Annotated in this window: 50 protein-coding genes and 1 pseudogene (1 of these 51 running past the window's edge); 7 read left to right on the top strand and 44 right to left on the bottom strand. The window is 68.3% G+C overall.

Annotation, left to right across the window (positions count from 1 at the left end):
• Window positions 1–408: the 3' end of an esterase/lipase family protein gene (locus ACWDTS_RS24220; protein WP_450109625.1), read on the top strand. Its footprint begins 612 nt before the window's first position; the window shows 408 of its 1020 coding nt (coding positions 613–1020); its start codon lies beyond the left edge, outside the window; the stop codon is at window positions 406–408.
• Between the two features lie 25 nt (window positions 409–433).
• Here the strand turns inward: ACWDTS_RS24220 and ACWDTS_RS24215 are convergent, their stop codons facing one another.
• The 9 genes from ACWDTS_RS24215 to ACWDTS_RS24175 all read right to left on the bottom strand — a co-directional run bounded on the left by ACWDTS_RS24215 (window position 434) and on the right by ACWDTS_RS24175 (window position 8402).
• The gene (locus ACWDTS_RS24215; RefSeq protein ID WP_231610255.1) at window positions 434–1198 is read right to left on the bottom strand and encodes a maleylpyruvate isomerase family mycothiol-dependent enzyme; all 765 of its coding nucleotides are present in this window, start codon (window positions 1196–1198) and stop codon (window positions 434–436) included.
• Window positions 1199–1208: 10 nt separating this feature from the next.
• Window positions 1209–1799, bottom strand: a complete 591-nt coding sequence (locus ACWDTS_RS24210; RefSeq protein ID WP_197251461.1) for a TetR/AcrR family transcriptional regulator — start codon at window positions 1797–1799, stop codon at window positions 1209–1211.
• Between the two features lie 156 nt (window positions 1800–1955).
• Window positions 1956–3146, bottom strand: a complete 1191-nt coding sequence (gene tuf, locus ACWDTS_RS24205; protein WP_197251460.1) for an elongation factor Tu — start codon at window positions 3144–3146, stop codon at window positions 1956–1958.
• 93 nt (window positions 3147–3239) lie between these two features.
• Window positions 3240–5342 (bottom strand): elongation factor G, encoded by a 2103-nt coding sequence (gene fusA, locus ACWDTS_RS24200; protein WP_450119164.1) that lies wholly within the window; start codon window positions 5340–5342, stop codon window positions 3240–3242.
• Between the two features lie 146 nt (window positions 5343–5488).
• Window positions 5489–5959 carry a 30S ribosomal protein S7 gene (gene rpsG / locus ACWDTS_RS24195; protein ID WP_068159523.1) on the bottom strand — a complete coding sequence of 157 codons (471 nt, stop codon included), beginning with the start codon at window positions 5957–5959 and terminating at the stop codon, window positions 5489–5491.
• Window positions 5959–6333: a 30S ribosomal protein S12 gene (gene rpsL / locus ACWDTS_RS24190; protein ID WP_197251459.1), complete on the bottom strand. Its 375-nt coding sequence runs from the start codon at window positions 6331–6333 to the stop codon at window positions 5959–5961. The genes rpsG and rpsL overlap by 1 nt, the downstream gene beginning before the upstream one ends.
• Window positions 6334–6655: 322 nt before the next feature.
• The gene (locus tag ACWDTS_RS24185; protein WP_450119163.1) at window positions 6656–7222 is read right to left on the bottom strand and encodes a DUF3558 domain-containing protein; all 567 of its coding nucleotides are present in this window, start codon (window positions 7220–7222) and stop codon (window positions 6656–6658) included.
• A complete protein-coding gene (locus ACWDTS_RS24180) occupies window positions 7219–7761 on the bottom strand; it encodes a DUF3558 domain-containing protein (protein WP_450109622.1) in 543 nt (180 codons plus the stop codon). The genes ACWDTS_RS24185 and ACWDTS_RS24180 overlap by 4 nt, the downstream gene beginning before the upstream one ends.
• An 11-nt stretch (window positions 7762–7772) precedes the next feature.
• Window positions 7773–8402 carry a TetR/AcrR family transcriptional regulator gene (locus tag ACWDTS_RS24175; protein ID WP_197251456.1) on the bottom strand — a complete coding sequence of 210 codons (630 nt, stop codon included), beginning with the start codon at window positions 8400–8402 and terminating at the stop codon, window positions 7773–7775.
• A 158-nt stretch (window positions 8403–8560) separates the two neighbouring features.
• Between ACWDTS_RS24175 and ACWDTS_RS24170 the strand changes: the two genes are divergently transcribed.
• A complete protein-coding gene (locus ACWDTS_RS24170; protein ID WP_450109621.1) occupies window positions 8561–9112 on the top strand; it encodes a TetR/AcrR family transcriptional regulator in 552 nt (183 codons plus the stop codon).
• A 34-nt stretch (window positions 9113–9146) separates the two neighbouring features.
• On the opposite strand, the gene ACWDTS_RS24165 is transcribed toward ACWDTS_RS24170, so the two are convergent.
• The 8 genes from ACWDTS_RS24165 to ACWDTS_RS24130 all read right to left on the bottom strand — a co-directional run bounded on the left by ACWDTS_RS24165 (window position 9147) and on the right by ACWDTS_RS24130 (window position 19164).
• Window positions 9147–9827: a TetR/AcrR family transcriptional regulator gene (locus ACWDTS_RS24165; protein ID WP_450119162.1), complete on the bottom strand. Its 681-nt coding sequence runs from the start codon at window positions 9825–9827 to the stop codon at window positions 9147–9149.
• A gap of 55 nt (window positions 9828–9882) precedes the next feature.
• On the bottom strand, window positions 9883–10668 hold the full coding sequence (locus ACWDTS_RS24160) for an enoyl-CoA hydratase family protein (protein WP_450119161.1): 786 nt from the start codon (window positions 10666–10668) through the stop codon (window positions 9883–9885).
• Between the two features lie 63 nt (window positions 10669–10731).
• Complete coding sequence (locus ACWDTS_RS24155) at window positions 10732–11892, bottom strand: acyl-CoA dehydrogenase family protein (RefSeq protein WP_450119160.1); 1161 nt, start codon at window positions 11890–11892, stop codon at window positions 10732–10734.
• On the bottom strand, window positions 11889–13913 hold the full coding sequence (locus ACWDTS_RS24150; protein WP_450109617.1) for an ATP-binding protein: 2025 nt from the start codon (window positions 13911–13913) through the stop codon (window positions 11889–11891). Before ACWDTS_RS24150 ends, ACWDTS_RS24155 begins: the two co-directional genes overlap by 4 nt.
• Window positions 13914–13920: 7 nt before the next feature.
• Window positions 13921–15519 carry an acyl-CoA carboxylase subunit beta gene (locus ACWDTS_RS24145; protein ID WP_197251451.1) on the bottom strand — a complete coding sequence of 533 codons (1599 nt, stop codon included), beginning with the start codon at window positions 15517–15519 and terminating at the stop codon, window positions 13921–13923.
• On the bottom strand, window positions 15516–16664 hold the full coding sequence (locus ACWDTS_RS24140) for an acyl-CoA dehydrogenase family protein (protein WP_450119159.1): 1149 nt from the start codon (window positions 16662–16664) through the stop codon (window positions 15516–15518). Before ACWDTS_RS24140 ends, ACWDTS_RS24145 begins: the two co-directional genes overlap by 4 nt.
• Window positions 16661–18376, bottom strand: coding sequence for an acyclic terpene utilization AtuA family protein (locus ACWDTS_RS24135; protein ID WP_248676206.1), 1716 nt, complete (start codon window positions 18374–18376; stop codon window positions 16661–16663). The genes ACWDTS_RS24140 and ACWDTS_RS24135 overlap by 4 nt, the downstream gene beginning before the upstream one ends.
• Window positions 18373–19164 (bottom strand): TIGR03084 family metal-binding protein, encoded by a 792-nt coding sequence (locus ACWDTS_RS24130; protein ID WP_248676205.1) that lies wholly within the window; start codon window positions 19162–19164, stop codon window positions 18373–18375. The genes ACWDTS_RS24135 and ACWDTS_RS24130 overlap by 4 nt, the downstream gene beginning before the upstream one ends.
• A 116-nt stretch (window positions 19165–19280) precedes the next feature.
• On the opposite strand from ACWDTS_RS24130, the gene ACWDTS_RS24125 reads away from it, so the two are divergent.
• Complete coding sequence (locus ACWDTS_RS24125) at window positions 19281–20174, top strand: EamA family transporter (protein WP_197251447.1); 894 nt, start codon at window positions 19281–19283, stop codon at window positions 20172–20174.
• A 70-nt stretch (window positions 20175–20244) separates the two neighbouring features.
• Here ACWDTS_RS24125 and ACWDTS_RS24120 read toward each other — a convergent pair whose 3' ends face one another.
• Window positions 20245–21144: a LysR family transcriptional regulator gene (locus ACWDTS_RS24120; protein ID WP_450109616.1), complete on the bottom strand. Its 900-nt coding sequence runs from the start codon at window positions 21142–21144 to the stop codon at window positions 20245–20247.
• 102 nt (window positions 21145–21246) lie between these two features.
• Between ACWDTS_RS24120 and ACWDTS_RS24115 the strand changes: the two genes are divergently transcribed.
• Together ACWDTS_RS24115 and ACWDTS_RS24110 are read left to right on the top strand one after the other, a co-directional pair.
• Window positions 21247–22293: a YeiH family protein gene (locus ACWDTS_RS24115; protein WP_450109615.1), complete on the top strand. Its 1047-nt coding sequence runs from the start codon at window positions 21247–21249 to the stop codon at window positions 22291–22293.
• A gap of 24 nt (window positions 22294–22317) precedes the next feature.
• Window positions 22318–22770: a PaaI family thioesterase gene (locus ACWDTS_RS24110; protein ID WP_248676202.1), complete on the top strand. Its 453-nt coding sequence runs from the start codon at window positions 22318–22320 to the stop codon at window positions 22768–22770.
• Between the two features lie 8 nt (window positions 22771–22778).
• On the opposite strand, the gene ACWDTS_RS24105 is transcribed toward ACWDTS_RS24110, so the two are convergent.
• The 6 genes from ACWDTS_RS24105 to ACWDTS_RS24080 all read right to left on the bottom strand — a co-directional run bounded on the left by ACWDTS_RS24105 (window position 22779) and on the right by ACWDTS_RS24080 (window position 28070).
• On the bottom strand, window positions 22779–23108 hold the full coding sequence (locus tag ACWDTS_RS24105; protein ID WP_197251444.1) for a DUF202 domain-containing protein: 330 nt from the start codon (window positions 23106–23108) through the stop codon (window positions 22779–22781).
• A complete protein-coding gene (locus tag ACWDTS_RS24100; RefSeq protein ID WP_197251443.1) occupies window positions 23105–23473 on the bottom strand; it encodes a YidH family protein in 369 nt (122 codons plus the stop codon). The genes ACWDTS_RS24105 and ACWDTS_RS24100 overlap by 4 nt, the downstream gene beginning before the upstream one ends.
• Before the next feature lie 46 nt (window positions 23474–23519).
• Complete coding sequence (locus ACWDTS_RS24095; RefSeq protein ID WP_248676199.1) at window positions 23520–23972, bottom strand: QcrA and Rieske domain-containing protein; 453 nt, start codon at window positions 23970–23972, stop codon at window positions 23520–23522.
• Window positions 23973–24030: 58 nt separating this feature from the next.
• Window positions 24031–24537 (bottom strand): QcrA and Rieske domain-containing protein, encoded by a 507-nt coding sequence (locus tag ACWDTS_RS24090; RefSeq protein ID WP_450109614.1) that lies wholly within the window; start codon window positions 24535–24537, stop codon window positions 24031–24033.
• Between the two features lie 113 nt (window positions 24538–24650).
• Entirely contained in the window at window positions 24651–26174 is a 1524-nt protein-coding gene (locus ACWDTS_RS24085) for a DHA2 family efflux MFS transporter permease subunit (RefSeq protein ID WP_248676096.1), read from the bottom strand.
• Window positions 26175–26387: 213 nt separating this feature from the next.
• Entirely contained in the window at window positions 26388–28070 is a 1683-nt protein-coding gene (locus ACWDTS_RS24080; RefSeq protein ID WP_248676095.1) for an FAD-dependent oxidoreductase, read from the bottom strand.
• A gap of 167 nt (window positions 28071–28237) precedes the next feature.
• Between ACWDTS_RS24080 and ACWDTS_RS24075 the strand changes: the two genes are divergently transcribed.
• Both ACWDTS_RS24075 and ACWDTS_RS24070 read left to right on the top strand, forming a co-directional pair.
• Window positions 28238–29104, top strand: a complete 867-nt coding sequence (locus ACWDTS_RS24075) for an acyl-[acyl-carrier-protein] thioesterase (protein WP_450109613.1) — start codon at window positions 28238–28240, stop codon at window positions 29102–29104.
• A complete protein-coding gene (locus ACWDTS_RS24070; RefSeq protein WP_248676093.1) occupies window positions 29101–29592 on the top strand; it encodes a SixA phosphatase family protein in 492 nt (163 codons plus the stop codon). The genes ACWDTS_RS24075 and ACWDTS_RS24070 overlap by 4 nt, the downstream gene beginning before the upstream one ends.
• 22 nt (window positions 29593–29614) lie before the next feature.
• Here ACWDTS_RS24070 and ACWDTS_RS24065 read toward each other — a convergent pair whose 3' ends face one another.
• The 20 genes and pseudogenes from ACWDTS_RS24065 to ACWDTS_RS23970 all read right to left on the bottom strand — a co-directional run.
• Window positions 29615–31864 (bottom strand): MMPL family transporter, encoded by a 2250-nt coding sequence (locus tag ACWDTS_RS24065; protein WP_248676092.1) that lies wholly within the window; start codon window positions 31862–31864, stop codon window positions 29615–29617.
• Between the two features lie 66 nt (window positions 31865–31930).
• Window positions 31931–32428, bottom strand: coding sequence for a hypothetical protein (locus tag ACWDTS_RS24060; RefSeq protein WP_248676091.1), 498 nt, complete (start codon window positions 32426–32428; stop codon window positions 31931–31933).
• A gap of 2 nt (window positions 32429–32430) precedes the next feature.
• The gene (locus tag ACWDTS_RS24055) at window positions 32431–33351 is read right to left on the bottom strand and encodes a hypothetical protein (RefSeq protein WP_248676090.1); all 921 of its coding nucleotides are present in this window, start codon (window positions 33349–33351) and stop codon (window positions 32431–32433) included.
• On the bottom strand, window positions 33342–34946 hold the full coding sequence (locus ACWDTS_RS24050; protein WP_248676089.1) for an AMP-binding protein: 1605 nt from the start codon (window positions 34944–34946) through the stop codon (window positions 33342–33344). Before ACWDTS_RS24050 ends, ACWDTS_RS24055 begins: the two co-directional genes overlap by 10 nt.
• 80 nt (window positions 34947–35026) lie before the next feature.
• Window positions 35027–36715 carry an AMP-binding protein gene (locus ACWDTS_RS24045; protein WP_450109612.1) on the bottom strand — a complete coding sequence of 563 codons (1689 nt, stop codon included), beginning with the start codon at window positions 36713–36715 and terminating at the stop codon, window positions 35027–35029.
• Window positions 36716–37003: an acyl carrier protein gene (locus ACWDTS_RS24040; RefSeq protein ID WP_248676087.1), complete on the bottom strand. Its 288-nt coding sequence runs from the start codon at window positions 37001–37003 to the stop codon at window positions 36716–36718.
• A complete protein-coding gene (locus ACWDTS_RS24035; RefSeq protein ID WP_450119158.1) occupies window positions 37000–38088 on the bottom strand; it encodes an NAD(P)/FAD-dependent oxidoreductase in 1089 nt (362 codons plus the stop codon). Before ACWDTS_RS24035 ends, ACWDTS_RS24040 begins: the two co-directional genes overlap by 4 nt.
• Before the next feature lie 756 nt (window positions 38089–38844).
• Window positions 38845–42816 carry a DNA-directed RNA polymerase subunit beta' gene (locus ACWDTS_RS24030; RefSeq protein WP_197250530.1) on the bottom strand — a complete coding sequence of 1324 codons (3972 nt, stop codon included), beginning with the start codon at window positions 42814–42816 and terminating at the stop codon, window positions 38845–38847.
• A gap of 129 nt (window positions 42817–42945) precedes the next feature.
• On the bottom strand, window positions 42946–46452 hold the full coding sequence (gene rpoB / locus ACWDTS_RS24025; RefSeq protein WP_197250531.1) for a DNA-directed RNA polymerase subunit beta: 3507 nt from the start codon (window positions 46450–46452) through the stop codon (window positions 42946–42948).
• Window positions 46453–46815: 363 nt separating this feature from the next.
• The gene (locus tag ACWDTS_RS24020; protein WP_450119157.1) at window positions 46816–47373 is read right to left on the bottom strand and encodes a hypothetical protein; all 558 of its coding nucleotides are present in this window, start codon (window positions 47371–47373) and stop codon (window positions 46816–46818) included.
• A 414-nt stretch (window positions 47374–47787) separates the two neighbouring features.
• Window positions 47788–48411 carry a hypothetical protein gene (locus tag ACWDTS_RS24015; protein WP_248676097.1) on the bottom strand — a complete coding sequence of 208 codons (624 nt, stop codon included), beginning with the start codon at window positions 48409–48411 and terminating at the stop codon, window positions 47788–47790.
• A 66-nt stretch (window positions 48412–48477) separates the two neighbouring features.
• The gene (locus ACWDTS_RS24010) at window positions 48478–49725 is read right to left on the bottom strand and encodes an MCE family protein (RefSeq protein ID WP_450109610.1); all 1248 of its coding nucleotides are present in this window, start codon (window positions 49723–49725) and stop codon (window positions 48478–48480) included.
• Window positions 49722–50987 carry an MCE family protein gene (locus tag ACWDTS_RS24005; RefSeq protein WP_450109609.1) on the bottom strand — a complete coding sequence of 422 codons (1266 nt, stop codon included), beginning with the start codon at window positions 50985–50987 and terminating at the stop codon, window positions 49722–49724. The genes ACWDTS_RS24010 and ACWDTS_RS24005 overlap by 4 nt, the downstream gene beginning before the upstream one ends.
• Window positions 50988–51013: 26 nt before the next feature.
• Window positions 51014–52276: an MCE family protein gene (locus tag ACWDTS_RS24000; protein WP_197250535.1), complete on the bottom strand. Its 1263-nt coding sequence runs from the start codon at window positions 52274–52276 to the stop codon at window positions 51014–51016.
• The gene (locus ACWDTS_RS23995; protein ID WP_450109608.1) at window positions 52276–53274 is read right to left on the bottom strand and encodes an MCE family protein; all 999 of its coding nucleotides are present in this window, start codon (window positions 53272–53274) and stop codon (window positions 52276–52278) included. The genes ACWDTS_RS24000 and ACWDTS_RS23995 overlap by 1 nt, the downstream gene beginning before the upstream one ends.
• The gene (locus ACWDTS_RS23990; protein WP_197250537.1) at window positions 53271–54350 is read right to left on the bottom strand and encodes an MCE family protein; all 1080 of its coding nucleotides are present in this window, start codon (window positions 54348–54350) and stop codon (window positions 53271–53273) included. Before ACWDTS_RS23990 ends, ACWDTS_RS23995 begins: the two co-directional genes overlap by 4 nt.
• Window positions 54347–55702, bottom strand: a complete 1356-nt coding sequence (locus ACWDTS_RS23985) for an MCE family protein (protein WP_450119156.1) — start codon at window positions 55700–55702, stop codon at window positions 54347–54349. The genes ACWDTS_RS23990 and ACWDTS_RS23985 overlap by 4 nt, the downstream gene beginning before the upstream one ends.
• The gene (locus ACWDTS_RS23980; RefSeq protein ID WP_450109605.1) at window positions 55699–56559 is read right to left on the bottom strand and encodes an MlaE family ABC transporter permease; all 861 of its coding nucleotides are present in this window, start codon (window positions 56557–56559) and stop codon (window positions 55699–55701) included. The genes ACWDTS_RS23985 and ACWDTS_RS23980 overlap by 4 nt, the downstream gene beginning before the upstream one ends.
• A gap of 4 nt (window positions 56560–56563) precedes the next feature.
• Complete coding sequence (locus tag ACWDTS_RS23975) at window positions 56564–57358, bottom strand: MlaE family ABC transporter permease (protein WP_197250540.1); 795 nt, start codon at window positions 57356–57358, stop codon at window positions 56564–56566.
• A gap of 8 nt (window positions 57359–57366) precedes the next feature.
• A pseudogene (locus tag ACWDTS_RS23970) lies at window positions 57367–57671 on the bottom strand (ABC transporter ATP-binding protein); the annotation flags it as partial.

The raw sequence follows: 57671 nt of genomic DNA, 5'->3' as shown, positions 1-57671 counted from the left end.
ATGGAGAACCTGGTGCACGCGCTCGGGTGTGGCGCCTGCCCGCAGGTGCTGGCCGGCTCCGACTGGATCCACACCATCCAGGAGGCCGGCGTGTACGCCGACGAGGTCACCTACACGAACATCATGAGCCGCTACGAAGAGATCGTCCTGCCCTACACCAGCGGTTATCGCGAAGCCCCCAACGCAACGAACATCGTGCTCCAGGATCACTGCGGCAACGACTTCGTCGAGCACGCCGGCATCGTCAACGACCCGAACGCCGCGTGGTTCGTGCTGAAGGCACTCGATCCGGAGGATCCGCGACCGCTGAACTGCGTGTTCGTGCCGCCGATCCTCGGCTGGAGCCCGGACCCGACGCTCGGGCCGGCACCGGAGACCGAGGCGGTCGCCGCGCGGGCCGGCTACTGACGGCCGACGGCCGGGCGCGCAGCGATCAGAACGGAACCTGCACTGCGAGAAGGCCCGTTCCCGGCGCGCGACCGGACAGGACGCGACAGAACTCGACCGCGTCCATCTCGACTGGTTGTGCACCGGACCCGGTGCGCCAGCGACCTCCGGCCGGACCGGTCAGGGTGAGATCGATCGGCCGGCCGTGCCGTCCTGCCCATTCGGCGACGACGTCGGCGACGAGCGCCCCGTCGTGTTCGGGGGTCAGGACCATCGTCTCGCCGGTCGCGCGGCAGATGTCCACGCGGTGCATCCAGGGGTCACGTGTGACGATGACGTCGACCAGATATCCGACGGTCCACCATTCCTCGACGCCACCGACCGTCTGCGCCGGTTTCAGGGTCAGCTTCCGCACGAGGGACGGCGTGCGGGCGCGTGCCCGGGCCGCCTTGGCCCCCGTCGCCCGGTAGGCCGACGCCAATGTCGCGGTGTCGAGACTCGCGTATTTCTCGACCTGATGCGCGGTCAGCGCGTCGATGAAGACGCCGGGCGACCGTTTCGCGACGGCGAGCTGGCGACGCATCTCCAGGAGGGACGCGGACATCCGCGTCATCCCGTAGGCGTGACCGGCCATCGCGCGCACGTCCCAGCCGGGGCATTCGGTCGGTTGTCTCCACTCGTCGGGCGTCAGCCGGTCCAGCAGATCGGCGAACCGCTCGTACTCGGTGGCGGCCAGGCGCATCGCGAGGTCGCGTTGCATCTCCGGTCGTCGTGGCCGCGTGGTGGACTCGGTTGCAGTCGTTGCAGCCATCGGACGCTCCTTACAGTCCTACATTCTCGGCGAACATGTTCACGGCCCGATCGAGGAGCCGACGCCACCGGTCGCCACCGGGATCGTTGGCGAGCTGGGCGTCGATGAGACCACCCGTGAGCGCGACGCACAGATCCACATCCTGCTGGTCACGAATCCCCAACTCTGCCAACGTGTTACGGAACAGATCGAGGGTCTGCACGGCCGGCGCATACGCTTCGTCGCTCGGCTCGAAGTCGATGACGATCCGCTGGTTCATCAGCTGGAATCGGGCGAGATCTTCGACGCAGAAATCGAAGAAGGTGGCCGCGAGGGATCGCAGCACACCGCGCGGTGTGTCGGGCAGGTTCCGGACGCATTCCGTCATGACCGCCAGGCACTCGCTCCACGCCTGTCCGAACATCGCGTCGTAGAGCGCGTTCTTCGAATCGAAGTGGCTGTAGAGCGAGGGGGGCCGCATTCCCACGCGGTCGGCGACCTCGCGGAGGGTCAGGTTCGCGAGCCCGCGCTCGCGGGCGGTATCCCAGGCCGCGGTGAGAATCTCGGACCGAGTTGCCGAACGGCGTTCGGCAACCCTATCGCGATTCGGTTTGCCTAACACACTTAGGACGATCCTCGCGTCGGCCGCGGATGTCAAGGATCGTGCTCGTGTCTCCTTGTGGCGGTCCCAACCGCCACAAGGAGACACGGGCGCTGAAAGCGCAAATGGCGCCCACTCCCGAAGGAGTGAGCGCCATCGGCGTCAGCGAGAACTAGCTCACTTGATGATCTTCGTGACGCGACCGGCGCCGACGGTGCGGCCACCCTCGCGGATCGCGAAGCGCAGGCCCTCGTCCATAGCGACCGGCTGGATCAGGACGACCGACATCTCGGTGTTGTCGCCCGGCATGACCATCTCGGTGCCCTCGGGAAGGGTCACAACGCCCGTCACGTCCGTGGTACGGAAGTAGAACTGCGGACGGTAGTTGTTGAAGAACGGCGTGTGGCGGCCGCCCTCTTCCTTGTTGAGGATGTAGGCCTGGCCCTCGAACTCCGTGTGCGGAGTCGTGGTGCCCGGCTTGACGACGACCTGGCCGCGCTCGACGTCCTCGCGCTTGATGCCGCGGACCAGCAGACCGACGTTGTCGCCGGCCTGGCCCTGGTCGAGCAGCTTGCGGAACATCTCGATGCCGGTGACCGTGGTCTTGGTCGAGGTCGGGCGGATACCGACGATCTCGACTTCCTCGTTCACGTTGATGACACCGCGCTCGATGCGGCCGGTGACGACGGTGCCACGACCGGTGATCGTGAAGACGTCCTCGACGGGCATCAGGAACGGCTTGTCGGTCTCACGGACCGGGTCCGGGATCGACTCGTCGACAGCGTCCATCAGGTCCTCGATGGACTTGACCCACTTCGGGTCACCCTCGAGCGCCTTGAGAGCCGAGATCGGGACGACCGGAGCTTCCTCGTCGAACTCCTGGGCGGCCAGCAGCTCGCGGACCTCCATCTCGACGAGCTCGAGGATTTCCTCGTCGTCGACCATGTCGGCCTTGTTCAGGGCGACGAGGATGTAGGGCACGCCGACCTGGCGGGCGAGCAGCACGTGCTCACGCGTCTGCGGCATCGGGCCGTCGGTGGCGGCCACGACCAGGATCGCGCCGTCCATCTGGGCAGCACCGGTGATCATGTTCTTGATGTAGTCGGCGTGACCCGGAGCGTCGACGTGCGCGTAGTGGCGCTTCTCCGTCTGGTACTCGACGTGGGAGATGTTGATCGTGATACCACGAGCCTTCTCCTCGGGAGCCTTGTCGATCTGGTCGAACGCGAAGCTCTCGTTGAGATCCGGGTACTTGTCGGCCAGCACCTTGGTGATCGCAGCCGTGGTGGTGGTCTTGCCATGGTCGACGTGACCGATGGTGCCGATGTTCACGTGCGGCTTGGTCCGCTCGAACTTCGCCTTCGCCACTGGAATGTCCTCCTGGACTGTTGTTGCTTGCAGTATGCAGCAGTGCGGTTTTATTACTTGGTCGTGCAGGTGACCGAGGGGATAACCCGAAGGTTACTCGCCGGTCGCCTTGGCGATGATTTCCTTCGAGACGTTCGACGGAACCTCTGCGTAGGAATCGAACACCATGGAGAAGTTCGCCCGGCCCTGGGTCTTCGACCGCAGGTCACCGATGTAACCGAACATCTCCGAGAGCGGAACCAGCGCCTTCACGACACGGGCACCACTGCGTTCCTCCATGGCCTGGATCTGGCCACGGCGGGAGTTGAGGTCGCCGATCACTTCACCCATGTAGTCCTCGGGGGTGGTGACCTCGACAGCCATGAGCGGCTCGAGGATGACCGGAGCAGCCTTGCGGGCAGCTTCCTTCAGGGCCTGCGAACCGGCGATCTTGAACGCCATTTCCGACGAGTCGACGTCGTGGTACGCACCGTCGAGGAGCGTGACCTTGACGTTCACCAGCGGGTAGCCGGCGAGCACGCCGTACTGCATCGCGTCCTGCGCACCGGCGTCGACGGACGGGATGTACTCGCGCGGCACGCGGCCACCGGTGACCTTGTTCTCGAACTCGTAGGTCGCGCCGTCCTCGCCCTTGAAGGGCTCCAGGGCGATGATGACCTTCGCGAACTGGCCGGAACCACCGGTCTGCTTCTTGTGCGTGAACTCGAGCTTCTCGACCGGCTTGGTGATGGTCTCGCGGTACGCGACCTGCGGCTTGCCGACGTTGGCCTCGACCTTGAACTCGCGACGCATGCGGTCGACGAGGATGTCGAGGTGGAGCTCGCCCATGCCGCCGATGACGGTCTGGCCGGTCTCCTCGTCGAGCTCGACGGAGAACGTCGGGTCCTCTTCGGCGAGCTTCTGGATCGCGGTGCCCAGCTTCTCCTGGTCGGACTTGGTCTTGGGCTCGATGGAGACCTGGATGACCGGGTCCGGGAAGGTCATCGACTCGAGGACGATCGGGGCGTCCTGCGCGCACAGGGTGTCACCGGTCGTGGTGTCCTTCAGGCCGATCATCGCGTAGATGTGGCCCGCGACGGCCTCGTCGACCGGGTTCTCCTTGTTGGCGTGCATCTGGAACAGCTTGCCGATGCGCTCCTTCTTGCCCTTGGTGGCGTTGAGCACCTGGGCACCGGGCTCGACCCGGCCGGAGTACACGCGGACGAAGGTCAGCTTGCCGAAGAACGGGTGCGCAGCGATCTTGAAGGCCAGAGCGGAGAACGGCTCGTCCTTGCTCGGCTTGCGGGTGAGGGTCTCCTCCTCGTCACCGAGCTTGGTGCCCTGAACCTCGCCGATGTCCAGCGGGTTCGGCAGGTAGTCGATGACCGCGTCGAGCATGGGCTGAACACCCTTGTTCTTGAACGCGGAGCCGCACAGCACCGGGTAGAGCTCGGAGGCGACGGTCATCTTGCGGATGGCAGCCTTGATCTCCGCGACGGTGAGTTCCTCGCCGCCGAAGTACTTCTCCATGAGCTCTTCGTCGGACTCGGCGACGGTCTCGAGCAGCTTCTCGCGGTACTCGGCGGCCTTGTCGGCGAGGTCGGCGGGGATCTCCTCGATGGTCGGCTCGGCGCCGATCTCGACGGTGCCGCGCCAGGTGATGGCCTTCATCTCGACGAGGTCGACGACGCCGTCGAAGGCATCCTCGGCACCGATCGGAAGCTGGAGGACCAGCGGCTTCGCACCGAGACGATCGATGATCGTCTGCACGGTGAAGTAGAAGTCCGCGCCCATCTTGTCCATCTTGTTGACGAAGCAGATGCGCGGAACGTCGTACTTGGCAGCCTGGCGCCAGACCTGCTCGGACTGGGGCTCGACGCCCTCCTTGCCGTCGAACACGGCGACCGCGCCGTCGAGGACGCGCAGGGACCGCTCGACCTCGACCGTGAAGTCGACGTGGCCGGGGGTGTCGATGATGTTGATCTGGTTCTTGTTCCAGAAGCAGGTCACGGCGGCGGAGGTGATGGTGATACCACGCTCCTTCTCCTGCTCCATCCAGTCGGTGGTCGAGGCACCGTCGTGGGTCTCACCGATCTTGTAGTTCACACCGGTGTAGAAGAGGATGCGCTCGGTCGTGGTGGTCTTGCCGGCATCGATGTGCGCCATGATGCCGATGTTGCGGACCTTGTTCAGGTCGGTCAGCACTTCCTGTGCCACAGGTAAACCCCGCTCGTAGCTCGTGTCGGTCCTTGGGTGCGGACCACGTGTTCTTGTGTTGTCAGCCGGCCGTCACAGGACCGACACAGATGTGCGAGCAGCCGACCGGGAGGTGGTGGTAACCGATCCTCCCGGCCGGCAACGACTCACCAGCGGTAGTGCGCGAACGCCTTGTTGGCTTCAGCCATCTTGTGGGTGTCCTCGCGGCGCTTCACGGACGCGCCGAGACCGTTGCTCGCGTCGAGGAGCTCGTTGGCCAGACGCTCCACCATGGTCTTCTCACGGCGCTGACGCGCGAAGGTGACCAGCCAGCGCAGGGCCAGCGTGGTGGAACGGCCCGGGCGAACCTCGACCGGAACCTGGTAGGTGGCGCCACCGACGCGGCGGCTGCGGACCTCGAGGGCGGGCTTGACGTTGTCGAGCGCGCGCTTGAGGGTGACGACCGGATCGGTGCCGGTCTTCTCGCGAGCCTGCTCGAGTGCCTCGTAGACGATGCGCTCGGCGGTGGACTTCTTGCCGTCCAGGAGGATCTTGTTGACCAGCTGGGTGACCAGCGGCGAACCGTAGACCGGATCGGCGATCAGCGGGCGCTTGGGAGCGGGACCCTTACGTGGCATCAGCCCTTCTCCTTCTTCGCTCCGTAGCGGCTGCGAGCCTGCTTGCGGTTCTTGACACCCTGGGTGTCGAGCGAGCCGCGGATGATCTTGTAGCGGACACCCGGGAGGTCCTTCACACGACCGCCGCGAACGAGCACCATCGAGTGCTCCTGGAGGTTGTGACCCTCACCGGGGATGTACGCGGTGACCTCGACAGCGCTGGTCAGGCGGACACGCGCGACCTTACGGAGAGCCGAGTTCGGCTTCTTCGGGGTGGTGGTGTACACGCGGGTGCACACGCCACGGCGCTGCGGGCTGCCCTTGAGGGCCGCGGTCTTGACCTTGGCGGTCTTGTCGCGGCGGCCCTTGCGGACCAGCTGATTGATGGTTGGCATCTACAGGCTTTCTCGTTGTCTGGAGCTGCTCACACGAGCAGCCTCGGCTGTTCTGAAATTAGGGATCCATCGGTTGGGACAAGGAAGCTGCTGCCCCGCACCCGCCCCCCGTGTGCACACGAGGTCGGGCGTGTCGCGTACCCCCACACAGGCAGCCGGGGGCTCGCAAACTGCAGTTGTCTACAGACCGCGCGCACGGCACTACCTCGCATAGGCACACAGATCGGCCCGGGCATGCCGGACACGACCCACAACGATACCCGGCGGCGAGCCACGAGGTCAAAGTGAGCTACCGCTCCCCCACCGACCTCGCACCGCGGCCTCAACTGCTCAGGTTGAGAGTGAGCCGGGCCAGTGTTGCGGCCGCTTCGCACGGGTCCGGATGCGCCGATCCGGGCACGTACTGCACCCACCAGCCGAAGATCCCCACGGTCGACGCGTTCGCGGAGACACCGCACGAATGCGGATCGGCGGGCCGTCGCATCAGAAGCGCCCGCCGGCCCTCGACGGTGGTGTTCTCCACCGCGTAGCCGAGCCGTTCGCCGGCCTCGCGTTCGGTGTCGAGGGCACCCGTCTCGAACCAGTTGAAGGTGACCTTGACCGGCCCGCTCGGCCCGTCGCCGTCCCAGCGGCAGATCGCGCCGAAGAACCCGCGCAGCACGTAGTCGGATCCGACGCTCTCCGCGATCTGCTCGTCGGTGACGGCGTCGCACTCGGTGAGCAGCTTGGTGAATTCGGCCGAGGCTCCACCCCCGCCGGCACCTTCCTGTACGGCGCGTCCCTCGATCGTGCGGCTGCACCCGGCGAGCGCTCCCCCGGCGACCACGGTGGCCAGCACCGCCGCGGCGGTCCGTCGCAGCCGGTTCGCGGTGATTCGGCGCGCGCTCATTCCACCGCCCTCTCCGCGGACAGTTCCGCGAGCCGGCGCGCGACCACACACGCGTCAGCGGCGGGCGTGAAGTCCGCGTACGTGACGGACCAGTGGACGAAGTCGCCACCGTATTGAAGGCCGATCTCGCACAACACGGTCTGCCCCAGCTCGTTCTGCGCCGAGCCCATGAATCCCTCGTGACCGCCGATCTCGACGTCCTCGGCCGGGCGTCCTATCAGATCGGAGCCGGCGCGCTCGCGCCCGATGGGACTGCCCCGGTACCAGGAGAACGTGACGCTCGGCCCGCCGACCACCGTCTCCCATTCGCACCCGACCGAATTGCGGGTGACCGTCGCGAACGCGCCCAGACCGAACGCGGCGGCCACCTCGTCGTCGGTGACCGAGCTGCACTCCCCGAAGAACGGACCCGGCTCGGTGACCTGCTGGGCAGGAGACACGTCGGCGGCCGGAGGCGCGTCGTCGCCGGAACCGCACCCGGTGGCGGCGAACCCGAGGGCCGCGACCGCGGCCAGCATCGTGGCCGGCTTGGCAAGCATGGACACTGACCTTACCCAGCCGAGTGCTCGGTCGCCCGGCGGCGCCGCGCCGCGTCGATGACGGTGTCGAGCTGGGCGGCCCAGTTCCGCACGATCTCGGCACGTCGCCGCGAATCGTCGGTGAGCACGTCCGCGAGACCGAGACCGCGGGCGAGGTCGAGCGTGGCCTGCACCATGCGGTGCACGACCGGATCGGAGCCGTCCGCGTCGAGTTCCTCGAGAGCCACGCGGTGCGCGACGCGCCCGAAGTGTTCCTCCAGCGGCACGATGCGCGCCCGCAGTTCCGGATCGGCGGCCGCGGCGGTCCACACCTGCAGCGCGGCCCGGAACAGGCTGCCGGTGTACTGCTCGACGAGCCGCGCCACCACCGCCTCGGTGCGGGCCGGACCGTACGGCAGATCGATGCTCTCGCGGCGCACCAGATCCATGCGGCTGTCGAACATGAACTCGAGCGCCGCGGTGATCAGGTCCTCGCGGGTCGGGAAATGATGCTGGGTCGCGCCCCGCGACACACCGGCACGTTCGGCGACGACACCGACCGTGGTGGCACCCCAGCCGAGTTCGGCGAGGCAGTCGATCGTCGCTTCGAGCAACCGCCGGCGTGTGGCGCGGCTGCGGTCCTGCTTGGGCTCCCGCTTCACTGCTGCCCTCCGGTGTGTGTCGTGCTGTGCGGTTCCTCGGCACTCTTCCCCAGAGCCGGCAGCAGACCCATGATGGCACCGCGCGGCAGGTCGCCGGGGATACGGCACGCCCTTTCGTACACTCGGGAACGACACGGCCAGAGAGGGGAGGTCACGTCGTGGCGACACTCGTCAGGCGGGAAGACTATTTCGACGCCGCCATCGAGATTCTGTCTACGGACGATCACGGTGGCCTCAAGCAGGCACCTCTCTGCCGGCGCCTGTCCGTCACGACGGGTTCGTTCTACAACTATTTCCAGAGCTGGGGTCAGTTCAAGACCGAGTTCCTGCAGCACTGGCTCGACAAGCAGACCCTGCGACTCGTGGACGCGGCCCGGCTCGTCGCCGAGTCCGATCAGCGCCTCGAACTGCTCATCGAGTTCGCATGCGGGCTGCCGCACCGTGCCGAATCCGCGATCCGGGCGTGGGCACACAGCGACGCCGAGGTCCGGGCCGTGCAGAACACGGTCGACCGGCAACGATTCGACGTCGTACTGGAAGCGACGACCGGTCTCCTCGGATCCGGCGCCGACGCCGAGAACTTCGCCCGGATGGGACTGTTCATCCTGTACGGATACCAGCAGTCGACGCCGCAGCCGGACCTCGAGCACCTGCGGTGGTCGCTGAAGAAGACGTTCGCGGACGCGCTGGCCGTGCGCGCATCGGCGTAGCGGTACTCGGCGCCCGCCGCGGAAGCACCGGTCGTCAGGCACGATCGAGCAACACCTGTTCGAACTGCCGGCGCCATTCCCGCAGGTACGGATCGCTCTCGGCGTCCCGCGGATCGATCGCGTAGCCGAGCGCGACCCCGCGCATACTCGTGTACACGAGGTCGCGGATCTCGGCGTAGCGCGGATTCGCGGTCAGGTCCGGTCCGAAGAACCCGTCCGTCTGTTCCTTGATCATGCCGCCGAGCGCCCGTTCCAGCGGCAGCAGTTCGGTGCGCAGATCCTCGTGCGACCGCGCGGCCAGCCACAGTTCCATCGACGCCCAGAAGTACGGCTGGCGGAAGTGCTGCCACATCAGGTCCACGGCCACCGCGATCCGCTCGACCGGGTCCGCCGGCCACTGCCGGTCCCGGCCCACGTCGCGGACCCCGCGCGCGGCCAGGTGATGGACGGCCGCGACGAGCAGCGAGTCCCGATTGGGATAGTGGTGCAGCAGCCGCCCGCGGGACACCCCGGCAGCCTGCTGGATCCGTACGGTGGTCGCACGCGAATATCCGTGCGCGACCAGGACTTCGACAGCGGCATCGAGAATCGTCGTACGGGTGGCGCGGCTGCGTTCCTGCTCCGCGCGGGCGCGGGTGTGTTCCTGCTCCGCGCGGGCGCGGGTGTGTTCCTGCTCCGCGCGTCGTCGGCTGTCGTCGCCCTGCCCTGTGCTCATGCCTGCACTGTTCCTCACGGAAGCCCGCTCGATCAAAAGCACCGCGCCGACCGCTTCACATCCGCGCCCACGACGGGCGCCGGCGCTGCAGGAACGCCGTCACCCCTTCGACCGCCTCCTCGGAACCGAACAGACGCGCGGACTGCGCGGCCAGCTCGTCGCCGTATCGGTCGAAGTCCGCGAGCATCCGCATCGTGGTCAACCGCTTCGACTCGGCCAGGCCCTGCGGCGAGCACTCGGACAGTTCGGCCAGCAGTTCGTGCACGGTCCCGTGGGGATCGTCCGTCTCCATCGTCACCAGGCCGATCGCGACCGCTTCCTCCGGGCCGAACCGTTCGCCGGTGAGGAAGTACCGGCCCGCGGCCCGCTGGGACAGGCGGGGCAGCACGGTCAGGGAGATGATCGACGCCGCGAGCCCGAGTCTGACCTCGGTCAGCGCGAAGGTCGAGCGCGGTCCCGCGACGACGATGTCGCACGCGCCGACCAGCCCCATCCCCCCGGCCCGCACGTGACCGTCGATCACCCCGACGACCGGTTTCGGCAGTTCCAGGAACGCCCGCAGCAGCGCCGTCATCTCCCGGGTACGTTCCGCGGCCGCCTCGGCGGGGTTGTCCGACACCTCGCCGAGGTCGGCTCCGGCACAGAATGTTCCGCCGGTGTGGGTGAGGACGACGGCGCGGACGCCGGGATCGGACGCGGCCGTGTCCAGGCCGCGACGCAATTCGTCGAGCATGCGCGCCGACAGTGCGTTGCGGTTGTGCGGTGAGTCGAGCGTCAGTCTCGCGAAGCCGCGCGACGTCTTGTACCGCACGTACGGCTCGGATCGTTCCGGATCGGCCACCACCACTACCTCCTCTACCTCCTCACTGAAGTCTCCCTGTTCCGGCGGTCCCCCGCTGCGGCTTCAGTACGACTTCGGCAGCCCCAGGGAATGCTGCGACACGAAGTTGAGGATCATCTCCCGGCTCACCGGAGCGACCCGCGCGATGCGGGCGGCACCGAGCAGCGACGCGAGGCCGTACTCCTGGGTGAGGCCGCCACCGCCGTGGGTCTGGATCGCCTGGTCGAGCGTCTTGATACTGGCCTCGGCGCCCGCGTACTTCGCCATGTTCGCCGCTTCCGCGGCACCGAAGTCGTCACCGCTGTCGTACAGGACAGCGGCCTTCTGCATCATCAGCTTGGCGAGCTCGAGTTCGATCTTGCACTGCGCCAACGGATGCGCGATGCCCTGGTGCGCACCGATGGGGTCCTTCCACACGGTGCGTTCCCCGGCGTAGCGCACGGCCGCGTCGAGGGCGTAGCGGCCGAGCCCGACCGCCATCGCCGCACCGAGGATGCGTTCGGGGTTGAGCCCGGCGAACAACTGCATCAGTGCCGCTTCCGGTTCACCGACCAGGGCGTCGGCGGGCAGTCGCACGTCGTCGAAGAACAGGGTGAACTGATGGTCGGGTTCGATGATGTCCATTTCCATGGGCGTCTTGACGAAGCCGGGGGTGTCCGTGGGCACGATGAACAGGGCCGGGCGCAGCTTGCCGGTCTTCGCGTCCTCGGTCCGGGCGACGACGAGCACCGCGTCGGCCTGGTCGACACCGGAGATGAAGATCTTGCTGCCGTGGAGGATCCAGTCCTCACCGTCACGCTTGGCGACGGTGGAGATCTTGTGCGAGTTCGATCCCGCGTCGGCCTCGGTGATCCCGAACGCCATGATCTTCGAACCGTCCGCGATGCCCGGTAGCCACTGCTGCTTCTGCGCGTCGGTGCCGTACTTGGCGATGATGGTGCCGCAGATGGCGGGCGACACGACGACCAGCAGCAGCCCGCATCCCTTCGCGGCGAGTTCCTCCTGCACGAGCGCCAGTTCGTAGATCCCGGCGCCACCGCCGCCGTATTCCTCCGGCAGGTTCACACCGAGAAAGCCGAGTTTCGATGCCTCGTCCCACAATTCGGTCAGCGGCTCGTGGCGGCGGGCCTTCGGCAGCACGTAGTCGACGTAGTTGTAGCGTTCGGCGAGCGCGGCGACCGCGGCCCGCAGCTGCGTCTGTTCCTCGGTTTCGATGACACTCATGCCTGTTCTCCTTCTACGGTGTGCGCGTCCGGCTCGGTGACAACGGCCAGGAGCGCGCCGACGGCGACCTGCGCGCCGACGGTGACGTTCAATTCGGTGAGGACCCCCGAGGTGGGGGCGGTGATCGTGTGTTCCATCTTCATCGCGTCGAGCCACAGGATCGGCTGCCCGGCGGTGACGGTGTCGCCGACCTCGGCGCCGAGGCGGATCACCGCCCCGGGCATGGGTGCGAGCAGCGACCCCGCGGCGACCTGCGTCGACGGATCGGTGAAGCGCGGGACCTCGCGCAGCCGGACCGGTCCGAGCCCCGAATCGACGTGCACCGCATCGGCGTAGCGCGCGACCCGGAACTCGCGGCGCAGCCCGTCCAGTTCGAGTACCACCCGGTCGGGCCGGAGATCGAGAAGGACGACCGTCTCGAACCCGATGTCGAACCCGGCCGTGTCCAGCCCGGTGCGGCCGAGCCGGTAGCGCACCTCGTGCTCACCGAGATCGCCGGTGAACGTCTTGACCTGCGGTTGCGACGGCAGGTTCCGCCATCCGCCGGGCAGACCCGCGTTCACGGACGCGGTGGCGCGGCGGTGCGCGGCGTCGGCGAGGGCCGCGGCCAGCGCCGAGACCGCCTCGGCCTGCCGGTCCGCCAGCGGAGCCGACAACACGTCGAGCCCGTGCGTGTCGAAGAACGCGGTGTCGGTGTCACCGGCGAGGAACGCCGGGTGCCGCAGCACGTTCACCAGCAGGTCGCGGTTGGTGCGCACCCCGTGCACCTCGGCGGAGGCAAGGGTGGCGGCGAGCAGCCGTGCCGCGACCGCGCGGGTCGGCGCCCGGGATACGACCTTGGCCAGCATCGGGTCGTAGTGCACCCCGACCTCGGTGCCGTCGACGACGCCGGAGTCCAGTCGCACCCCGGTCTCGCGCAGCACCGCGAATTCGGCGGGCGCCGTGGGCAACGCGAGCCGGTGCACCGTGCCCGACTGCGGCTGCCAGTCGCGCGCCGGATCCTCCGCATAGAGCCGCACCTCGATCGAATGACCTCGGACCGCAGGCGGTTCGGGATCCAGCCGGCCTCCTGCTGCGATGTGGAGCTGCAGGTCCACGAGATCGAGGCCGGTGGTGCATTCGGTGACCGGGTGCTCGACCTGCAGGCGCGTGTTCATCTCCAGGAAGTAGAACTCGCCCGCCTCCCCGTCCGCTCCGGTTCCCGTGGCGAGGAATTCGACGGTCCCGGCACCCTCGTAGCCGATGGCGGTCGCCGCGAGCCGCGCCGCCTCGAACAGACGCTCCCGCATCCCGGGCACGGCCTCGACGAGCGGCGAGGGCGCTTCCTCGACGACCTTCTGGTGCCGCCGCTGGATGGAGCATTCGCGCTCGCCGACCGCCCACACGGTGCCGTAGCGGTCGGCGAGGACCTGCACCTCGATGTGCCGGCCGGTCTCGAGATAACGCTCGCAGAACACGGTGGGGTCGCCGAACGCGGCCTGAGCCTCGCGACGGGCCGCGGCCAGCTGACCGTCGAGGTCCGCGAGGTCGCGCACCACCCGCATGCCGCGTCCGCCGCCTCCGGCGGATGCCTTGACGAGCACGGGCAGGTCGGCGGCGGTGACGGCGGCCGGATCGAGTTCGGCGAGGACCGGCACCCCGGCTGCGGCCATGAGCTTCTTGGCCTCGACCTTCGATCCCATCTGCTCGATCGACGCCGGCGGCGGCCCGACCCACGTGAGTCCCGCGTCCTGCACACTCCGGGCGAATTCGGCGTTCTCCGAGAGGAATCCGTATCCGGGGTGCACGGCGTCGGCGCCGGCGGCGATCGCCGCCTCGACGATCCGGTCGCCGCGTAGGTAGGTGTCGGCCGGGGCGTGCCCCGGCAGGCGTACGGCGACGTCGGCATCATCGACGTGCGGGCTGCGGGCGTCGGCGTCCGAGAACACCGCGACGCTCGCGAGGCCGGTGCGGCGGCAGGTCGCGAAGACCCGGCGGGCGATCTCGCCGCGGTTGGCCACGAGCACACGGGACACTGTCATCGCGGCCTCACATCCGGAAGACGCCGAAACCGTCGGCGCCTTCGATCGGGGCGGTGGCGATCGCCGACAGGCACATCCCCACCACGGTTCGGGTGTCCCGGGGGTCGATGACGCCGTCGTCGTAGAGACGCCCGGACAGGAACATCGGAAGCGATTCGGCTTCGATCTGCTGCTCGATCGCGGCCCGCATCGCCTCGTCGGCGGCCTCGTCGAACGCCTGGCCACGCGCTTCGGCAGCGGCACGACCCACGATCGAGACGACACCGGCGAGCTGCGCCCCGCCCATCACGGCGGATTTCGCGCTGGGCCACGCGAACAGGAACCGCGGATCGTACGCGCGCCCGCACATCCCGTAGTGCCCTGCGCCGTAGGAGGCGCCGATCAGGATCGAGATGTGCGGGACCGTCGAGTTGGAGACCGCGTTGATCATCATCGCGCCGTGCTTGATCATGCCGCGTTCCTCGTATTCCCGGCCCACCATGTAGCCGGTGGTGTTGTGCAGGAACAACAGTGGCGTGTCCGCACGGTTCGCGAGCTGGATGAACTGCGCGGCCTTCTGCGATTCCTCGTTGAACAGCACCCCGCGCGCGTTGGCGAGGATCCCGACCGGGAATCCGTGCACCTGCGCCCAGCCGGTCACCAGCGACGAGCCGTACAGCGGTTTGAACTCGTCGAAGTCGGAGTCGTCGACGAAGCGAGCGATCACCTCGCGCGGGTCGAACGGCTTGCGCAGATCCTCCGGCACGATCCCGAGGAGTTCCTCCGGATCGTGGCGTGGTTCGCGGACGCCGGGGCGCGGAGCCGGACCCTGCTTGCGCCAGTTCAGCCGCCGGACGATGTTGCGCCCGATGCGCAGCGCGTCGTATTCGTCGACGGCGAGATGATCCGCGAGACCGGAAGTGCGCGCGTGCATTTCGGCACCACCGAGGGACTCGTCGTCGGACTCCTCACCGGTGGCCATCTTCACCAGCGGAGGGCCGGCGAGGAACACCTTGGACCGCTTCTCGATCATCACGACGTGGTCGGACATCCCCGGCATGTAGGCGCCACCGGCGGTGGAGTTCCCGAAGACCAACGCGATGGTGGGAATCCCGGCCGCGGACAGGCGCGTGAGGTCGCGGAACAACCGCCCGCCCGGGATGAACACCTCCTTCTGGGTGGGCAGGTCGGCGCCGCCGGACTCGACGAGCGAGATCACGGGCAGCCGGTTCTGCAGAGCGATGTCGTTGGCGCGCAGACTCTTACGCAGAGTCCACGGATTGCTGGTGCCGCCGCGGACGGTGGGATCGTTGGCGGTGATCATGCATTCGACGCCCTCGACGACGCCGATCCCGGTGACGATACTCCCCCCGACCGGGAACTCGGTGCCCCACGCGGCCAGCGGGGACAGCTCCAGGAACGGCGAGTCGGGGTCGATCAGCATTTCGATGCGTTCACGCGGCAGCAGCTTGCCCCGCGCGCGGTGCCGCGCGACGTACTTCTCGCCGCCGCCGGCGAGGGCCTTCGCGTGCTCGGCGTCGAGTTCGGCGAGTTTGGCGGTCATCGCCTCCGAGGCCGCGCGATACTCCGCCGATGCCGGGTCGATCCGGGTGGTCAGCACGCTCATCCGGTGTACCCCAATCGTTTCGCGGCGAGCTCGGTGAGGATCTCGGAGGTGCCGCCGCCGATGCCGAGGATGCGCATGTCCCGGTACTGGCGTTCGACCTCGGATTCGGCCATGTAGCCGAGCCCGCCGAACAGCTGGACGGCCTGGTTCGCGACCCATTCGCCCGCCTCGACGGCGGTGTTCTTGGCGAAGCACACTTCGGCGATGAGGTCGCCGTCGCCCTCCAGGGAGCGTTCGACGACGCGCCGCGCGTAGACGCGGGCGACGTCGATGCGGCGGGCCATCTCGGCGAGGGTGCGTTGCACGGACTGGCGGGTGATGAGGGGACGGCCGAAGGTTTCACGGTCGCGGCACCACGCGACCGTCAGATCGAGGCAGCGCTGGGCACCGGAATAGGCCTGCGCGGCCAGGGCGATGCGTTCGGCGACGAAGGCCATGGCGATCTGCCCGAATCCGGTGTTCTCGGGGCCGACCAGGTTCGCGGCGGGGACCCGCACGTCCACGTAGGACAGTTCGGCGGTGTCGGAGGCGCGCCAGCCCATCTTGTCGAGCTTACGGGACACCGTGAATCCCGGTGTGCCCTTTTCGATCACGAGCAGGGACACCCCACCCGCTCCGTCACCGCCGGTGCGCACGGCGGTGACGACGAAGTCGGCGCGGCATCCGGAGGTGATGTACGTCTTGGCACCGTTGACGATGTAGTGATCGCCGTCGCGGACGGCCCGGGTCGTCAGGTGCCCGACGTCGGAGCCGCCTCCGGGTTCGGTGATCGCGAGCGAACCGATCAAGTCTCCTGCGAGCGTCGGCGCGACCCACCTGCGGATCTGGTCGGGATCGCCCGCCGCGATCAGGTGCGGCACCGCGATGCCGCAGGTGAACAGCGACGCGAACGCACCGCCGGAGGCGCCGGCCTCGTGGAACGCCTCGCAGATCGTCAGGGTGTCGGCCGCGTCGCCGCCGGACCCCCCGACCGATTCGGGGAAGCCGGCGCCGAGCAGCCCCGACGCGGCGGCCTTCTTGCGCAGGTCGCGGGGCAGTTCACCGTCGCGTTCCCAGTCCGCGAGGTGCGGCAGGATCTCGCGTTGCACGAAGCCGGTCACGGTCTCGCGCAGAGCGGTGCGTTCAGGGGTGGTCCAGATGCTCACGCGGTGGCCTCCAGCAGGGATTCGGGAATGTCGATGTACCGGGCGCGCAGCCATTCGCCGAGGCCCTTGGCCTGCGGATCGAATCGGGCCCCGGAGGCGACACCGCGCCCGAGGATGCCTTCGACGACGAAGTTCACCGCTCGCAGGTGCGGCAGCACGTACCGGGTCACGGTGAGCGGCCACGTCTCGGGCAGCAGTTCCTTCACGGCGTCGACGGTGAGGACGTGGACGAGCCACCGCCACTGATCGTCGGTGCGGACCCACACGCCGATGTTGGCGTCGCCGCCCTTGTCGCCGCTGCGGGCCCCGGCGACGGTGCCGAGCGGGACGCGGCGGACGGGTCCCGGCGGCAGCGGATGCGGCAGGTCCGGTTCGGGCAGCGGTTCGAGCGGGCAGGTGGGCGTCACCGGTTCGATCGCGACCGCGGTTCCGTCCGGCAGCACCGCGGTGTGCGGGACCAGACCGGCGTCGACGTAGGCGGCGGTGTACACGCCGTAGGGCGCGCCGTTTCCCGGCGGCGCGGTGAGCGAGAAGCCGGGATAGCTCGCGAGCGCGAATTCGACTGCCACGGAAGAGAATGCGCGTCCCACCACGTTCGGGTCGCGGTCGCGGGCGGTGCAGCGCAGCAGAGCGCTCGCGGCTTCCTCGGTGTCGGCGTCGGGGTGGTCGGTGCGGGCCAGGGTCCAGTCGAGTTCGGCGGGCCGGACGGTCAGGTTCGCCTCGACCTGCCGCCGGGTGAGCGCGGCCTTGGCCTCGATGTCGAGTCCGGTGAGCACGAACACCGCTTCGTTGCGGAACCCGGCGAGCGAGTTGAGGCAGACCTTGAGCGTCGGCGGCGGCGCTTCACCGCGCACCCCGCTGATGCGGACCCGGTCGGGTCCGTCCGGGGTGAGCTGCGCGGTGTCGAGCCGCGCGGTGACGTCGGGTCCGGCGTAGCGACCGCCGGTCACCTCGTAGAGCAGTTGCGCGGTGACGGTACCGACGGTGACCGCTCCCCCGGTGCCAGGATGTTTGGTGATGGTCGACGAGCCGTCGGCGGCGATCTCGGCGATCGGGAAGCCGGGGCGGTCCAGGTCGTCGATCTCGGTGAAGAACGCGTAGTTGCCGCCGGTGGCCTGGGTGCCGCACTCGATCACGTGCCCGGCGACGACGGCTCCGGCGAGTGCATCGAAATCGTCTCGGGCCCAACCGAAGTGCGCGGCCGCAGGCCCGACGATGACGGAGGCGTCGGTGACGCGCCCGGTGACGACGATGTCGGCACCGGCCTCGAGGCACCGGACGATTCCCCATGCCCCGAGGTAGGCGTTGGCGGTCAGCGGTGGCGGATCGGTCGCGAACCCGAGTTCGCCGACCCGGCCGATGAGGTCGTCGCCCTCGACGTGCGCGACGGTCGCATCGACGCCGAGTCGCCCGGCCAGTTCGCGCAGCGCGGCCGCCAATCCCGACGGGTTCAGGCCGCCGGCGTTGGTGACGATCCGGACGCCCTTGTCGAGCGCGAGACCGAGACAGTCCTCGGCCTGACGCAGAAATGTCTTGGCGTAACCGAGATTCGGATCCTTCATCCGATCGCGGCCGAGGATCAGCATCGTCAGTTCGGCGAGGTAGTCGCCGGTCAGATAGTCGAGGTCGCCGCCTTCGAGCATCTCTCGCATCGCCGCGAGCCGGTCACCGTAGAAGCCCGAGCAGTTGCCGATCCGCACGGGTGCGCTCATCGGGCCGCCCGGCTGTCGCGGCCGGCGCCGGGCGGGCCCGCGAACGCCTGGGCCAGGTCGAGCCAGGCGTCGGCGTCGGGTCCGGTGGCGACGAGCGCGGTGTCGCCGCGGTGCACGCGCTGGGTGACGAGACGGCAGAAATCGAGGACCGGTCCGGTGACGGACTGGGCGGCGTCCGCCGGTCCCCATTCCCAGACGGTGCCGTCGGGGGCGTCGAGTTGCACCCGGAACGGCTCGGCGGGCGGGGTGCGGTCGTGCACGACGAATGCGAAGTCGCGGGTGCGGACGCCGAGGTGCGCGACGTGGCGCAGCCGCGCGGTGGGAGTCCGGGTGACGCCGAGTGCGTCGGCGACGTCGCCGCCGTGCGCCCAGGTCTCCATGAGCCGGGCCGTCGCCATCGATGCGGCGCCCATCGGCGGGCCGTACCAGAGGATCTTGGTACCCGCCGGGACCGCGGCGAGGGCGTCGGCGAGTTCGCGGCGGGCGGCACGCCAGTCGGCGAGCAGTTCCGCGGGAGGCCGGGCGGCCAGCTCGGTGGCGCCCTTGTCCACGAATCCGGTCGGGTCGGCGAGAGCGTCCTGCGCGGCCGCGACGAACGCGTCGGGGTCGCCGATCGCGAGGAGCGCCGCCCGGTCGGTCCACAGCAGGTGACCGATCTGGTGAGCGACGGTCCAGCCTTCGGCCGGCGTCGGTGTGGCCCACTCGTCGGCGGGAAGGTCCGCGACCAGGGCATCGAGGTCGTCGCCCTCGGCGCGCAGGTCGTCCAGAAGCGTGCGCAGCTCCGTCATGAGACAAGAGTCACACGCCGTCCGCCAGAAATCAAGCATTCGTGATTGTTTTTTGTCGCGCGTGGCCGGCGACCGCTGGTTAGGGTTCGCAGGGAGCGTCGGACAGTGGAGGCCACATGCGATACCCGGAGCCGGCGCGACGCGCGGTACCCGTCGCCGCGGTTCTCGGATCCGTGCTGTCGATCCAGTTCGGTGCCGCGTTCGCCAGCACCCTGTTCGATCGGGTCGGTGCGGCCGGCACGGTCACCCTGCGCCTGGTCATCGGCGCAATCGTGCTGTGCGCGGTGGCCCGGCCGGCGTCGATGGCGCGGTCGACGACGCGCGCGGCGGCGCGGCGGTGGACGCGCGCCGAGTGGCGCGGGGTGCTCGCGCTCGGGGCGAGCCTGGCGGTGATGAACGCGTTCTTCTACGAGGCAATCGCGCGGCTGCCGCTCGCCGTCGCCGTGACCATCGAGTTCCTCGGGCCGCTGACGCTCGCGGCCGTGCTGTCGCGTCGTCTCCGGGACGGGCTGTGGGTGCTGCTCGCGCTCGCCGGTGTGGTGTTGCTCGGCGTCGGCGGGAACGGGTTCGACTCTGCGGCGCTCGACCCGCTCGGTGTCGCGTGCGCGCTGGTCGCGGCCTCGGGGTGGGCGTGGTACATCGTCGCGGGTTCGCACGTCGCGACGAACCTGGCCGGAACGGCGGCGCTCGCCGGGGCGACGACGGTCGCGGCGGTGGCCGTGCTGCCGTTCGGCGTCGCCGCGGGCGGTACCGAACTGCTGTCCCCCGGCATTCTCGCCGCCGGCTTCGGGGTGGCGATGCTGTCCTCGGTGATCCCCTACTCGCTGGAGATCCGCGCGCTGCGTGATCTGCCGAAGGGGGTGTTCGCGATTCTCATTGCCCTCGAGCCCGCGGCGGCGGCACTGGCCGGGTCGGTGGTGCTGGGGCAGTTCGTCGACCTCCCGGCGGCGGTGGGGATCGCGTTGGTGATCGTGGCCGGGGTGGGGGCACTGCGCGGGTCGCGCATATGAACCCCGTGCGGGTCGCGCGGGTGATGCACCGCGCTGCTGTCTTATCCGTCGGCGGTTGTTTCGCCGGCGATCACGACGCCCGCGTCCGCACGATCATGCGCACCAACTCCCCCGCCGGGCCGGCCAGCGCGCGCGGCGGACGCCACACCGCGCGCAGCGTGCGGGACAGGTCCAGCCCCTCGATCTCGACGACCCGCAGTTCTCCCGACGCGAGGTGGTCGGCAACGGCGAGGGTGCTGAGCACCGCCGGGCCGACACCGCTCAGGACGCTGGTGCGCACCGCGGCGCCGCTGCCCAGCTCGAGCAGCGGGGCGGGCCGGTCGTACTCCTCGAGTGCGAGATCCAGGGTGCGCCGGGTGCCCGAGCCCTGTTCCCGCACCACGAGCGGGGTCGCGGCGAGTTCCGCCACGGTCACGGGGCGCCGGCGCCGTACCCACGGATGGTCCGGGGTGACGACCACGACGAGGCGGTCCCGGGCGACCTCGACGCTGTGCAACCCCTCCGGCACGGTGGGCCCCTCGACGAATCCGACGTGGACGCGACCGTCCGCGACCGCGTCGCACACCTGCATGGAGTTGTGCACCTGCAGCTGGATCTGCACGTCGTCGCGCACCGCCCGGAACCGGCCCAGCCATCGCGGGATGAGGTGTTCGGCGACGGTCATGCTGGCGGCGACGGTCAGTTCGGCGTGCCGCTCGACGCGCAGCGCGTCGGCGGCGTCGAGGAGTTTGCGGACGTCGTCGAGCGCTTCCCGCGCCCAGTGCGCGACGACGGTTCCCTCTGGGGTGAGCGACGATCCGGCGCGTCCCCGCCGCACCAGCCCGGTGCCGAGTTGCTGCTCGAGCCGTCGCAGGGACCGGCTCGCGTTGGGTTGCGCGATGTCGGCGGCACGCGCGGCGGCCCCGAGACTGCCGTGGTCGTCGACGCCGACGAGGAGCTCGAGCGCGGTGAGGTCGGGCCAGTCGGTCATGACCGAATGATATGTCCGTCCCCCTACTCATATCGATTCGATATGTCGTCATGCGGTTTCGGGGTCTAGTCGCGAGGCCCGCCGAACGAAATCATCGAATGCATGATCACCGTGCCCGCGGCCCCCGCGCTGCGTCTGCCCGCCTCCGCCCCGGGCCTGCTGCTGTGCGCAGGGGGCGCAGCAGTCGCACTCGGTCTCGGCCGCGCGGTCGGGGTCGCCCCGCTGCTCGTCGCGATCCTGCTCGGGGTCGCAGTGGCCAACACCGTCCTGCGCCGCGAGGGCGCGACGGCGACCCGGATGCTCGCGCCCGGAACGGCCGTCGCCGCCAAGAACCTGCTGCGCGTCGGTGTCGCGCTGCTCGGACTACAACTGCTGGTCCCCGACGTCCTGGCGCTCGGATGGGGCACTCTCGCCGTCGCGGTCGCGGTGGTCGCGCTCGGCATCGCCGGCACCCTGTGGCTCGGCGCGCGGCTCGGACTCGGCTGGACCCAGCGCCTGCTCATCGCGTGCGGATTCTCGATCTGCGGGGCGGCCGCGGCGGCCGCCGTCGACGGCATGATCTCCGCGCGCACCCGCGAGCTGCTGACCACGGTCGCTCTCGTCGTCGTGTTCGGCACCGCCATGATCCCGCTGCTGCCGGCGCTCGCGGGTGGTCTCGGACTCGACGGCACGCAGGCCGGGATGTGGGCCGGTGCAGCCGTCCACGAGGTCGCGCAGGTCGTCGCCGTGGGAGGTGCCCTGGACACCACGACGGCGGCGGGAGGCGCGCTGACGGTGGCGGTGACCGTGAAACTCGCGCGGGTGGCGCTGCTCGCGCCGGTCGCCGCGGGTGTCGGGATCGCGGCCCGGCGCCGCGGTGAGACACCGGCGGACACCCGCAGACCGCCGCTGGTTCCGCTGTTCCTCGTCGGGTTCCTCGCCTGCGCCGCGCTCCGCGCGACCGGGATGCTGCCCACGACCGTCCTGCAAACCGCACATTCGGTGCAGGTCGCGCTGCTGGCGGCCGCGATGTTCGCGCTCGGCACGGGCGTGCGCCTCGACATGCTCCGCGGGATCGGTTGGCGCCCTGTCGCCCTCGCCGGATTCGCGACGGTGTGGGTCACGGCGATCGCGCTGGCCGGGGTCGTGCTGGTCCACCCGCTCGGGTAGCTCGGATAGGGCACACTGCCGTTCATGGAAACCCAGGATTTCGACGCCGCTGCTTTCGACGCCGCTGCTTTCGACGCCGCTGCCGCCGTCCTGGCCGCCCAGCCGTTCAGTGTCCTGGTCGGTGCGCGCCTGAGCGCCTACGCGCCGCCGCGTGCGGTACTCGAGATTCCGATCCGTCCGGAACTGCTGCAGCAGTTCGGTTTCGTCCACGGCGGGGTGTTGTCGTACGCGGCGGACAACGCGATCACGTTCGCGGCGGGCACGGTCCTGGGCCCGTCGATCGTCACAACCGGTTTCACGGTGGACTATCTGCGGCCGGCGAAAGGTGTGCTGCTGCGCGCCGAGGCCGCAGTCGTCGAATCGACGAAGCGGCAGGCGCTGTGCCGGTGCGAGATCGTCGCGGTCGCCGAGGACGGAACCGAGAAGGTGTGCGCGGCGGCGCAGGGCAGCGCGCGGTTGATCGACCTCTCGCGCTAGGGCAGGCTCTATCCGCTCGTCGCGATCAGGACCGCCGACGCGAGGGCGAGCACCGCGACCGCGACGGTGACGGTGAGGTTGCGCCACCAGTGATGCGCGACCGTCCCGGCTGCGAATCGCCGGACCCGCGCACGGTGGCCGTGACCGGCGGTAATCAGTAGGTACAGCGCGGGGGTCAGGCACAGCAATCCGATCGAGACGATCGCGACGTCCGGCCCCGGCGTGAAGCGCATGAATCCGAGGGCGACAGCACCGAGCACGGCGGCGGTGCGCAGCCACGCGAGGCTGGTGCGTTCGGGCTGCAGCCCGGGATCGTCGTGGGTGGTGTACCGGCTCATCGGAGGATCGCCACCGTCAACACCACGGCGGCGACGGCCAGCATCCCGGCCAGCAGGAACGCCGCCCAGGGCGGCGACAGGGGGCGTTCGGTGCGCATGGCTTCCTCGACGCGCACCCAGCGGATCAGCGCGCCGATGACCAGAACAGCGGCGAACACCAGCAACACGCACGACACGGTCGTGCGGACCGCGGTGCTCACCACGTCGCCCCCGAACGTCTCGAGCCCGACCGCGGCCGCGATGATGCCCAGCGACGTACGGATCCACGCCAGGAAGGTCCGTTCGTTGGCGAGGGTGAACCGCGGGTCGGGTTCGGTTCCCTCCCGCAGCGCGCGCGGCCGCCAGTCCCGTCGGGGTGCTGTCACAGATACGAACACTAGCGGCGCCGGGGCACGGCGAGGCGGTTCCCGGCTACGAGACGTACACCTGACCGTCGCGAATCTCGGTGGTCTTGCCCGGCAGCGAACGGGTTGCGGGCCCGTGCGCGACCGTGCCGTCGAGGTTGTACTTGCTGCCGTGACACGGGCAGTTGACGGTGCCACCGCTGACGTCGGCGACCGTGCAGCCCTGATGCGTGCACACCGCGCTGAACGCGAGGACCTCACCGTCGGTGGGCCTGGTGACCACGATCTCCGGCACGGGGAACACCACGCCGCCGCCGACCGGGACACTGTCGACCGCGACGAGCGGCCCGACCGGTGCGGCGGACGTGCGGGACGCCTCGGTCCGGGTACCGGCTCGCGTCGTGGTGGCGCCGCCGCTGCCGGTACCTGCGCTGCCGCACGCTGCGGTTGCCGCGGCGGCGACGATCCCGGCGCCGATCAGCACCGTGCGGCGATCGACGGTGAACCGTTCAGGATCCATGGGCGCTCCGATCGTCTGCGTCGGAATCTACTCCCGCCCCGGAGACGACGGTCCCGGTTCAGCCGACGACGAGATCGGTGCCGCGCGCCTCGACGGGGCGCGTCTTCAGGGGCTTCTTCGCCGGGCCCTGCGCGACCGTGCCGTCGAGCCGGAAACGGCTTCCGTGGCAGTTACACACGATTTCGTCCCCTTCGACGCCGCTGATGTTGCAGCCGGAGTGGGTGCAGATCGCGACGAACGCACGGAAGTCGCCGGCGACCGGCTGGGACACGACCAGACGCTTGCCTTCGATCATCACGGCTCCGCCGACGGGCACGTCCGAGACCGCGGCGACGACCTCCGCGTCCGGCCCGGGGGGCGCGGTCGTCGTCGCGACGAGTTCCCCGCCCGCAGCCCCCGCCTCGGCCCCCGCGCCGGCCGAGGCGCCGCACGCGGTGAGCGCCGCGGTCGCCGCGACGGCCCCGGCACCGCCGAGCAGGACTCGACGCGGCAGTGTGGTCGGTGTCGTGGCTCGTGTCTCCGATGCTCCTCCGACGGCACCACTGTCGCGGTGTTCGGTCTTCATTCGCGTTTCCGTTCCGATCGCCGTGATGTGCGCCGGAAAGCCTATCGACGACGCCGGGCGCGGGCAGCGACCTGCGTCACCGCCCGCGCCCGGCGGTGTGTGGATGTGCGGTGTCAGTGCACGACGACCGGCGCTGCCTGGTCGGCGTGCTCCGAACGCGTGCGCGGCAGGAACGCGGCCGGGATCAGTGCGAGCACCATGACGCACGTCGCGACGAGGAAGGTGGTTCCGAATGCGTCGGCGAGCGAGGACAGGATCGACTGCTGCACCTCGGGCGGAAGCTGCGCGACCATGTCGGCGTCGGGGGTCGCGGCGCCCTCGGGGGCACCGGCGGGAGCGGCCATCTGGTTGGTGAGGATCACCGACATCGTGGCCGTACCGATCGAACCGGCGACCTGCTGCACGATGTTCATCAGCGTCGATCCCCGCGCGATGCTGTGGTCGGTGAGGGTCTGCAGCGCCGCGGTCATCGTCGGCATCATGGTGCAGCCCATGCCCATACCCATCACGAACAGGGCGCCGAGGAGCAACACGTACGAGGTGTCGACGCCGACCTGCGTGAACACCGACATGCCGACGCCGATCAGGGTCAGACCGACCAGGACGATCTTGCCGGGGCCGATCCGGTCCACGAGCTGACCGGCGATCGGCATCGTGAGCATCGCGCCGATGCCCTGCGGGGCGAGCAGCAGACCGGCCGACAGCGTGGTCTCACCCCGCACCTGGAGGAAGTAACTGGGGAACAGCAGACCCGCGCCGAAGAAGCCGATGGCGAACACCGACATGGTGAGCACCGCGAAGGTGAGCTGACGGTTGCGGAACAGGCGCAGATCCACCAGCGGGTTCTTCGCACGCAGCGCGTGGAACACGAACGCCGCGATCAGGATCACACCGATGATGCCGTTGATCAGCACGCGCGGAGACGCGACGGTCCCGACCTCGGGAATCGACGAGACGCCGAACAGGAACAGCGCCAGACCCGGCGACAGCAGCAGCATGCCGACGAAGTCGAACGACTCGGATTCGCTGGGCTCGTCCTTGGGCAGCACGACGAATGCGGTGATCAGCGCGACGATGCCGATCGGCAGGTTGATGAGGAAGATCCAGTGCCAGCTCGCGGACTCGATCAGCCAGCCGCCGAGGATGGGGCCGCCGATGGGGCCGAGCAGCATCGGGATACCGAGCACTGCCATGACGCGGCCGACGCGGTGCGGGCCGGCGGCACGGGTCATGATCGTCATGCCGAGCGGCATGAGCATGCCGCCGCCGAGGCCCTGCAGCACGCGGAACGCGATGAGCGAGGTGATGTCCCACGCCATGCTGCACAGCACGGAGCCCGCGACGAACAGCACGAGCGCGGTCAGGTACAGCCGCTTCGAGCCGAACCGGTCGGCCGCCCAGCCGGTCAGCGGGATGACGCTGGCCAGCGCCAGCGTGTAACCGGTCATCGTCCAGGCCACGGTGGCGTAGCTGGCCTGGAACTCCTGCATGAACGTCGGCAGAGCGACGGACACCACGGTGACGTCGAGGATGGACATGATGGCACCGAGGACCACCACGGAGGCGATCTTCAGTACGGCAGCGTCGAGTTTGCCGTCGGACGCGGCGACGTTGGAACCCTCGGATGGGGGTGTCATGGGTGTTTCTCCTGGGTCGCAGGTGGCACAGTGCACGCCCACCCGCGCCGAGGACGACGTCGGAGAAGCGCGTGATGACTCATCAGCGAAGTCGCGGTGCCGATGTTCCGCGATCGTAACGAGTTCCGCCGACGCACCCCAAGTGACTTAATTTTCGTGGCTCGGCATATCCGCTGGTCAGGCGGCCCCAAAACGGTCCCTGGGCGACCTACGTCACATCGGGACCAGGCGACGGAACAGCCGGGCCGGTCCGCGACGGGCGCCGATCTCGACGAGCCGGGCGCGATCGGTGATCTTGACCCGCGGGCGGCCCTGCGCCCGGCCGGCGGCGCGCTCGGCCTCGTCGATCGCTTGCCAGCCCCGCAGATCCACCCGGTTCGGGCGGCGCGAGGCGAGCAGGCGCGTCAGCTCGCGACGTCCCGCGGCCGGTGCGGTCAACCGGCCGGCGTCGAAGTCTGCGAGCAGTGCCGCGACCGTCTCCTTCGCACAGGCCTTGTTGGTGCCGATGACCCCGCTCGGGCCACGTTTGATCCATCCGGTGACGTACACGCCGTTCTCGACGCGGCCGCCGGTGTTCGGGACGACGCCGCGACGCTCGTCGAACGGCACGCCGGGCACCGGCACGCCCCGGTACCCGATCGACCGCAGCACCAGCTGCGCAGGCAGATCCTCGTGGTCGCCGGCGGGCCGGGCCACGAGCGTGCCGTTCTCCCCTTCGATCAGCTCGTTGCGTACGAGCCGGACACCGGTGACGCGGTCGTCGCCGAGCAGTTCGGTGGGCGAGGTCAGGTACCGGAAGACGATGCGCTTGCGCCAGGGGATCGGCTGGGTCTGCGCGTACTCGCGCGCGAGACGCATGCGCAGCTCGACGGCGGGATCGGCGGCGGCGAGCCGTGCGCTGACCGGATCGAGTTCCAGCTCCGACTCGTCGACGACGACGTCGACGCCGTGCAGATCGCGCAGCGCCAGGAACTCGGGGTTGCTGTAGGCCGCCTGGGCCGGACCCCGCCGGCCGAGGAGCACGACCTCCCGGATGGCGCTGCGGCGCAGGGCCTCCAGCGCGTGATCGGCGATGTCGGTGCGGGCCAGCTCGTCGACGTCCGTCGTGAGGATCCGGGCGACGTCGAGCGCCACGTTGCCGTTGCCGACGATCACCGCGGTGGTTCCGCTGAGGTCGAAGGTGCGGTCCGCGTAGTCGGGGTGCCCGTTGTACCACCCGACGAATTCGGTGGCGGCGTGGCTACCGGGGAGGTCCTCGCCGGGGATGCCGAGGTGCCGGTCGGCGGAGGCACCGACGGCGTAGATCACGGCGTGGTGGTGGGCGAGCAGATCGGCGTGGGAGAGGTCGCGGCCGATCTCGACGTCGAGGTGCAGTCCGAACGCGTCACGCCGGAACGACCGCTCGAACGACTCGGTGACCGTCTTGGTGCCGGGATGATCCGGTGCGACGCCGGCGCGGACGAGACCGAAAGGAGTCGGCAGCCGGTCGAACATCTCGACCTCGACGTCGGAGCGTTCGAGCAGCTCCTGCGCGGCATAGCAGGCGGCGGGCCCCGCACCGACGATCGCAACCCGCAACGTGCCGCGATCGCGCGGCGGCGCCGGGGTGGGTGTGAGCGGAAGCCAGCCGTCGGGCGTCGGGTGCGCGGCGTAGTAGGCGGCGTTCAGTTCGGCGAACCGGGCCCGCTCCGGGGTCAGGGTGTCCTCGGGGAAGATCGCCTCGACCGGGCACGCGTCGGCGCAGGCACCGCAGTCGATGCAGGTCTGCGGGTCGATGTGCAGCATCTCGGCGGTCGCGAATTCCCGTTCCTCGGGGGTCGGGTGGATGCAGTTGACCGGGCAGACGGCCACGCAGCTCGCGTCGTTGCAGCACGTCTGGGTGATCACGTAGGCCATGGTCTGGGTCCTCGGGAGCCGGGCGGCCGGGCCGCCGCATTTCATGTGACACTGCGTAACAGTTAAATGCGACTGTAGTCGCCTCGCCACGAACACCGCAAGACACACTGCACACGACGTCCGCTCCTGCGAGAATCGGGCGATCCACGAACGCAAGGGGGCTGCGGATGGGGACCGACACGACTGCCACACCGTCGGCGACACAACCGCTCAGCGATCTACCCGCGGACGCGTCGCCCTACACCACGGAACGCACCGTCCGCACCGGCGACGTCGACAACAACCAGCGGCTACGGCTCGACGGCATCGCCCGCTATCTCCAGGACATCGGCACCGACAACCTCGCCGCCCTCGACGCGACCGGCACCGATCCCCTCTGGATCGTCCGGCGCACCGTCATCGACGTGCACCGTCCCGCGCGGTACCCGCAACACCTGCGGCTGCGCCGGTGGTGCGACGCACTGTCGACGCGATGGGCCAACATCCGGGTGCGGATGGACGAGATCGAACCCGACGGCGAAGGAGCCCTGATCGACACCGCGGGATTCTGGATCGACATCAGCCCGACCAGCGGCGCCCCCACCCGCATCAGCGATCCCCTGTTCGAGCGCATGGCGCGGCACGCCCACGACACGCGGCTCCGGTGGCGCGCATGGCTCTCCCCCGACGCCGACGGCACCGACCACGCCGCGCCGTTTCCGCTGCGTGTCACCGACATCGACCCGTTCGACCACGTCAACAACGCGACCTACTGGCACGGCGTCGAGGAACACCTCGCCGCGCGCAGCGACCTGCAGGACGGCCCGTACCGGGCGGTGGTCGAGCACCTGCGCCCCGTCGTCGCCGGCGACGAGCTGACCATCCGCACCCGCCACGAGGACGACGCGCTCTCCCTGTGGTTCACCGTCGGCGACGAGGTCCGGGCCGTCGCCAGGGTCGCGCGGGCGACGGTCACGAAGGTGCCGACACCCGGCAAATCCGGCATCGCCACTCCGTCCGGCAACGGGTCGGAACACCTACGGTGGGACGCATGACGCGCACCCTCATCCTGCTGCGACACGGCAAGTCCGCGTACCCGGAAGGCGTCGCCGACCACGAGCGTCCGCTGGCCCCGCGCGGGCGACGTGAAGCCGGGCTCGCCGGCCGGTGGCTCCGGGCACACCAGCCGCCGATCGACGCAGTGCTGTGCTCCACGGCGGTGCGCACCCGCAGGACGCTGACCGAAGCTGCGATCGAAGCGCCGGTCGACTTCCGGGACGACCTGTACGAAACGACCCCGGACATCCTCATCGACGCCGTCCGCACCGTCGACGACGACGTGGCGACCCTGCTCGTCGTCGGCCACGAGCCGACGCTGTCGCGGACGGCGCTGTTGCTCGCTCCCGATCACGAGAGCGAGGCCGCCCACCAGCTCGCCGAGAAGTTCCCCACGTCCGCCGTCGTGGTGCTGACGGTCCGCGGAGCCTGGCACGAACTCGAGGCCGGCCGCGCCGAGCTCACGGACTTCCACATCCCCCGCTGACGTCCGCCCGGAAACCCGTCCGTCAGGGCACCTTCGCCACAGCCTCGTCACCACTCGACGCCGCGCCCCCCGACATACCGGTGCCGGGGTCGTTGCTCTCCGGGCGGCTCCGGCCCTGGATCTTCGCGTGGAACCGTGCGAGCGGCGCCGGCGCCCACCAGTTGAGCCGCCCCATCAGCTTCATGAACGACGGCACCAGCAGAACCCGGACCACCGTGGCGTCCAGGACGACCGCGAGCGCCATCCCGACCCCGAACATGCGCATCAACGCCACCGACGACGTGCCGAGCGCGGCGAAGACGATCGCCATGAGCAATGCCGCGGCCGTGACCACCCGGCCGGTGTGGGCGAGCCCGCGCGCCACCGCCTCCTCGTTGGATCGGCGGGTGCGGTCCGAATCCACCCAGAACTCCCTGATCCGATCGAGGAGGAAGACCTCGTAGTCCATCGACAACCCGAACGCGACGCAGAACATCAGGACGGGGACGATGGCGACCAGGAAGCCGGTGCCCGTGGCACCCAGACCGCCCAGGTGGCCGTCCTGGAAGACCCAGACGAGGAACCCGAACACCGCCGAGAGCGAGAGCAGGTTCATCACGAGTGCCTTGATCGGAAGCAGGACGCTCCCGGTGAGCACGAACAGGACACACAACGTCGTCAGCGCGATCAGACCGAGCGCCCACGGGAGTGTGCCCATGATCCCGTCGACCGCATCCCGGTCGTGCTGCTCCTTGCTGTGGAACAGCGTCTCAGCGGGAGCCGGCACCGCGCGCAGATCGGCCAGCATCGTCGCGAGGTCGTCCCGGGCGTCGGACGAGGTGGCGATCGTCAGCATCGCCGCCCGGCCCGCGACGGCACCGGGATCGCCGTTCGCAACCCTGACCCCGCCGACGTAGGTGCCCTCCGGCGCCAGTACCGCCGCGACCCCGTCGACCGAGGACAGGCCTGAGGCATAGGTGTTCAGCTCCGACCGCACGGACGCCCCTTCGGGCAGAACGATCTGCGTCTGCGCGAGAGCACTCTGGGCGAAGTCCGCGCTCAGTTGCTCTGCGGCCCGCCGCGGCGGCGCATCCTCCGACAGGACCCGTTCGTCGGGATACCCGAGGTCGATTCCGAGGATCGGCGCGCCGACGGCGAGAAGCAACACGACGAGCGACGCAGCCACCACCGCCGAGTTCCGCATCACGCGGTGCGTGAGCCGGTACCACCCCGACCGCTCGACGGGCCGTTCGGCGGCGGCCCGCCGTGCGCTCTTCCGCACCGCGAACATCTCCAGGCGATCACCGAGGACGGACACGATCGCCGGGGTGACGGTCATCGTCACCAGAACGGCGAAGGCGACCACGGCGACGCCGGCGTACGCGAAGGACCGCATGAAGTACAGCGGGAACAGGGCCATGGCGGACAGGCTGAGCCCGACGATCAGACCCGAGAACAGCACCGTCCGTCCGGCCGTGCTCATCGTCCGGACCAAGGCGTCGGCACTGCCGAATCCGGCGGCACGTTCGTGTCTGTACCGGTTGACGATGAGCAGGCTGTAGTCGATCGCGAGTGCCAGGCTCAACGATGCGGCGAGGTTGAGCGCGAAGATCGACACATCGGTCACGAGTGTGATCGCCCTGAGGATGCCTGCCGTGGCGACGATCGTCGCCACCCCGACCGCGACCGGGATCAACGCCGACACCACACTGCCGAACACGAACACCAGCACGACGAACGTGATCGGCACGGCGATCGATTCCGCGAGGAGCAGGTCCTTCTCCAACTGGGTGGACATCCAGTCGTAGACCATCCCCTCGCCCGCGACATCGATCTCCACGTCCCCGGTGGAACCGCCGTACTCGTCCGCGAGCGCCCGCGAGTTGGCGGCACCGTCGTTGTCACCGCCCCGCACACCGGCGACCACCAATCCCGTCGAGCCGTCGGTACTGCGCAACGCGATCGCCAGTTCGGGGTTGCCCCAGAGCGACACGACCGATGTCACCCTCGGATCACCGGCGAGATCCTCCGCGATCCGGGTACCGGCAGCGCGGGCCGTCGGCGAATCCGCCCCGTCCCGGGCCTTCACCGAAAAGACCAGTGTCATCCCGCCGCGGTCGAAGACTTCTTCGAGTTGCTGTGCAGCAACGGAGGATTCGGCGGTCGGAGCGACGAACCCTCCCGCGCCGAGGTGCGAGGCCACCCCGGCGCCGAACACACCCAACATCGCCACCACGGCGATCCAGATGCCCAGGAGCAGCCGCGGCGCGGCGATTGCAGTGCGCGTTGCCATCTTGATCACTCGGGTCCCTGCCTCACGGAATCGTTCGCTTCGCCCCACACTGCATTGCCCACCGGCTCAGCCCTTCGTCGCGAGCCAGCTCTCGAACGCGGGAAGGTCGGGAACGATCACCTCGGAGGTGGACAGCACCGCCAGGTTCTGCCGCATCTCGGTGATGCTGGCGACGACGCTGCCACCGCAGTGCGCGGCATACATCTCCATCGCGGTACCCATGCTCGGTACACCCCCAGGCAGGAATGCGACCAACAGATCGCACTCGGCCGCGTAGGCCGTCAATTCCCGGAACTTCTCCCGCAGCAGACCCACTTCGCTGTCGAGCTCCGCCTCGTCGACGACCTCCGTCTCGGCGAGCTTCTGATAGCCGACGGCCAACGGCATCCCGATCGACGCGATGAAACTCTGCATCGCCTGGTGCGGGTCGAAGCACTCGATGTCGGGATTGTAGGCACGCAGGATGTCACCGATTTCGTCTCGATAGCCCTGATCCCGGATCGCGAAGCCCGGAGTCGCGCCCTGCATGGTGCCGGCGACGAACACCGTCCGAAACTTGCTCATCGTCACTCACTCTCGAACGAATAGGGTTGGACGTCGCCGTCGGGATCGGCGACGCTCCGATAGATGTCGGCGGCGCACAGCAGGTGATCGACGATGTCGGCGGAACCGAGCCCCGTCGAGGCGGCCAGTTCATTCCACACCGGCGCTGCGGCCGGATCCGAGTGCGGGAAGGACACCCCCGCGCTGTCCCGCAGCCAGAGGTCGCCGGCCGAGAAGATCCGCCCTGCATAGCCGTGCAACGGAAGGATGACCTCACAGGTGTGTTCCAGCGAATCGTCCAGCGCCCGGATGGACAGGCTGGTCTGCTCGGGATCGGTCAGGATCGACGCCAGGAACTCCCGCGGCAGCGCCTCGACCCGAAGCCCGCCGTCGGGCCGGTCGAATGCGTCCTCCGAGCGCAACGTGAACAGCCTGGACAGCAGATATCTGCCCCGGGTGGGGCTGAACTTCGAATACTCCAGGCGAACGACCCAGCCGTCGCCGTAGGTCCGGTAGCGCGCGGTGAGCCGTCCCGGCCGGACCACTCCCCTGGAGTCCGTGCGCACCGGAGCCGCGGTCGAGACCACCCGCCCCGACCCCGCGCGTACAGTACGTGCCTCGATGTGGATCGGAGTCGTGTGCAGCAGGTAGGGATCGAGCAGGACGAGTCCGCCCTCGTACTCGAAGATCGCTGCCAGGTGCCGACCGTCCGGTATCAGACGAGCAGGAATACCCGTGCGTTCCTCGACCCGCCTCGCGACCTCCAGTGTCTGGAACACGCACGCCGCTCCGAGCCGCGGACTGCGTTCCCCGTCGCCGAAGAGGTCGACGAACTGCGCCGCACTGTTGTAGGGAACGGTGCGCAGGACCTCCCGGAGCTCACCTTCGAAAACCGCGAACACCTCGTCGACGAGGCCGTCCCTCGCGGTTGCCTCTAGGTCCACGTGCTCACTCCGTCACCGAGCTCGGTACCCACCAGCGACCGCCGGAGTGCGCCGCGGCGAACCTTCCAGGTCGAGGTCCGCGGGAGGTCCTCCCACGCGATCACCACCGGATCGGCCATCGCAGGCAGGCCCTTCGTCGCCGCCCGCCATTCCGCGTCGCTGATCGAACCCCCGTCCAGGCTCAGCACGGGCAGCGGCGCACTTCCCGAGACCCCCAGCACGATCACCTCGATCGCGTTGGGAATGCGGTCGAGCAGGATACTTTCGAGTTCGGTGCCGCTCAGCCCGGGAATCTCGTCGACCGCGCGATCCACGAACCTGACCCGGCCCAGCAGATCCTTGTATCCGAGATCGCCGGTGTTCCACCATTCTCCGGCGGACTTCAGTTCGTGCCGGTCCGTCTCGCCGAGATAGTCGATGCAACGGGATCGACTGCGCGACATGAGTATTCCGGTCCGCCCGCGCCTCACCGGTTCTCCCGTTTCCGGGTCGACGACCCGGGTCCGGATGAGCCAGGGCACCGACCACCCGACGTTGTTCGTCGAGGCGACACCCCGCCGGCGGACCATCGCCCGCGTATACAGCGCACCTGCGATCGGGCCCACCTCGCTCTGACCCCACGACTGCGCCCAGACGGGAAGACGCCGGCTGGACGCGTTCAGGAACGTCCGGACGGTCGACGGGTGCATCAGGTCGAAGGTGTTGAGGTAGAACCGCACGTGAGCGAACAGCTCGGGCCGCCTCTCCGCCAGGACCTTCCACCGCTGGTAGACGTTCGGTGTGGCCTCGACGGTCGTGGGCAGATGCTGCTCGAACACCTTCTCCACGGATTCGGGTTCGTACCGGCTCGCCACGACGACCTTCGCCGGAGCCCATTTGAGTTGCGCACCGATCCATGCGAGCGAGCGGGAGTGGGCGAACGAAATCGATACCAGGGTCGTGTCCGACCGGCGATTGACGATCACGGGGAACGGCGTCAGCTCGAGCCTGCTCGCGTAGTGGTTGGACGTCGCGGAGTGGACGACCAGCTTCGGCACCCCGGTCGTGCCGGACGTGTGGGTGATGAACATCGGCGCGTCGTCGGGGGCGGGGTCGGGCTTCGGAACGGGCTTTCCCCGTAGCGACTTCAGGTCCAGTTCGTCGGCGCGGGCGGGATCCGCGTCGCGCCCGAGCACGATCGTCGTGCCGTGTCCTCGCAGGTCCAGCCCGGCGGATGCGGCTCGTTCGAGGACGTCCGACGAGATGATCGAGACGACCGGCCGAATCCGATCGAGCAGTGCGGCATGGTGGTGCGGCGTGTCCGCGGCGGACACGAGCGCTGCGACCGCGCCGATCCGGGCCGCGGCCGCTGCCAGCACGATCATGTCGAAATGATTCGGTTTCACGACCGCCACGTGGTCGCCGCGGCCGACCCCCGCGGCGCGGAGCCAGCCCGAGGCTTCCGCGACGAGGTCGGCGAGCGCCCGGCCGTTGTAGAAGAGCGGCCCGTCCGGACCTTCGATATCGAGTGGACGATCGAGATGGACGGTCAGCTGCCTCGACCTGCCCGCATGCCATTCGAACATCAATCCCAAGTTCTTGGGTCGCTTGAGCATGTGTAACAACCACTTTCGCTCTAGATCACAGAGGATGCCCGCGCGCCCCATCGCGCGCGGGTGAAACAGAGGACGGGCAATCAGCGAACGCTGATGGATTCGATGATCTGGTGCGCGCCGCCGGAATGCTCGACGATCGATCGGCACTTGTGCCGCTGAATCTTGCCGGACGGCGTGCGGGGCAACGTGCGCCGCGGAACCAGGACAACCCTGTCCAGGACGAGCGCGCTTCTGCGCCTGCATGTGTGTGCGATCTCGCGCGCGATACCGGCGCCGTCGATGTTCGTCCCGCCCACCTCGGCGATGTAGACCAGCGTGCGATCGCCGGCGTGGGGTGTCGAGTCGATCAGCGCGGTGCTTCCGCTGCGCAGTCCTTCGATCGTGGCCTCGATCTCCGACTCGATGGCGTTCACGTATACGTTGCGCCCGCCGATACAGATCAGATCGTCCGCGCGGCCGACCGGGTACAGCTCACCGCCGTGCACGAAACCCAGATCACCGGTGTCGACGAATCCGTCGGCACCGAAGCGGGCGGCCGTGGCTTCCCGGTTCGAGTAGTAACCCGTCGCCGCCGACGGCGAACGGAACCTGATCGACGCCAATCGGCCGGCCCCTTCCGGCACGTCCAGCTCGACACCCGGCAGCGGCACCCCACAGCTGACGATCCGGCACGAGTTCTCGTCGCTCTCGGGCACGAACCGGACGTGTCCCTCCGCCAGCTCGAGCGCGTCGACACTGCAGTATCCGGGTTCGCGATCGTTCGCGGACGCGGTCACCACCAGCGTTCCTTCCGCGAGGCCGTACGCGGGCCGTACCGCGTCCGCCCGGAGCCCGTACGGACCCAGGCATTCCTGCACGTCGGCCACGACCTCCCAGCTGATCCGTTCCGCGCCCACCATGAGGCACCTGAGGGAAGCGAGGTCGCCCGGCAACGGCTTCTTCCGGATGTGCATGACCTGTGCCGCGACGTGCAGAGCCGTCGGCGATGCCGAGGTGTACGTCGCGCGATAGTGGGCGAGATCTTCCAGCCAGGTGCGGGGCGACAAGCGGAATCGTGCCGTCGTCGAGTAGTAGCCCTCGCCGTCGTTCCACAGTCCGCTCATCAGACCGCCGAAGAACCCCATGTCGTGCGAGAACGGCGCCCAGTTCACACCGACCGTGCCGGGCCCGAAGTCGACCATCTCGGCGATCATGTCCAGCTGGTGTGCGATGGCCGAAGCACTGAGCACACAGCCCTTCGGATTGCCGGTGCTCCCGGACGAGAACTGGATGAACGCCGGGTCGTGGAGACCGGGAAAGTCCGGTTCCGATGCGATTGCGACCTGCTCCGATCCCAGAGCCTCGAAGCTGCGCACCACCGACGCCACGCCGGCCGACTGCCGGATGTCCGCAAGCGCCCGGTCGCTGCAGAGAAGGAGGGGCGGACGGATCCGATCGACGATGGATTCGATCTGGGTGCAGTAGCTTTCGGCGTCGGTGCCGACCACCCGTTCGGGTAGGGACGCAACGGCGGCGCCCAGATACCAGCAGCCCAGCAGCGACCTCACGGCGGCGGCGGAGTTGTCGAGCACGATGGCCACGACGTCGCCCTTCCGAACCCCGTCCGAGGCGAGTTCTCCCGCCACCCTCCTTGCCTCGGCGACGAGATCCGCGCGCGAATAGGGCGCATATTGGCGCCCCTCCCAGAAATTCAGACCGGTCCGATAATCGGTTGCGGTGACAAATATTCGCGTCCAGAAATTGTCCGGCGCTTCGTTTCGCGGATTCAATTAGGTGACTTCCCTTGCCTGTTCCGTCGCAGACCACCGGGGTGCCTGCTGTTCGAGAAGGTCGGCGAGTTCGCCGACCGTGACGACATCGGCGACCAGATAGAGGTCGAAGTCCGAGCCGAGTTCGTCCTCCAATTCCATGAGAAGGTCGCCGAACTGCAGGCTCGTCAAACCCAGGTCGTCCAGTCGCGTTTCCGCCGTGATCTCGAATTCGTCCGGAACGACGTCCCCCAGACGCTCCCTTATCCGATCCTCCAGGTGGCCGACAGTGATGAGACCCCCACTCAAATTCGACCCTTTCTCCATACATAGATTGCGGTTCGTGATCCGAATTTCGCGTACCGGCTGACGATCTCCTTCGTCACGCCTGCGAAGAATCCGGAGAAATACAGATTCCGTGGGCTGTCGTCGGATCGCACCAGCTGCATGAGTGCATTCATCCCACCCAGGCCGACAGCCTGGCCGACGTAACCCATCGAGTACGGCGCGAGATCCTTCCCGCGGGAGATCCGCTGCAGATTGTCGGCCGTGTGCGCGCCCTGCGGTGATGCCGTCGCACAGGACGGACGTGCGCCGGGAACTGCCGCACAGTCCCCCACGACGAAGACGTTGGGCGATCCCTCGCTCCGCAGGAACCGATCGACCAGCGCCCGGCCCCGTTCGTCTACGGCGAGGCCACTCTGCGCCACGAAGTCCGACACACCGGAGATCACGGCCCACAACGTCACGTCCGTCTCGAACGCGGAACCCGATGCGAGACGGACGACGTCACGCCCCTGCCCCTGGGAGATGCCGACGATCCGGTCCGCCAGGATTTCGACACCGGCCTTCTCCAGCGACTTCCGCACCTTTCGGCGAGCGCTCTCGGACAGGCCTGCCGCGAACTCGTCGGCGACGAGCCGCACCTTCAGCCCCTTGCGGGAACGTGCGATCTCGGACGCGGTTTCGATGCCCGTCAGTCCCCCACCGACGACAACGGCGTCGCCTCCGTCCTGCAGACCCGCGAGCCGCGCTTCCGCGATACGGGCACCTTCCCAGGTCCCGACAGGAATCGACCCGGGAATCGGATGGACCGATCCGCCGGTGGCAATGACGGCGTAGTCGAATCCCAGCTGCTCGCCGTCGGCGAGGACGACCTGGTTGCCCCCGATCTTCACGGCGCTTCCGAGGCGGAACGCAATCCCCTTGCGCAGCATCGACGACAGTGGCGTCGCGGCGCCACCGGTGCCGGCGGTCTGCTGGTGCAGGCGAACCCGCTCCACGAACTCCGGACGATCGTTCACAATGGTGATCTCGGCATCGGGAACCTTCTTCGCCAGCCGATTCGCGGCAATCGTTCCCGCATATCCGGCGCCCACGACGACGACACGCATACAACTTCTCCTTATTTTTCATCCGCGCAGGATTCGATACCGCACTGCAATTACAGTGCGGCAGACAGAGAATGTGCAGTTCGTTTCGAGATATGCCGACGCATCGTTTTCCGCCGGCCACACACGTCACGCGAGCCGGCCGATACCGCGTCGATCGAAACTTCAGAAATAACTCGAATTACGAAAAGCGAGAATTCGACGAACGTCGAGAAACCGATCCGCGGGAATTCGCGGACCGGCCTGATGTCGAAACCGAAAGCTGCCCGAGCAGCTGAATGCGATAAGTCACCGTGCCCCCAAGGTGTATCGAATTTCGCCGACCCCTCCCGATCGACTTTCACAGGCTAGCACGGGCGTTCCGCATAGCACAATTAATACCCGATGGGGGCCGTATTCGTTTACAAATATGCGGATCCAGTCAAAGAAACTGTCTATGGGCTCGAAGTTGTCGATCCGGAACTCACTCATCGGGGTTGATAATCGAAATTTCGACCATCTCGGGATTTACGTTCCGGGATCTCGCCGCCGGGCCCGAAGCCGGGGCCTGCGAGCGGCGCAGGCAGTGCCTGCGATCCAGGATCGGAATCTGTTGCAGCACAATCGAATCGAAAGAGTCGTCATCGCGGTACGGCCCGCCCGAGGAGACTTCGTGCAGGAGTCCGTCCACGGATGGGGTGCGGCGTCCCGTACGCCGAATACACGAAGGTCCCGCCCCCGAAGAGAAAGGGGCGGGACCTGCGTGTCTACGGTAGTTGCCTACCGGTAGTCGCTCGAGTAACCGTAGTCGTCGAGCGGGACCGCGGCGCCGGTGTTCTGGCCGAAGCCCTCCGGCGAGTAGTACTGGTCGTCGTAGGCCGGGATGGCGTACGCGGCCGCGCGGGCCTCCTCGGTCGGCTGGACCTGGATGTTCCGGTACCGGTTGATGCCGGTGCCGGCCGGGATCAGCTTACCGATGATCACGTTCTCCTTGAGACCGATCAGCTTGTCCGAGCGGCAGTTGATCGCCGCGTCGGTCAGCACGCGAGTGGTCTCCTGGAACGACGCCGCCGACAGCCACGAATCGGTGGCCAACGACGCCTTCGTGATACCCATGAGCACGGGGCGACCGGCAGCGGGCTCGCCGCCCTCGGCCACGACCCGGCGGTTCGATGCCTCGAACTCGCTCCGCTCGACCAGCGAACCGGGCAGGAACTCCGTCGCGCCCGAATCGATGATCGTCACGCGGCGCAGCATCTGGCGCACGATGACCTCGATGTGCTTGTCGTGGATCGACACACCCTGGCTCCGGTACACCTCCTGGACCTCGTTGACGAGGTGGATCTGCACCTGGCGGGGACCCATCACACGCAGCACCTCGTGCGGATCGGCAGCACCCTCGAGGAGCTGCTGACCGACCTCCACGTAGTCACCGTCGGCGAGAACACCTTCGGTGCCGTTCGCCTTGCGGATGACGTGCAGGCGCTGACGCTTCGACAGCTTGTCGTACACGACCTCGTCGCCACCGTCGTCCGGCACGATCGTGATCTTGTAGAAGCGGTCGTCGTCCTCGAGCCGGATGCGGCCGGAGACGTCGGCGATCGGGGCCTTGCCCTTCGGGACGCGGGCCTCGAACAGCTCCTGGACTCGCGGCAGACCGCCGGTGATGTCCTCACCGACGCCACCCTGGTGGAAGGTACGCATCGTCAGCTGCGTACCCGGCTCACCGATCGACTGCGCGGCGACGATACCGACGGCCTCGCCGATGTCGACGAGCTTGCCGGTCGCCATCGAGCGGCCGTAGCAGGTGGCGCAGACACCGGTGCCGGTGTCGCAGGTCAGCACCGAACGGACGCGGACCTTCTGGATACCGGCCTCGAGCAGCGCCTCGATGGCCGGATCGCCCAGGTCGGAACCGCGCTCGACGATCACGTTGCCGTTCGCGTCGACCGCATCGGAGGCGAGCGTACGGGCGTACGTGCTCGTCTCGATGTGGGCGTCGCGGACCAGCTTGCCGGTCTCGTTGCCCTCGGCGTCGCGCTCCGGCTCCGCGATGGTCATCTCGATGCCGCGCGGCGTGCCGCAGTCGACCTCGCGAACGATGACGTCCTGCGAGACGTCCACCAGACGACGGGTCAGGTAACCCGAGTCGGCGGTACGCAGAGCGGTATCGGCCAGACCCTTACGGGCACCGTGCGTGTTGATGAAGTACTCGAGAACGGTCAGGCCCTCACGGAACGAGGACTTGATCGGACGCGGGATGAACTCGCCCTTCGGGTTCGTCACCAGACCCTTCATGCCCGCGAGCGAGCGGATCTGGGTCATGTTGCCCGCAGCACCGGACTTGACGATCGTCGGGATCGGGTTGTCGTCCGGGTAGTGCGCCTCCATGGCCTGACCGACCTCTTCGGTCGCTTCCTGCCACAGCTTCACCAGCGAGTCGCGACGCTCCTCCTTGGAGAGAGCACCACGCGCGAACTTGCGCTCGAGCTGATCGGCCTGCGCCTCGTACCGCTCGAGGATCTCCTTCTTCTCCGGCGGAACGAGCACGTCCGCCATCGAGACGGTCACACCCGAACGGGTCGCCCAGTAGAAGCCGGCGTCCTTGAGCTTGTCGACGGTCTGCGCGACGACGATCATCGGGTAGCGCTCGGCGAGATCGTTGATGATCGCGGCCTGACGCTTCTTCGGCATGATGTCGTTGACGAAGCCGTAGTTGACGGGCAGCAGCTCGTTGAACAGCACGCGACCGAGGGTCGTGTGCGCGGTCCACGCGTCGCCGTACCGCCAGCCCTCGGGGAACAGCTCGTTCTCGATCTCGCGCGGCGGACGCTGCTGCGTCAGACGCACCTTGATCGGGGCCTGCACCGACAGCGCACCGCGGTCGACGGCCATGATGGCCTCGGCCGGGGACGAGTACACGCCCTGCTCCGGCTGATCGGCGGTGGCCGGGGCGTACGCGCCGACGGCGTCCTCGACGAGACGGGTCAGGTGGAACAGACCCGTGACCATGTCCAGACGCGGCATGGCGAGCGGACGACCCGATGCCGGCGACAGGATGTTGTTCGAGGACAGCATCAGGATGCGGGCCTCGGCCTGCGCCTCCGCGGACAGCGGCAGGTGCACGGCCATCTGGTCACCGTCGAAGTCGGCGTTGAAGGCCTCACACACGAGCGGGTGCAGCTGGATCGCCTTGCCCTCGACGAGCTGCGGCTCGAACGCCTGGATGCCGAGGCGGTGCAGCGTCGGTGCACGGTTCAGCAGCACCGGGTGCTCGTTGATGACCTCTTCGAGGACGTCCCACACCTGCGGGCGCTGACGCTCGACCATGCGCTTGGCGGACTTGATGTTCTGCGCGTGGTTCAGGTCGACCAGACGCTTCATCACGAACGGCTTGAACAGCTCGAGCGCCATCAGCTTCGGCAGACCGCACTGGTGCAGCTTGAGCTGCGGGCCGACGACGATGACCGAACGGCCCGAGTAGTCGACACGCTTGCCGAGCAGGTTCTGACGGAAACGACCCTGCTTGCCCTTGAGCAGATCGGACAGCGACTTGAGCGGGCGGTTGCCCGGACCGGTCACCGGCCGGCCGCGACGACCGTTGTCGAACAGCGCGTCGACGGACTCCTGCAGCATCCGCTTCTCGTTGTTGACGATGATCTCGGGCGCGCCGAGGTCGATCAGTCGCTTGAGGCGGTTGTTGCGGTTGATGACACGGCGGTACAGGTCGTTCAGGTCGGAGGTCGCGAAGCGGCCACCGTCGAGCTGAACCATCGGGCGCAGCTCCGGCGGGATCACCGGAACGGCGTCGAGAACCATGCCCATCGGCGAGTTGCCGGACTGCTGGAACGCCGCGACGACCTTCAGTCGCTTCAGCGCACGCAGCTTCTTCTGGCCCTTGCCGCTGCGGATGATCTCGCGCAGCTGCTCGGCCTCTGCGTCGATGTCGAAGGTCTCGATGAGCTTCTGGATGGCCTCGGCACCCATCGCGCCGGTGAAGTACTCACCGTAGCGATCCTGCAGCTCGCGGTAGATCAGCTCGTCGACGATGAGCTGCTTCGGAGCCAGCTTGGTGAAGGTGTTCCAGATCTCGTCGAGACGGTCCAGCTCGCGCTGGGCGCGGTCGCGGAGCTGACGCATCTCGCGCTCGCCCCCGTCCTTGACCTTGCGGCGGACGTCGGACTTGGCGCCCTCGGCCTCCAGCTCGGCCAGATCGGCCTCGAGCTTCTGCGCGCGGGCCTCGAGGTCGGCGTCGCGCTGGTCGGCGACGGTCTTCTTCTCGACCTCCATCTCGGCCTCGAGGGTCGAGAGCTCGTTGTGGCGGAGCTCGTCGTCGACCGAGGTGATGACGTAGGCGGCGAAGTAGATGATCTTCTCGAGATCCTTCGGCGCCAGATCGAGGAGGTAGCCGAGGCGGCTCGGCACGCCCTTGAAGTACCAGATGTGGGTGACGGGTGCGGCCAGTTCGATGTGGCCCATCCGCTCACGGCGGACCTTCGCGCGGGTCACCTCGACGCCGCAGCGCTCGCAGATGATGCCCTTGAAGCGGACGCGCTTGTACTTACCGCAGTAGCACTCCCAGTCCCGGGTGGGGCCGAAGATCTTCTCGCAGAAGAGTCCGTCCTTCTCGGGCTTGAGCGTGCGGTAGTTGATGGTCTCCGGCTTCTTGACCTCGCCGTACGACCAGTTGCGGATGTCCTCTGCGGTGGCCAGGCCGATGCGGAGTTCATCGAAGAAGTTGACGTCGAGCACGTAACTTCCTTTCCCCTGTGCGGGTTGTGTTGCTGCTAGTTGTCGCTATCGCTGCCGGGCCCCCGGGGAGGCGCGAAGGATGCGGCGTCGTCGTTGCCGTCCATACGCGCCTCCTCCGGGGTCGGCTTCCTAGTTCGCGAGGTCGTCGACCGTGGCCGACTCGTTGCGGGAAAGGTTGATGCCCAGGTTGGCCGCTGCCCGCTCCAGGTCCTCGTCGTCGCCGTCGGCCATCGCGATGGCCGCGCCGTCGCTCGAGAGCACCTCGACGTTCAGGCAGAGCGACTGGAGCTCCTTCAGGAGAACCTTGAAGGACTCGGGGATACCCGGCTCCGGGATGTTCTCGCCCTTGACGATCGCCTCGTACACCTTCACGCGGCCGACGACGTCGTCCGACTTGATGGTGAGGAGCTCCTGCAGCGTGTACGCCGCACCGTAGGCCTGCATGGCCCAGCACTCCATCTCACCGAAGCGCTGGCCACCGAACTGGGCCTTACCGCCGAGCGGCTGCTGGGTGATCATCGAGTACGGACCGGTCGACCGAGCGTGGATCTTGTCGTCGACGAGGTGGTGCAGCTTGATGATGTACATGTAGCCGACCGACACCGGGTACGGGAACGGCTCGCCGGAACGACCGTCGAACAGCGTCGCCTTGCCGTCCTCACCGACCATGACCTCACCGTCGCGGTTCGGCAGGGTCGAGGCCAGCAGACCGCTGAGCTCGTCCTCGCGCGCACCGTCGAACACCGGGGTCGCGATGTTGGTGTTCGGCTCCGCCGACAGCATCTCGTCGGACAGGTTCTGCGCCCACTCGGGACGGCTGCCGTCCTCCGCGACCTGAATGTTCCAGCCGGCCTTGCCGATCCAGCCGAGATGCGTCTCGAGGATCTGGCCGATGTTCATACGACGCGGAACACCGTGGGTGTTGAGGATGATGTCGACCGGGGTGCCGTCGGGCAGGAACGGCATGTCCTCCTGCGGGAGGATCTTGCCGATGACGCCCTTGTTGCCGTGGCGGCCGGCGAGCTTGTCGCCGTCCTGGATCTTGCGCTTCTGCGCCACGTACACGCGGACGAGCTCGTTGACGCCCGGAGGCAGATCGTCGTCGTCCTCGCGGGAGAACACGCGCACGCCGATGACCTTGCCGGTCTCGCCGTGGGGCACCTTCAGCGACGTGTCGCGGACCTCGCGGGCCTTCTCGCCGAAGATCGCGCGCAGCAGCCGCTCCTCGGGGGTCAGCTCGGTCTCACCCTTCGGGGTGACCTTGCCGACGAGGATGTCGCCGTCGCGGACCTCGGCACCGATGCGGACGATGCCGCGCTCGTCCAGGTCGGCGAGGACCTCGTCCGAGACGTTCGGGATGTCGCGGGTGATCTCCTCGGCACCGAGCTTGGTGTCGCGGGCGTCGATCTCGTGCTCCTCGATGTGGATCGAGGTGAGCACGTCCTCCTCCACGAGGCGCTGCGACAGGATGATCGCGTCCTCGTAGTTGTGGCCTTCCCACGGCATGATCGCCACGAGCAGGTTCTTGCCGAGCGCCATCTCACCGTTCTGGGTGCAGGGACCGTCGGCGAGGACCTGGCCGGCCTCGACGCGCTGACCCTCGTCCACGATCGGACGCTGGTTCGAGCAGGTGCCCTGGTTGGAACGGTCGAACTTGCGCAGACGGTAGGTCTTGCGGGTGCCGTCGTCGGCCATCACGGTGATGAAGTCGGCGGACACCTCCTCGACCACACCGGTCTTCTCGGTGACGATGACGTCGCCGGCGTCGACGGCGGCACGCAGTTCCATGCCGGTACCGACGACCGGAGCCTCGCTGCGCACCAGCGGCACGGCCTGACGCTGCATGTTCGCACCCATGAGGGCACGGTTGGCGTCGTCGTGCTCGAGGAACGGGATCATCGCGGTCGCGACCGACACCATCTGACGCGGCGAAACGTCCATGAAGTCGACTTCGGCGGCTGGGATGTACTCGATCTCGCCGCCCTTCTTACGGACGAGAACGCGATCCTCGGTGAACCGGCCGTCGGGACCGATCGGCGAGTTGGCCTGCGCCACGACGTGGCGGTCCTCCTCGTCGGCGGTCAGGTAGACGACCTCGTCGGTGACGACGCCGTTCTCGACCTTGCGGTACGGGGTCTCGATGAAACCGAACGGGTTGACCCGCGCGTACACCGACAGCGAGCCGATCAGGCCGATGTTCGGGCCTTCCGGGGTCTCGATCGGGCACATGCGGCCGTAGTGCGACGAGTGGACGTCGCGGACCTCGAGGCCGGCGCGCTCACGGGACAGACCGCCGGGGCCCAGCGCGGACAGGCGGCGCTTGTGGGTCAGGCCCGAGAGCGGGTTGTTCTGGTCCATGAACTGCGACAGCTGGGAGGTTCCGAAGAACTCCTTGATCGCGGCCACGACGGGACGGATGTTGATCAGCGTCTGCGGCGTGATCGCCTCGACGTCCTGCGTGGTCATACGCTCGCGCACCACGCGCTCCATGCGGGACAGGCCGACACGGATCTGGTTCTGGATGAGCTCGCCGACCGTGCGCAGACGACGGTTGCCGAAGTGGTCGATGTCGTCGACCTCGACCGGGACCTCGACGCCGTCGGGGGCGGTCATCACGGTTTCACCGGCGTGCAGGCGCACCAGGTACTCGATCGTGGCGACGATGTCTTCCTCGGTGAGGGTGGACGCCGCGATCGGCTGGCCGCTGTTCAGGCCCAGCTTCTTGTTGATCTTGTAACGTCCCACGCGCGCCAGGTCGTAGCGCTTGTCCTTGAAGAAGAGGTTCTCCAGCAGGGTCTGCGCGGACTCCTTGGTCGGCGGCTCGCCCGGACGCAGCTTGCGGTAGATGTCGAGCAGCGCCTCGTCGGTGCCGGCCGTGTTGTCCTTCTCCAGCGTGGACATCATGATCTCGGAGAAACCGAAGCGCTGGACGATCTGCTCGTTCGTCCAGCCCAGGGCCTTGAGCAGCACGGTGACCGGCTGGCGGCGCTTGCGGTCGATGCGGACGCCGACGGTGTCGCGCTTGTCGACGTCGAACTCGAGCCATGCACCGCGGCCCGGGATCACCTTGACGCTGTGCAGGTCCTTCTCGGTGCTCTTGTCGACGTTCCGGTCGAAGTAGACGCCAGGGGACCGCACCAGCTGCGACACGACGACGCGCTCGGTGCCGTTGATGATGAAGGTGCCCTTGTCGGTCATCATCGGGAAGTCACCCATGAAGACCGTCTGGCTCTTGATCTCGCCGGTGTTGTTGTTGATGAACTCGGCCGTGACGAACAGCGGAGCCGCGTACGTCATGTCCTTGTCCTTGCACTCCTCGACGGAGGCCTTGACCTCGTCGAAGCGCGGGTCGGAGAAGGACAGGGACATCGAACCCGAGAAGTCCTCGATCGGCGAGAGCTCTGCGAGGATCTCCTCGAGGCCGCCGACAACAGGCCCGTCACCACGTTCGGCAGCCTTCGCGCGCCAGCGCTCGGAGCCGATCAACCATTCGAAGGAATCTGTCTGTAGATCGAGGAGCCCGGGGACCTCGAGCGGCTCGCGAATCTTCGCGAACGAGACTCTCTTCGGGGCTCCGGGGATTCCGGCAACTGCCTTGGTCTGGCTAGAGACTGCCAAGATGCGTCCTTCCAGCACCTCACGCGGGCCGCTCCAACCGGTGCGACCGCCGCTGTACCTGCTTCTTCAGTGGGGCGTTTCGGCTGGTCACAACCCGAACGACAGCCCCATCACGAAGACCGGCGGCGGGCACCCCACGAGGGGGCACTTCCGGCTTTGCGAACGAGGTTTGGACAGGAGGCAGCCAGCGCAAAGTCCTAACCTACACCGAAAAACGGCAGATGTCCAACAGGGGTGCCTGAAGCAAGCCCCTCTCCGGAACTCGGACTTTCTCGCGAGTTCGCGCGGGCGTACCGATAGAGTGACCGCTACCGCTCTCCGCGTCAAGAGATCGTTTCGCCGGGACCGCGCCGACCGCAGCGAAACAGCCCCCGACCGGGGTCACCTGTCGGTCAGTTCCGAGACCAGCCAGCGTCCGTCGATCCGCTCCATCCGCACCCGCAGCGGCGCCGCCGCGCTGCCCTGGGCGATCCCGTCGCCCGTCGCGCTGACGTTGATGTATGCCGCCACCTCCGCACGCGAATCGTCGAGCATGGACACCCCGATGTGCGTGACGTCGACCTGCGTGACCGTGTGCGTCTGCACCGCGGCCTGCTTCGTCACCTCCGCGGTCCGGTCGAACTGTTCCTGCATCTCCGGCGTCAGCACCTTGCGGATCGCCGCGAAGTTGTCGTCGATCGTCTCGTAGTTGTAGCCGTGCATCGTCTCGATGGCCTCGGTGGCGGCGCGCTCGACCTGTGCGGTCGCGGCCGTGTCGACCCACGCCCGGTTCTCGACCCTCGCACCGGGCTGGAACGCGGCGACCACCGCGAACACGCCCAGGGCGACCGCGGCGCCGCCGAGGAGCAGCAGCGGACGCGTGCCGGCCCGTGCCGTGGGCTCCGTCCCGGCGGCATCCTCCGGAGCGACCTCCCGGCCGGGCTCCGGCTCGGCGGGCACGGCAGCAGCCTCGGCAGTCCCGGTGCTCTCGGCAGACTCAGTGCTCTCGGCAGACTCAGTGGCCTCGGCAGACTCAGTGCTCTCGGCAGACTCAGGGGTCTCGGCAGACTCAGGGGTCTCGACGGCCTCGGCTGCGGTCTCCGGCTCGGATTTCTTGGACAGCTCCACCGCCGCGCCCTCGGGCGTGCCGGCTTCGACGACCGATTCCCCGACCTCGGGCTTCGGCGCGCTCGTGTCCTGCCCGGGAGCCGCCGGCCGCGCAGTCGGAGCCGTCGGCCGGGCGGCGCCGGCAGGGCCCTGCGCGCGGCCGGTTCCGGCGATCTTCGGACGTCGGCGCGGCCCACCGGTTCCCGGATTGCGTCGTTGCGGCGGCACTACACACACTCCTCGAGTTGCTCGGTCACCGTCGGTCCCCTACTGCCCGGGCGCCGGTCCGGCCGGGGCCGTCGGCTCGGCGGGCAGCGGAGTTTCGGGCAGGGGCGTTCCGGCGGGCGGCGCGGCCGGTTCTGCGGGAGCCGGAGCGGCCTCCGGATTCGCACCGGACTCGAGCTCCACCGAACCGAGCGGCTGGATCGTCTCCGCCTTCCAGATGTCCCCGTCCTTACGGACGGCGACCTCGACCGACACCTTGTTCTTCACGAAGTTCGTGGGCGTCGTCGTGGTCACCGACAACACCACGAGCGCACGCGCGGTGTCGTCGTCGGTGTTCAGCTCCGTCAGCGACCCGAACAGAACATCGGCCGCCATCCCGGTGCCGGTGGCCGCGACCTGGTCGCGGATCTGCTGTTCGGTGGCGTTCAGATCGTTCACCAGCGCATCACCGGTGATCGACGACCGCATGTTGTCGAGCGATCGGTCGACGTCGTCCGCATCGACACTGTTCAGATTGATCGCCGCCTGCATCGCACCGGACAGCGCCGCGTCCCTCGCGTCGGCCGTGGGCCGCTCGACGAACAACGCCCGCCCCCAGCCGACACCGAACCAGATCGCGGCCGCCAGCGCGACCAGCGCGACGACGCCGACGACCGCGAGCCCCACCGTGCGGAACCTGTCGCCTACCGGTCGGGTTGTGGTCTCCTCGCTCACTCCAACAACCTACTCACTTCACTTCGGGGTGACCCCGAGCAGCGGTGCCAGCTGCGTCGCGATCGGGTTCAGGTTCAACTTGTCCGGGTCCTTCTTCGGGATGAAGTCCCACGGCTGGAGGGTCAGCGGGTCGGCGAACACGATCCGGTTGGCGCTGCGCACGCCGGTGACGCTGCCCTGCGGCACTTCGCACGACGCGTTCGTGTTGAACGGGAAGTCCTGCTGCGTGTCGTCGAAGTTCGGGTTCTGCCGGTGCATCTCGTCGAGGATCTCGTAGGTGCCCTCGTATCCGATCGTGCAGGACGGCGGGTTGTTCGTCTCGAGGACGATGCCCTGCCGGACCGCGCCGTCGCCCGGTGCGACCGTCGAGGAGCTGCCGGCCACCGCGGGCAGGAACGCCAGGAGCGGCTGCAGCGCGATCGCCTGGGGCGCGAGCTTGTCGCCGAGCAGTGCCAGGTTGGTGAGATCGGTCGTCAGACCCGGACCGCTGTCCGCGACCAGCTGGGTCAGCTGCTCGCTGGCGGCCTGTCCCGTCTCGATGAGACGCCGGATGTCCGGGTCGCTTTCGCGCAATTGCGCCGTGACCAGGTCCAGATCGGAACTGAACTGCTGAATCGCCGACGACTGCACCGACTGCGTGTTCAGCACGGTCTCGCTGTCCCGGACGAGAGTGACCGTCTGCGGCAGATAGTCCACTCCGGCCGCGCTGAGCTCGGCCAGCGAGTCGACGAGCACCTGCAGATCGTCACCGCGACCGTCGAACGCGTCGCCGAGTTCCGTGACGACGGTGTGCAAGGCATCCACCGGGACCGAACGCACCAGGTCGTTCGTGCTCACCAGCAGGTCCTCGACCGGGATCGGAACGGCGGTCCGGTCCTGTTCGATGACCGACCCATCCACCAGGAACGGGCCTTCGGCGGTATCGGGCCGCAGGTCGACGTACTGCTCACCGATCGCGGAACGGTTCGCCACGACCGCGCGTGCCGACGCCGGGATGTCCGGGCCGCCGTTGTCGAGCTTCAGCTCGACGTTGAGGCCGTCCTCGGTGAGCGACAGTTCGCCGACCCGGCCGACCGGGACACCACGGTAGGTGACCTCCGCGTTCTTGAACACCCCACCGGACGTCGCGAACTGCGCGTTCACCGTGTACTGCCCGAAGCCCAGCAGGTTGTCGAGACGGACGTACCGGGCGCCGACGAACAGCACCCCGAGCACCGCGATCACCACGAACACCGCGAGCTGCGCCTTGACCAGGCGTGATCTCATTCGCCACCCCCGATGCCCAGCTGGTTCATCAGACCCTCCAGGGGATTGGCCGGCGGAGCTCCGGCGCCCGCGGGACCGGCGAGACCCGTAGGGAGACCCGGCACCGCCTCGGGCAGGGTGGGCGTCGGCAGGATCGGCAGCAGCGACACCGTCGGCCATCCCGGCCGCGGGCCGTTGCCGTCGACGTACGGGTTGGACGGATCGACCAGCGGCTTGGGGTTACCGAACTTGGGCTCCCGGTAGACCGGCTCGCCCTGTCCGACACCGAGGGCCGCGAGCGCGTCCCCGATCTGCAGATCGACGATGAGGAACAGGTTCACCGAGCTGCCGAGCGCGATCTTCTCCACCCCGTCCGGGAACGGCACGGTCGGGATGAACGGCAACGCCTCGACCAGGTCGTCTCCGGAGATCGCGAGCTGCTGCAGAGTCGGGCGCAATGCCAGCAGGTCGGCGATCAGATCGTCCTTCGACTGTTCGAGCACATCGGTTCCGACCGTGCCGAGCCGATCGAGCTGCGTGAGCAGTTCGACGAGCTGCGGGCGTTGCTGCTCGAGGACCTCCGTCGCGACCGGAAGCTCGTCGAGAATCCCGGCGATCCGGTCGGTCTGCGCGGCCACGTTCGAGCTCAGCGTGTCCAGGCCGTCCAGCGCACGCGTGATGTCGTTCTTCTGCTGTTCGAGTCCGGCGATCAGCAGATCCGCCTGTTCGAGCAGGCTGCGCGTGGTTCCCTCGCGCCCGTCGAACGCGGTCGACAGCTCCTTGACCACCGGCGCGAGCTGTCCCACACCGCCGCCGTTGAGCAGCAGCGACAGCGCGCCCAGCACCGGTTCGATCTCGGTCGCGGCGCGGGTCCGCTCGACGGGGATCGAATCGCCGTCGGCCAGCCTCTGCGTCGACGGGTCCGTCGGGGGCGAGCTCAGCTGGACGAACTTCTCGCCGAGGATGCTGGTCTGCTCGACCTCCGCGAGCGCATTCGCCGGCAGATCCACCGAGGACTGGACCACGACGTCCACATCCGCCGTCCAGCCGTCCGGGGCGACGGAGATCGATTCGACGCGACCGACCGGCACCCCGTCCACCTTCACCGCGGACTGCGGCACGAGGTCCAGCACGTCCTCGAACGCGATGGTCAGGTGCATCGGGTCACTTCCGACGTCGGGGCCACCGGGCAGCGGAATATCGGAACCCCCGCCGCAGCCCGACACCGTCACCGCCACGACACACAGCCCCGCGGCGAGGGCGACCGCACGTCCCGATCCCACCGAGGGGATCCCCGATTTCGAGTGCCTCACCGATCACCCCCCTCTCCGCCGAGCTGCAGTCGCGGCGATTCGACGCCGGGCACCGTGCCCGGAACCACCTGCCGCTGGATGTTCTCGCCGCTCAGGATGCCGAACGGCAGGATCAGATCCGGCGACCTCTGGTCCGCGGTCACCTGCGCCATGATGTCGCCGCATCGGTCGATGAGCGGCTGCATCTGTCGTCCGAGCCGTTCGAAGCGTTCGTCGCCCGGCACCAGCTTTCCGAGGTCGATCAGCTTGCACACGGCGGCGTTCGGATCCTGGAGGTCGGTGAGCACGAGTCGCGACGACAATGCCCCGGCCTCCGCGTCGTACGAGTTGACGAGGTTGCTCACCGCCAGCGGCAGCAGGGTCAGCGAGTTGACCAGCGAATCCCGGCGATCCGCGAGCGTCTGCGTGATCGGCACGAGCGCGTCGACGTTGTCCTTCAGGATCGCCTGGTTGTCCTGCACGAACGTCGCGACGTCGCCCAGCGTCACCGACAGCTGGTTCAGGGCCTGACCGAGATCCTCCCGCTCCCCCGCGAGGAATCCGGACAGCTCGGCGAGCTGGCTGTTGAAGACCCGTACCTGCTCGTCGTTCGCGGCGAGAGCGCTCACGAACACCTGCAGGTTCTCGACGGTGCCGAACAGGTCGTCACGCGAGGAGTTCAGGGTGCGGGTCGCCGCGGACAGCTGATCGATACTGCGGCCGAGCGCTTCCCCGTTGCCGGCGAGGTTCTCCGCGCCGACCTCGACGAACTGCGACAGCGCGCCTTCCTTGTTCGCGCCCTCCGGTCCCAGCGCGCGCGACAGCTCGTCGATGGTGGCGTAGAGCTCGTCGACCTCGACGGGCGTGGCCGTGCGTTCACGCGGGATCACCGCGCCGCTCTGCATCGTCTCGCCGCCCGTATAGGCGGGAGCGAGCTGCACGTACCGGTCGGCAACGACCGACGGCGTGATCTGCGCGGCCCGCGCGTCGGCCGGGATGTCCACACCGCGGTTCACGCGCATACGGACCTGCACGAGATCGCCCTGCGGCTCGACCGACAGGACCTTGCCGACCTCGACACCCAGCACCCGGACGTCGGAGCCTTCGTAGATGCCGACGGCCTTGTCGAAGTACGCGGTGATCTCGGTCGTGCCGACACGTTGGTAGGCGTACCAGCCGCCGGCGACGAGCGCTGCCACCAGTGCCGCGGCGAGCGCGACGAGCACTGCCGTGCGTCCGTTCCCGCGCGTGGAGTCGTCCCCGTTCTCGGCGTGCGCCATCAGTTACCCCCTTCCAGCGTGCGGCCCGGTTCGCGGTAGCCCGGAATGTCCGGCAGCCCCGGCGGGGTGAGGTTCACGACGACCTGGTCGAACCAGCGGCCGTTGCCGACGACGTTCGTGTACAGGCGCACGAAGGGTTCGTACAGCTCGAAGGCACGATCGAGATTGTCGTTGTTGTCCTGCAGGATCTGCACGACACCGCGGAGCTGTTCGAGTGCGGGACCGAACTGCTCCTCGTTCTCCCGGACGAGACCGCTCAGCTCGGTCGACATCCGCTGCGTGCCGTCGAGCAGCTGCGAAATCGCCTCCCGGCGGTTGTTGAGCTCCGCGACCAGCAGCGCACCGTCGCTGATGAGCCGGTTGAACTCGACATTGCGGTCGGCGAGGATCTGCGAGGTCTGCGCGGTCGCGTCGAGCAGCTTCTTCAGCTCCTGGTCGCGGCTCGCGATCGTCTCCGAGATCCGGCTCACCCCGTCGAGCGCGGCCCGCACGTCGTCGGGTGTCTCGGAGAACGCATCGGACAGGGCAGCGAATCCGGCGGCGAGCTGTTCGGAGTCGATGTCACCGAGGGTGGTCGCTGCGGACGAGAACGCCTCGATCACGTCGTACGGCGCCACCGTGCGCTCGAGCGGAATCACGTCCGACGGATTCAGCACCTCGGTTCCGCGCGGATCGAGCGCGAGGTACTTCTGGCCGAGGATCGTCTTGATCTGGATCGAGGCCGACGTGTCGTCGCCGATCCACGCGTCCTTGACGTTGAACTCGACGACGACCCGGTCACCCTCGAGCTCGACCGCGGTGACCTGGCCGACCTTGACGCCGGCGATGCGCACCTCGTTGGTGGGCTTGAGGCCTGCCGCCTCACTGAACTCGGCCTTGTAGGTGGCGCCGGCACCGATGATCGGCAGCGAGTCCAGGAAGAACGCGGACAGCGTGGCCAGCAGGACCACCAGAATGCCCAGGGCACCGGCCGCTGCCGGACTGCGACGTCTACTCATCGTCCCTGCAACTCCTGCATTCCGTCCTGCGTGCACCGTTTCGCGGCATTGGTGTAGATCGGCTGGTTCACCGTGGGCAGCCCGGTGGGCAGATTCAGATACGGGACCGAGCCCGGACCGGCGATGATGTCGATGCCGCACAGATAGAACTGGAACCACGAGCCGTAACTCGCGACCCGGCCGAGCTTCTCGAGCTTGACGGGCAGCGTCTCCAGAACCTGGTCGACGGCGCCGCTGTTGGCGTTCAGGGTGCCGGCGAGTTGGTTCACCGCGGTGATCGACTGTGTGATCGCCGGGCGGGTCGGTTCGAGCACGTCGGCGACCGCGTCCGTCAGACCGGCGAGGGACTGCACCGCGGATCCGACCGTCTCACGATCCGCGGCCAGGCCGCTGACCAGCGCCTGGGTGTTCACGAGCAGCGCATCGAGCTCGTCGTCCCGCTCGTTGACGGTGGTCAGCACCGTGTTGAGGTTGTCGATGACCGCGCCGATGACCGCGTCCTTGTCGGCGATCGTGTTGGTCAGCGACGCGGTGCTGCGCACCAGGTCGTCGACGGTTCCCGATTCGCCCTGGAACACCTGGACGATCTGGTACGACAGCTTGTTGACGTCCTCCGCGGACAGGGTCTGGAACAGGGGCCGGAAACCGTTGAACAGCGTGGTGAGGTTCACCGCGGGCTTGGTCCGCTCGAGCGGGATCGTCTCGCCCGGATTCAGCTTCTGTCCCTGTGCACCCTCGCCCTGCCCGAGCGCGATGTACCGCTGGCCGACGAGGTTGCGGTATCGGATCGTCGCGGTGGTGGATGCGGGCAGGTAGTCGCGGTCCTCGACGGTGAACGTCACTTCGGCGTTGCGCTCGTCGACGATCGAGATGTCCTCCACCTGCCCGACCCGTACGCCCGCGATGCGGATCTCGTCACCCTTGTTGAGCGAGGTGACGTCGGAGAAGATCGCGTGGTATTTCTCGCCCCCACCGCCGCCGAGGCTGGCGATGGTCGCGGCGAGGATGCCCGTCGCGACGACCGTGACGACCGCGAAGACGATCAGTTTGATCAGAGGTGCTGCCAGTCCCCTCATTCGAAGCTCACCTCCGTTCCCCGCATCGTCGGCGCGCCGAGCCGGGTGGTCCACCGCGGCACGTCACCGGGTTCGAGACCGGTCGCGGCCCCGTAGATCACGTCGAGCGTTTCCTGTTCGGCCGCCGAGCCCGTGTAGGACACCGGAACGGTGCCGATGATCACGCCGACGTCGTCCGGAACCCCGGAACCCTCGGGGGCCGGGAAGAACGGGATCGTCTCGGGCCCGGGGTTGCGGGACGGCACCTGGTAGGAGCCGTCGTTGATCGAGCCGCCCGGGTACTGCGGGAACTTCCTGCCGGGCGCGGTGACGTTGTCGTAGCAGGCCGGTCCCCGGTCGTCGAGCAGCCGGGGTTCGTCCTGGTTCGGCAGGTAGCGGCCCTTCGGATTCGTGAACTGGACGCTTGCGCGCACACCGGGGAAGGGATCGTCCACCGCGAGCACACCCGCGGCGGCCGGCGCGGCATCGGCGAAACCCTTCAGCATGCACGGGAACGACGGCGAGTACCGGGCCAGCAGCTGCAACGCCTCCTTCGAGTCCGCGGAAATGCTGATGATCGACGCCGCGTTGGTCTCCAGCAGGCCCGCGGTGTCGGACGATGCACCGGTCGCGGACACCAGCAGGGTCGCGATCTGGTTCTCCTGCTCGACCACGGTGTTTCCGGTGGTTCGCAGGTTGTTGAACGCGTTCACCAGGTCCGGTGCCGCCTCCGCGTAGGTCTGCGAGAAGTCCGCGAGTCCGCGCAGGTCCTCCTGCAGGGCCGGCAGTTCGACTCCGACCTCGCGGAAGATCTGCTCGAGATGTTCGACCGTGCGACCCAGGGTCTCGCCGCGACCGCTGAGGCCCTGCGCGAGCGCACCGAGCGTGCTCGCCAGGTCCTCCGGCGGGATGGCCTGCAGGAGCGGGAGGACCCCGTCGAGAACTTCACCGAGTTCGACGGTCCGTGCGCTCTTGTCCTGCACCAGGACGTCACCGGCGGCGAGCGGACGGGCCGGGTCTTCGGGCAGCAGCAGGGCGACGTAACGCTCACCGAACAGCGTCTTCGGCAGCAGCTGGGCCGTCGAATTGGCCGGAATCAGTTCCGCCTTGTCCGGGTCGATCGCCAGGTGCGCGGTGACCTGACCGTCCTCGACCGACGTCGAGCGCACCTCGCCGACGATCATGCCGCGGACCTTGACGTCGGCGTTGTGCGGCAGCGCGTTGCCCACGCTGTCGGTCAGCAGGTCGACCTCGACGACCTTCTTGAAGGTCTTGTTGTACATCGCGATGGTGCCGCCGAGGAACAACGCCAGGACCAGGAAGAACACCAGTCCCAGCACGCGGCGGCGGAGCGTCGAGGGTGTCTCGATCATCCGGCCACCCTCACCGTCGTCGTCGTGCCCCAGATCGCGAGGCTGAGGAAGAAGTCGAGAACGGCGATGGTGACGATGGCGGTGCGGACCGCCCGGCCCACCGCGACACCCACCCCTGCCGGGCCACCGCTGGCGTGGAAGCCGTAGTAGCAGTGGATGAGGATCAGCACGAACGCGAAGATCAGCACCTTCGCGAACGAATAGAGCACGTCCTCCGGTGGCAGGAACAGATAGAAGTAGTGGTCGTACGAGCCGGACGACTGACCGTTGAACAACGTGCTGATCACGCGGGTCGCGAGATACGCGGCGAGCAGGCCGATGATGTACAGCGGGATGACGGCGACGAAGCCGGCGATCATCCGGGAGGTGACCAGGAACGGCACCGACGGCACCGCCATCACCTCGAGCGCATCGATCTCCTCGCTGATGCGCATGGCGCCCAGCTGCGCGGTGAAGCCGCACCCGACGGTCGCGGACAGCGCGAGCGCCGCCACGATCGGCGCGATCTCACGGGTGTTGACGTAGGCCGACAGGAAGCCGGTCAGCACCGACGATCCGAGCTGTTCGAGCGCGGCGTAACCCTGCAGGCCGACGACGACGCCGGTGAAGCCGGACATCATCGCGATGACACCGATGGTGCCGCCGATGACGGCGAGCGCACCGCTGCCGAAGGTGACCTCGGCGAGCAGCCGCAGCACCTCCTTGCGGTAGTGCGTGATCGTCTTCGGAGTCCACGCGACCGCCCGCGCATAGAACGACATCTGGTCGCCTGCGCGATCCAGGACGTTCAGCGGTGCGCGCAGCACCCTCCTGCCCCGGAGCAGGAAGAGATCTCCGCGGCCCTTTGCAATCGTCATCGCTTCAGGATCCCTTCGCAGGCACGATCTGCAGGTACACCATCGTCAGGATCAGGTTCGCGAAGAACAGCAGCAGGAACGTGATGACGACGGTCTGGTTCACGGCTTCACCGACGCCCTTCGGGCCGGCCCCGGGATTCAGGCCCTTGTAGGCGGCGACGACTCCGGCGATGAGACCGAAGACCGCCGCCTTGAGTTCGGCGACGTACAGGTCGGGTAACTGGGCGAGCGCCGAGAACGACGCCAGATACGCGCCCGGGGTGCCGCCCTGCAGGATGACGTTGAAGAAGTAGCCGCCGGCGATGCCGACGACCGAGACGAGTCCGTTGAGCAGCAGCGCCACCAGGATCATCGCCAGGACACGCGGGACGACGAGCCGCTGGACCGGATCGATGCCCAGCACCCTCATGGCGTCGATCTCCTCGCGGATCGTGCGCGACCCGAGGTCGGCGGTGACGGCGGATCCGGCCGCGCCGGCGATCAGCAGGGCGGTCACGATCGGACTGCCCTGCTGGATCACCGCGAGCACGCTGGCGGCACCGGTGAACGATTCGGCACCGAGCTGCTTGATGAGCGAGCCGGTCTGCAGGGACACGACGGCCCCGAACGGGATGGCGACCAGGGCGGTCGGCAGGATCGTGACGCTCGCGATGAACCACGCCTGCTCGATGAACTCCCGGAACTGGAACGGGCGGCGGAAGGTGTTCCGCACGACGTCGACGAACAGTTCGACGATGTTCCCGGCTTGAGTGAGTGCACCGTGTACCGGACGCACGAGCGAACTACTGCCGACCCCCATCTGGTCTCCTACTTCTGGCCGTACTGCTGATCGAATTCCTCGCGATAGACGGGGATCACCTGCGTGTCGTCGTCACGGCCGTCGTAGCCTGCGGGTACCGCTGCCGCGACGTGCGCGGCTTCTTCCTGGTCGTAGCTCTCGAGGATGGCGGCCTGAGCGCTCTCCGGGAGGGTGTGCAGGATCTGCCGCACCCGCTCGTGACGGCGCGCCACGGCCTTGCGTTCGGGCATGCCCGGCGTGGCCTGCATCTGCGGCACGATGCCCTCGACGTCGTCGACACCACCGGCATGATGCCCCGCGTCGACGAGCGCCT

The organism is Rhodococcus sp. NPDC003383, assembly GCF_053589115.1.
This window is presented reverse-complemented; position numbering and strand designations above follow the sequence as displayed.

Coding starts and splice junctions, on each gene's coding strand:
- ACWDTS_RS24115 (WP_450109615.1), top strand. CDS start 21,247: ATGATCACCGTGCCCGCGGCCCCCGCGCTGCGTCTGCCCGCCTCCGCC.
- ACWDTS_RS23990 (WP_197250537.1), bottom strand. CDS start 54,350: ATGAGGGGACTGGCAGCACCTCTGATCAAACTGATCGTCTTCGCGGTC.
- ACWDTS_RS24060 (WP_248676091.1), bottom strand. CDS start 32,428: ATGAGCAAGTTTCGGACGGTGTTCGTCGCCGGCACCATGCAGGGCGCG.
- ACWDTS_RS23975 (WP_197250540.1), bottom strand. CDS start 57,358: ATGGGGGTCGGCAGTAGTTCGCTCGTGCGTCCGGTACACGGTGCACTC.
- ACWDTS_RS24095 (WP_248676199.1), bottom strand. CDS start 23,972: ATGGATCCTGAACGGTTCACCGTCGATCGCCGCACGGTGCTGATCGGC.
- ACWDTS_RS24050 (WP_248676089.1), bottom strand. CDS start 34,946: ATGCTCAAGCGACCCAAGAACTTGGGATTGATGTTCGAATGGCATGCG.
- ACWDTS_RS24180 (WP_450109622.1), bottom strand. CDS start 7,761: ATGCTTGCCAAGCCGGCCACGATGCTGGCCGCGGTCGCGGCCCTCGGG.
- ACWDTS_RS24120 (WP_450109616.1), bottom strand. CDS start 21,144: ATGACCGACTGGCCCGACCTCACCGCGCTCGAGCTCCTCGTCGGCGTC.
- ACWDTS_RS24125 (WP_197251447.1), top strand. CDS start 19,281: ATGCGATACCCGGAGCCGGCGCGACGCGCGGTACCCGTCGCCGCGGTT.
- ACWDTS_RS24215 (WP_231610255.1), bottom strand. CDS start 1,198: ATGGCTGCAACGACTGCAACCGAGTCCACCACGCGGCCACGACGACCG.
- ACWDTS_RS24075 (WP_450109613.1), top strand. CDS start 28,238: ATGGGGACCGACACGACTGCCACACCGTCGGCGACACAACCGCTCAGC.
- ACWDTS_RS24010 (WP_450109610.1), bottom strand. CDS start 49,725: ATGAGATCACGCCTGGTCAAGGCGCAGCTCGCGGTGTTCGTGGTGATC.
- ACWDTS_RS24085 (WP_248676096.1), bottom strand. CDS start 26,174: ATGACACCCCCATCCGAGGGTTCCAACGTCGCCGCGTCCGACGGCAAA.
- ACWDTS_RS24155 (WP_450119160.1), bottom strand. CDS start 11,892: ATGAGTGTCATCGAAACCGAGGAACAGACGCAGCTGCGGGCCGCGGTC.
- ACWDTS_RS24080 (WP_248676095.1), bottom strand. CDS start 28,070: ATGGCCTACGTGATCACCCAGACGTGCTGCAACGACGCGAGCTGCGTG.
- ACWDTS_RS24105 (WP_197251444.1), bottom strand. CDS start 23,108: ATGAGCCGGTACACCACCCACGACGATCCCGGGCTGCAGCCCGAACGC.
- rpsG (WP_068159523.1), bottom strand. CDS start 5,959: ATGCCACGTAAGGGTCCCGCTCCCAAGCGCCCGCTGATCGCCGATCCG.
- ACWDTS_RS24110 (WP_248676202.1), top strand. CDS start 22,318: ATGGAAACCCAGGATTTCGACGCCGCTGCTTTCGACGCCGCTGCTTTC.
- ACWDTS_RS23995 (WP_450109608.1), bottom strand. CDS start 53,274: ATGAGTAGACGTCGCAGTCCGGCAGCGGCCGGTGCCCTGGGCATTCTG.
- ACWDTS_RS24145 (WP_197251451.1), bottom strand. CDS start 15,519: ATGAGCGTGCTGACCACCCGGATCGACCCGGCATCGGCGGAGTATCGC.
- ACWDTS_RS24165 (WP_450119162.1), bottom strand. CDS start 9,827: ATGAGCACAGGGCAGGGCGACGACAGCCGACGACGCGCGGAGCAGGAA.
- ACWDTS_RS24090 (WP_450109614.1), bottom strand. CDS start 24,537: ATGAAGACCGAACACCGCGACAGTGGTGCCGTCGGAGGAGCATCGGAG.
- ACWDTS_RS24000 (WP_197250535.1), bottom strand. CDS start 52,276: ATGGCGCACGCCGAGAACGGGGACGACTCCACGCGCGGGAACGGACGC.
- ACWDTS_RS24130 (WP_248676205.1), bottom strand. CDS start 19,164: ATGACGGAGCTGCGCACGCTTCTGGACGACCTGCGCGCCGAGGGCGAC.
- rpsL (WP_197251459.1), bottom strand. CDS start 6,333: ATGCCAACCATCAATCAGCTGGTCCGCAAGGGCCGCCGCGACAAGACC.
- ACWDTS_RS24035 (WP_450119158.1), bottom strand. CDS start 38,088: ATGCGTGTCGTCGTCGTGGGCGCCGGATATGCGGGAACGATTGCCGCG.
- ACWDTS_RS24135 (WP_248676206.1), bottom strand. CDS start 18,376: ATGAGCGCACCCGTGCGGATCGGCAACTGCTCGGGCTTCTACGGTGAC.
- ACWDTS_RS24150 (WP_450109617.1), bottom strand. CDS start 13,913: ATGACAGTGTCCCGTGTGCTCGTGGCCAACCGCGGCGAGATCGCCCGC.
- ACWDTS_RS24070 (WP_248676093.1), top strand. CDS start 29,101: ATGACGCGCACCCTCATCCTGCTGCGACACGGCAAGTCCGCGTACCCG.
- ACWDTS_RS23980 (WP_450109605.1), bottom strand. CDS start 56,559: ATGACGATTGCAAAGGGCCGCGGAGATCTCTTCCTGCTCCGGGGCAGG.
- ACWDTS_RS24185 (WP_450119163.1), bottom strand. CDS start 7,222: ATGAGCGCGCGCCGAATCACCGCGAACCGGCTGCGACGGACCGCCGCG.
- ACWDTS_RS23985 (WP_450119156.1), bottom strand. CDS start 55,702: ATGATCGAGACACCCTCGACGCTCCGCCGCCGCGTGCTGGGACTGGTG.
- ACWDTS_RS24065 (WP_248676092.1), bottom strand. CDS start 31,864: ATGGCAACGCGCACTGCAATCGCCGCGCCGCGGCTGCTCCTGGGCATC.